The organism is Candidatus Eisenbacteria bacterium, from assembly GCA_035577985.1.
Taxonomy (GTDB): domain Bacteria; phylum Desulfobacterota; class Binatia; order DP-6; family DP-6; genus DATJZY01.
Genome location: DATJZY010000147.1, coordinates 1 through 56,899, shown reverse-complemented (window position 1 = coordinate 56,899; position 56,899 = coordinate 1). Strand labels below are relative to the sequence as shown.

Annotated in this window: 52 protein-coding genes and 1 pseudogene (1 of these 53 cut by a window edge); 24 read left to right on the top strand and 29 right to left on the bottom strand. The window is 71.3% G+C overall.

What is annotated here, in order from left to right:
* The 4 genes and pseudogenes from VMS22_21365 to VMS22_21350 form a co-directional block, all read left to right on the top strand.
* On the top strand, positions 1–504 hold the 3' portion of the coding sequence (locus tag VMS22_21365) for a BON domain-containing protein (GenBank protein ID HXJ36594.1). The gene continues 540 nt to the left of window position 1, outside the view; only the last 504 of its 1,044 coding nucleotides appear in the window; the start codon falls outside the window, past its left edge; its stop codon occupies positions 502–504.
* Positions 505–513: 9 nt separating this feature from the next.
* Positions 514–930, top strand: coding sequence for a hypothetical protein (locus VMS22_21360; protein HXJ36593.1), 417 nt, complete (start codon positions 514–516; stop codon positions 928–930).
* Positions 931–946: 16 nt separating this feature from the next.
* Complete coding sequence (locus VMS22_21355; protein HXJ36592.1) at positions 947–1,609, top strand: Fe-Mn family superoxide dismutase; 663 nt, start codon at positions 947–949, stop codon at positions 1,607–1,609.
* Positions 1,596–1,769 (top strand): annotated as a pseudogene (locus tag VMS22_21350) (plasmid stabilization protein). The gene VMS22_21355 and the pseudogene VMS22_21350 overlap by 14 nt, the downstream one beginning before the upstream one ends.
* A gap of 48 nt (positions 1,770–1,817) precedes the next feature.
* Here the strand turns inward: VMS22_21350 and VMS22_21345 are convergent.
* The 4 genes from VMS22_21345 to VMS22_21330 are packed head-to-tail and all read right to left on the bottom strand — an operon-like array spanning position 1,818 to position 6,395.
* Positions 1,818–3,563, bottom strand: a complete 1,746-nt coding sequence (locus VMS22_21345; protein ID HXJ36591.1) for a hypothetical protein — start codon at positions 3,561–3,563, stop codon at positions 1,818–1,820.
* Positions 3,564–3,577: 14 nt separating this feature from the next.
* Complete coding sequence (locus tag VMS22_21340) at positions 3,578–4,408, bottom strand: 2-oxo acid dehydrogenase subunit E2 (GenBank protein HXJ36590.1); 831 nt, start codon at positions 4,406–4,408, stop codon at positions 3,578–3,580.
* Positions 4,408–5,946 (bottom strand): GMC family oxidoreductase, encoded by a 1,539-nt coding sequence (locus tag VMS22_21335; protein ID HXJ36589.1) that lies wholly within the window; start codon positions 5,944–5,946, stop codon positions 4,408–4,410. The genes VMS22_21340 and VMS22_21335 overlap by 1 nt, the downstream gene beginning before the upstream one ends.
* Positions 5,943–6,395 (bottom strand): hypothetical protein, encoded by a 453-nt coding sequence (locus tag VMS22_21330; protein HXJ36588.1) that lies wholly within the window; start codon positions 6,393–6,395, stop codon positions 5,943–5,945. Before VMS22_21330 ends, VMS22_21335 begins: the two co-directional genes overlap by 4 nt.
* A gap of 105 nt (positions 6,396–6,500) precedes the next feature.
* Between VMS22_21330 and VMS22_21325 the strand changes: the two genes are divergently transcribed.
* From VMS22_21325 to VMS22_21315, 3 genes are read left to right on the top strand one after another with little or no spacing between them, the layout of a single operon-like run.
* The gene (locus VMS22_21325) at positions 6,501–7,100 is read left to right on the top strand and encodes a hypothetical protein (GenBank protein HXJ36587.1); all 600 of its coding nucleotides are present in this window, start codon (positions 6,501–6,503) and stop codon (positions 7,098–7,100) included.
* A gap of 8 nt (positions 7,101–7,108) precedes the next feature.
* On the top strand, positions 7,109–7,279 hold the full coding sequence (locus VMS22_21320) for a hypothetical protein (protein HXJ36586.1): 171 nt from the start codon (positions 7,109–7,111) through the stop codon (positions 7,277–7,279).
* Between the two features lie 33 nt (positions 7,280–7,312).
* Positions 7,313–7,978: a TIGR04283 family arsenosugar biosynthesis glycosyltransferase gene (locus tag VMS22_21315; protein ID HXJ36585.1), complete on the top strand. Its 666-nt coding sequence runs from the start codon at positions 7,313–7,315 to the stop codon at positions 7,976–7,978.
* Between the two features lie 33 nt (positions 7,979–8,011).
* Here VMS22_21315 and VMS22_21310 read toward each other — a convergent pair whose 3' ends face one another.
* From VMS22_21310 to VMS22_21290, 5 genes are all read right to left on the bottom strand, one after another.
* On the bottom strand, positions 8,012–9,370 hold the full coding sequence (locus tag VMS22_21310) for an aspartate aminotransferase family protein (protein HXJ36584.1): 1,359 nt from the start codon (positions 9,368–9,370) through the stop codon (positions 8,012–8,014).
* 6 nt (positions 9,371–9,376) lie between these two features.
* On the bottom strand, positions 9,377–10,549 hold the full coding sequence (locus tag VMS22_21305; protein ID HXJ36583.1) for an acyl-CoA dehydrogenase family protein: 1,173 nt from the start codon (positions 10,547–10,549) through the stop codon (positions 9,377–9,379).
* An 83-nt stretch (positions 10,550–10,632) separates the two neighbouring features.
* Entirely contained in the window at positions 10,633–12,279 is a 1,647-nt protein-coding gene (locus tag VMS22_21300; protein HXJ36582.1) for a hypothetical protein, read from the bottom strand.
* A 9-nt stretch (positions 12,280–12,288) separates the two neighbouring features.
* Entirely contained in the window at positions 12,289–13,515 is a 1,227-nt protein-coding gene (locus VMS22_21295) for an MFS transporter (protein ID HXJ36581.1), read from the bottom strand.
* A complete protein-coding gene (locus VMS22_21290; protein ID HXJ36580.1) occupies positions 13,502–15,223 on the bottom strand; it encodes a matrixin family metalloprotease in 1,722 nt (573 codons plus the stop codon). Before VMS22_21290 ends, VMS22_21295 begins: the two co-directional genes overlap by 14 nt.
* 66 nt (positions 15,224–15,289) lie before the next feature.
* Here VMS22_21290 and glgB point away from each other — a divergent pair, with 66 nt between their 5' ends.
* Positions 15,290–17,497: a 1,4-alpha-glucan branching protein GlgB gene (gene glgB / locus VMS22_21285; protein HXJ36579.1), complete on the top strand. Its 2,208-nt coding sequence runs from the start codon at positions 15,290–15,292 to the stop codon at positions 17,495–17,497.
* 49 nt (positions 17,498–17,546) lie between these two features.
* Entirely contained in the window at positions 17,547–17,915 is a 369-nt protein-coding gene (locus VMS22_21280) for a hypothetical protein (protein ID HXJ36578.1), read from the top strand.
* Between the two features lie 3 nt (positions 17,916–17,918).
* Here VMS22_21280 and VMS22_21275 read toward each other — a convergent pair whose 3' ends face one another.
* Together VMS22_21275 and VMS22_21270 are read right to left on the bottom strand one after the other, a co-directional pair.
* Entirely contained in the window at positions 17,919–18,998 is a 1,080-nt protein-coding gene (locus tag VMS22_21275) for a chromate transporter (GenBank protein HXJ36577.1), read from the bottom strand.
* A 29-nt stretch (positions 18,999–19,027) separates the two neighbouring features.
* On the bottom strand, positions 19,028–20,419 hold the full coding sequence (locus tag VMS22_21270) for an SGNH/GDSL hydrolase family protein (GenBank protein HXJ36576.1): 1,392 nt from the start codon (positions 20,417–20,419) through the stop codon (positions 19,028–19,030).
* Between the two features lie 167 nt (positions 20,420–20,586).
* On the opposite strand from VMS22_21270, the gene VMS22_21265 reads away from it, so the two are divergent.
* The gene (locus tag VMS22_21265; GenBank protein ID HXJ36575.1) at positions 20,587–20,937 is read left to right on the top strand and encodes an exosortase system-associated protein, TIGR04073 family; all 351 of its coding nucleotides are present in this window, start codon (positions 20,587–20,589) and stop codon (positions 20,935–20,937) included.
* Positions 20,938–20,941: 4 nt separating this feature from the next.
* Here the strand turns inward: VMS22_21265 and VMS22_21260 are convergent, their stop codons facing one another.
* The 7 genes from VMS22_21260 to VMS22_21230 form a co-directional block, all read right to left on the bottom strand.
* Positions 20,942–22,165 (bottom strand): glycosyltransferase, encoded by a 1,224-nt coding sequence (locus VMS22_21260; protein ID HXJ36574.1) that lies wholly within the window; start codon positions 22,163–22,165, stop codon positions 20,942–20,944.
* A complete protein-coding gene (locus tag VMS22_21255; GenBank protein HXJ36573.1) occupies positions 22,162–22,803 on the bottom strand; it encodes a DUF5752 family protein in 642 nt (213 codons plus the stop codon). Before VMS22_21255 ends, VMS22_21260 begins: the two co-directional genes overlap by 4 nt.
* Positions 22,800–24,251, bottom strand: a complete 1,452-nt coding sequence (locus tag VMS22_21250; protein HXJ36572.1) for a trehalose-6-phosphate synthase — start codon at positions 24,249–24,251, stop codon at positions 22,800–22,802. Before VMS22_21250 ends, VMS22_21255 begins: the two co-directional genes overlap by 4 nt.
* A gap of 111 nt (positions 24,252–24,362) precedes the next feature.
* The gene (locus tag VMS22_21245) at positions 24,363–25,709 is read right to left on the bottom strand and encodes a sigma-54 dependent transcriptional regulator (protein HXJ36571.1); all 1,347 of its coding nucleotides are present in this window, start codon (positions 25,707–25,709) and stop codon (positions 24,363–24,365) included.
* A 1,374-nt stretch (positions 25,710–27,083) separates the two neighbouring features.
* Positions 27,084–28,565, bottom strand: coding sequence for an ATP-binding protein (locus tag VMS22_21240; GenBank protein HXJ36570.1), 1,482 nt, complete (start codon positions 28,563–28,565; stop codon positions 27,084–27,086).
* Complete coding sequence (locus VMS22_21235) at positions 28,562–29,032, bottom strand: hypothetical protein (protein ID HXJ36569.1); 471 nt, start codon at positions 29,030–29,032, stop codon at positions 28,562–28,564. Before VMS22_21235 ends, VMS22_21240 begins: the two co-directional genes overlap by 4 nt.
* Positions 29,029–30,468: a HAMP domain-containing sensor histidine kinase gene (locus VMS22_21230; protein HXJ36568.1), complete on the bottom strand. Its 1,440-nt coding sequence runs from the start codon at positions 30,466–30,468 to the stop codon at positions 29,029–29,031. Before VMS22_21230 ends, VMS22_21235 begins: the two co-directional genes overlap by 4 nt.
* A gap of 145 nt (positions 30,469–30,613) precedes the next feature.
* Between VMS22_21230 and VMS22_21225 the strand changes: the two genes are divergently transcribed.
* The 4 genes from VMS22_21225 (at position 30,614) to VMS22_21210 (ending at position 33,917) form a co-directional block, all read left to right on the top strand.
* Positions 30,614–31,042, top strand: a complete 429-nt coding sequence (locus VMS22_21225) for a hypothetical protein (protein ID HXJ36567.1) — start codon at positions 30,614–30,616, stop codon at positions 31,040–31,042.
* A gap of 99 nt (positions 31,043–31,141) precedes the next feature.
* Positions 31,142–32,071, top strand: a complete 930-nt coding sequence (locus VMS22_21220) for an SDR family NAD(P)-dependent oxidoreductase (GenBank protein HXJ36566.1) — start codon at positions 31,142–31,144, stop codon at positions 32,069–32,071.
* 2 nt (positions 32,072–32,073) lie between these two features.
* Complete coding sequence (locus tag VMS22_21215; protein HXJ36565.1) at positions 32,074–33,009, top strand: SDR family NAD(P)-dependent oxidoreductase; 936 nt, start codon at positions 32,074–32,076, stop codon at positions 33,007–33,009.
* A complete protein-coding gene (locus VMS22_21210) occupies positions 33,009–33,917 on the top strand; it encodes an NAD-dependent epimerase/dehydratase family protein (GenBank protein HXJ36564.1) in 909 nt (302 codons plus the stop codon). Before VMS22_21215 ends, VMS22_21210 begins: the two co-directional genes overlap by 1 nt.
* 65 nt (positions 33,918–33,982) lie before the next feature.
* Here the strand turns inward: VMS22_21210 and VMS22_21205 are convergent, their stop codons facing one another.
* From VMS22_21205 to VMS22_21190, 4 genes are all read right to left on the bottom strand, one after another.
* Entirely contained in the window at positions 33,983–34,513 is a 531-nt protein-coding gene (locus VMS22_21205; GenBank protein ID HXJ36563.1) for a hypothetical protein, read from the bottom strand.
* 76 nt (positions 34,514–34,589) lie between these two features.
* Positions 34,590–34,973 (bottom strand): TIGR03668 family PPOX class F420-dependent oxidoreductase, encoded by a 384-nt coding sequence (locus tag VMS22_21200; GenBank protein ID HXJ36562.1) that lies wholly within the window; start codon positions 34,971–34,973, stop codon positions 34,590–34,592.
* 10 nt (positions 34,974–34,983) lie between these two features.
* A complete protein-coding gene (locus VMS22_21195) occupies positions 34,984–36,012 on the bottom strand; it encodes an MBL fold metallo-hydrolase (GenBank protein ID HXJ36561.1) in 1,029 nt (342 codons plus the stop codon).
* Between the two features lie 5 nt (positions 36,013–36,017).
* Complete coding sequence (locus tag VMS22_21190) at positions 36,018–36,254, bottom strand: hypothetical protein (GenBank protein HXJ36560.1); 237 nt, start codon at positions 36,252–36,254, stop codon at positions 36,018–36,020.
* Between the two features lie 51 nt (positions 36,255–36,305).
* Here VMS22_21190 and VMS22_21185 point away from each other — a divergent pair, with 51 nt between their 5' ends.
* From VMS22_21185 to VMS22_21175, 3 genes are read left to right on the top strand one after another with little or no spacing between them, the layout of a single operon-like run.
* Complete coding sequence (locus VMS22_21185) at positions 36,306–36,611, top strand: DUF4911 domain-containing protein (protein HXJ36559.1); 306 nt, start codon at positions 36,306–36,308, stop codon at positions 36,609–36,611.
* Positions 36,608–36,991: a hypothetical protein gene (locus VMS22_21180; GenBank protein HXJ36558.1), complete on the top strand. Its 384-nt coding sequence runs from the start codon at positions 36,608–36,610 to the stop codon at positions 36,989–36,991. The genes VMS22_21185 and VMS22_21180 overlap by 4 nt, the downstream gene beginning before the upstream one ends.
* 4 nt (positions 36,992–36,995) lie before the next feature.
* Entirely contained in the window at positions 36,996–37,688 is a 693-nt protein-coding gene (locus VMS22_21175) for an HAD family hydrolase (GenBank protein ID HXJ36557.1), read from the top strand.
* Positions 37,689–38,025: 337 nt separating this feature from the next.
* Here VMS22_21175 and tatC read toward each other — a convergent pair whose 3' ends face one another.
* Positions 38,026–38,802: a twin-arginine translocase subunit TatC gene (gene tatC / locus VMS22_21170; protein ID HXJ36556.1), complete on the bottom strand. Its 777-nt coding sequence runs from the start codon at positions 38,800–38,802 to the stop codon at positions 38,026–38,028.
* Positions 38,803–38,817: 15 nt separating this feature from the next.
* Positions 38,818–39,063, bottom strand: a complete 246-nt coding sequence (gene tatB / locus VMS22_21165) for a Sec-independent protein translocase protein TatB (protein ID HXJ36555.1) — start codon at positions 39,061–39,063, stop codon at positions 38,818–38,820.
* A 66-nt stretch (positions 39,064–39,129) separates the two neighbouring features.
* Between tatB and VMS22_21160 the strand changes: the two genes are divergently transcribed.
* A complete protein-coding gene (locus VMS22_21160; GenBank protein HXJ36554.1) occupies positions 39,130–40,155 on the top strand; it encodes a histone deacetylase in 1,026 nt (341 codons plus the stop codon).
* A gap of 145 nt (positions 40,156–40,300) precedes the next feature.
* On the opposite strand, the gene VMS22_21155 is transcribed toward VMS22_21160, so the two are convergent.
* Together VMS22_21155 and VMS22_21150 are read right to left on the bottom strand one after the other, a co-directional pair.
* Positions 40,301–40,942, bottom strand: coding sequence for a BA14K family protein (locus tag VMS22_21155; GenBank protein HXJ36553.1), 642 nt, complete (start codon positions 40,940–40,942; stop codon positions 40,301–40,303).
* Between the two features lie 50 nt (positions 40,943–40,992).
* Positions 40,993–43,323 (bottom strand): PBP1A family penicillin-binding protein, encoded by a 2,331-nt coding sequence (locus VMS22_21150; GenBank protein HXJ36552.1) that lies wholly within the window; start codon positions 43,321–43,323, stop codon positions 40,993–40,995.
* A 97-nt stretch (positions 43,324–43,420) separates the two neighbouring features.
* Here VMS22_21150 and VMS22_21145 point away from each other — a divergent pair, with 97 nt between their 5' ends.
* The 4 genes from VMS22_21145 to VMS22_21130 all read left to right on the top strand — a co-directional run bounded on the left by VMS22_21145 (position 43,421) and on the right by VMS22_21130 (position 49,340).
* Entirely contained in the window at positions 43,421–44,551 is a 1,131-nt protein-coding gene (locus VMS22_21145; protein ID HXJ36551.1) for a DegT/DnrJ/EryC1/StrS family aminotransferase, read from the top strand.
* A gap of 84 nt (positions 44,552–44,635) precedes the next feature.
* Positions 44,636–47,071: a phosphoenolpyruvate--protein phosphotransferase gene (gene ptsP / locus VMS22_21140; GenBank protein ID HXJ36550.1), complete on the top strand. Its 2,436-nt coding sequence runs from the start codon at positions 44,636–44,638 to the stop codon at positions 47,069–47,071.
* Between the two features lie 34 nt (positions 47,072–47,105).
* Positions 47,106–48,452, top strand: coding sequence for a hypothetical protein (locus tag VMS22_21135; GenBank protein ID HXJ36549.1), 1,347 nt, complete (start codon positions 47,106–47,108; stop codon positions 48,450–48,452).
* Positions 48,453–48,455: 3 nt separating this feature from the next.
* Positions 48,456–49,340, top strand: a complete 885-nt coding sequence (locus VMS22_21130) for a GNAT family N-acetyltransferase (GenBank protein HXJ36548.1) — start codon at positions 48,456–48,458, stop codon at positions 49,338–49,340.
* A gap of 42 nt (positions 49,341–49,382) precedes the next feature.
* Here the strand turns inward: VMS22_21130 and VMS22_21125 are convergent, their stop codons facing one another.
* The 3 genes from VMS22_21125 to VMS22_21115 form a co-directional block, all read right to left on the bottom strand.
* The gene (locus VMS22_21125; protein ID HXJ36547.1) at positions 49,383–51,629 is read right to left on the bottom strand and encodes a PKD domain-containing protein; all 2,247 of its coding nucleotides are present in this window, start codon (positions 51,627–51,629) and stop codon (positions 49,383–49,385) included.
* A 125-nt stretch (positions 51,630–51,754) separates the two neighbouring features.
* A complete protein-coding gene (locus VMS22_21120) occupies positions 51,755–53,902 on the bottom strand; it encodes a PKD domain-containing protein (GenBank protein ID HXJ36546.1) in 2,148 nt (715 codons plus the stop codon).
* Positions 53,903–53,941: 39 nt separating this feature from the next.
* On the bottom strand, positions 53,942–55,258 hold the full coding sequence (locus VMS22_21115; protein ID HXJ36545.1) for a hypothetical protein: 1,317 nt from the start codon (positions 55,256–55,258) through the stop codon (positions 53,942–53,944).
* Between the two features lie 96 nt (positions 55,259–55,354).
* Between VMS22_21115 and VMS22_21110 the strand changes: the two genes are divergently transcribed.
* Both VMS22_21110 and VMS22_21105 read left to right on the top strand, forming a co-directional pair.
* Complete coding sequence (locus tag VMS22_21110) at positions 55,355–56,146, top strand: enoyl-CoA hydratase/isomerase family protein (protein ID HXJ36544.1); 792 nt, start codon at positions 55,355–55,357, stop codon at positions 56,144–56,146.
* Positions 56,143–56,700 carry a THUMP domain-containing protein gene (locus VMS22_21105; GenBank protein ID HXJ36543.1) on the top strand — a complete coding sequence of 186 codons (558 nt, stop codon included), beginning with the start codon at positions 56,143–56,145 and terminating at the stop codon, positions 56,698–56,700. The genes VMS22_21110 and VMS22_21105 overlap by 4 nt, the downstream gene beginning before the upstream one ends.
* Positions 56,701–56,899 lie beyond the last annotated feature (199 nt).

Below are 56,899 nucleotides of genomic sequence, written 5' to 3'. Positions count from 1 at the left end.
ATCTTCGAAGACCGGCCGAGCGCGGTCGCGGCCGCCGGTGACACCATCACCGACGCGTGGCTCACGTCGGCCACGAAGCTGCGCCTCATCGCCGACTCGCGCACGCCGAGCCTCGACATCAACGTCGATACCAGCAAGGGCGTGGTGACGCTGTTCGGCATCGTCCCGTCGCAGGACGCGAAGCGGGCGGCGGAAGAGGACGCACGCGCGGTCTCGGGCGTCGCCGGCGTGCAGAACGAGCTGCAAGTCGTCCCCGCCGAGCACCAGCCCGCCGTCGATTCGCGTGACGACGACGTCGAGGAGGCCGTGAAGCGCGCCATCGACGCGCGCGAGGATCTGCGGCGCCTCGGGATCGACGTCGAGGTGAAGAACGGGGTGGTGCGCCTCAGCGGAACCGTGCCGGGCCAGGGAGAGCGGCTCGCGGCGGCCGTCACCGCCCGTGGCGCCGCAGGCGTCCGCGCCGTGCACGACGACCTGGAAGTGAAGGGCACCGCGGCGAACTAGGAGACCACCATGAAGAAGGAACAGAAGACCCGTTTGGTGGAGGTCGATCGCATCGCGGAGCGGGCGCACGAGGTCGTCGACGGGGCGCACGAGCAGGTGAAGAACGTCGCCGCCGGCGCGACCGAGCTGGCCGATCAGGCCGGCGATCGTCTCGGCGACGCCGTGGCGTCGGTCGGCCGGGTGCTTCGGTCGGTTGCGAAGGGGCTGCGCGAGCCGCCGGACGCGCGCGCGCTCCTCGTCGCCCCGCGCCAGCGGATCGCCAACCGGCTCGAGAAGGCGGCGACGTACCTCGAACGTCGGAGCGTGTCCGACGACGATCGGCGGGCGACCGTCCGCGACGGATTCGTCGCGCTGCTGCTCGTGACGGCCTCGTCCGCCGGCTATTTCGTCGGGAGGAGCCTCATCTCGCGGGTCCTGCGGCGCTGACGGTCGTGCGGCCATGATGAGCCATCGCTACGTCGCGAAGACGTTCGACTTGAGCGGCCTCCACGGCATCTCGGACCGCACCCTCGAGATGCACCTGCGGCTCTACGAGGGCTACGTGCACGAGACCAATCGGCTGAACGAGCGCATCCGTGAGCTCCTGCGCGACGGGAAGGTGGACCAGGAGGAGATGCCCGAGTACTCCGAGCTGACCCGCCGCCTCGGCTTCGAGCACAACGGCATGGTCCTGCACGAGCTCTACTTCGAGAACCTCACCCGGGGCGGTAGCCCCGACCCACCGCGCGCCTCCGCCTTCGCGCGCGCGGCGGCGGCGAGCTTCGGAAGCTACGAGGTGTGGAAGGCCGACTTCGTCAGCGTGGGGAAGATTCGCGGTGTGGGGTGGGCCATCTGCTCGGTCGATCCCGCGACCGGTGGGTTGGCGAACAACTGGATCACGTTGCACGATGTCGGCAACGTGGCCGGCGTCGTGCCGCTGCTCGTGATGGACGTCTGGGAGCACGCGTTCGTGCTCGACTACAAGCCGAAGGAACGTCCCAAGTACGTCGAGGCGTTCCTGGCGAACGTGTGGTGGCAGACGGTCGAGCAGCGTCTGGTCGGGAGCGCCGATCGCACCGGCCGCCGGCGCCGCAGAAGCCCGGAGGAATGTGATGCCGCGCGGTGACAAGTCGAGCTACACGGACAAGCAGAAGCGTCAGGCGCGGCACATCGAGGAGGGCTACGAGCGTCGCGGGCTCGGCCGCAAGACGGCGGCGCGCCGGGCGTGGGCGACGGTCAACGCGCGCTCGGGCGGGGGCAAGAAGAGCGGCTCGGGCCGCGGCAAGCCGCGCAAGCGCGCCCGTCCAAGGCGCCGGCGCGGCCGCTGATCCGGGCTACGCGGCGGGCGGGTCGACCCGCGGCGCCGTTCCAGGCGGCGGCGTCACCTCGAACAGGACGTCGCCATGGTCACGCGCGACCGGGCGGAGCCAAGCGTTCTGTCCCATCGCCAGCGGGAGCCACGCGCGGGCGCGCTCGCGCATGCTCGCCGTGTGGACGACTACGAGCGCGAGTCCCGTCTCTCGCCACAGCGCCTCGATCGCGTCCGGCTCGGGCAGTCGCTGCACGATCCGCATGCGCTCGAGGAACCCGTGCGGCCAGTAGCTGGCGTAGCCGTTCAAGAGCGGCCGCCAGTGGAAGATCGAGCGATACATGGCGAGGGCGTGCGCGGTCGGGTCGGCGCCTCCGAACTTGTCCACGGGCACCTCGAGCAGCGGTCCGTCGCGCCCGCGGATGGCGGCGATGATGGGCGAGTCGGGCGCCGGGCTCGGCCTGACGGGAAAAGCGGCCGGCAGCTCCCACTGATCCGCCGGCGACCAGGGTCGCTGCTGAAGATCGACGTACAGGTTCCAGCACACGAGCAGGGCGAGCACGATCGACGCGGCGGCCGCGCTCCGGGACGGGAGCCATTCGCGCAGCCGCCGCGTGAGCTCGAAGAAGCCGAGGCCGGCGAGAAGGCACAACCCGACGAGACCACCGCTCCCGAGACGCGCCGGGACCCGGATCACGCGCAGCGCGGGAATGAAGTGATAGAGCGGGTTCGTGAGCTCGTGGCCCCACCAGGTGGCGTTGTAGGGAAGGGCGAGACAGGTTCCCACCACCGCGAACGTGAGCGCGCATGCCCACGCGCGTGCGCGACGGGCGTCGGCGTCGCGAGGACGACACGCGCGGCTGGCGGCGCCGGCGGCGACGAGGACGAACGCGACGATGGGAACCGCGACGGCGACGAGCCGGCCGAAGAGCGCCTTCGAGATCGGTCCCACGGCGGTGAGCGGCCTCCACATGGACTGCCTGGCGAGGTCGGGATTTTCCCACTTGACCCACATGAGGCCCGTGTACGCCGGCGCCAGAAGAACGAGGGCGACCACCAGCGCGCCGAACAGGCGTGCCCCCTCGCGTCTGGTCGTCGGGCGGACGAGCCGCGCCGCGGCGAGGACGCCCAGCGGGCCGAAGACGGCCGGCGCGACGTAGACGAGGTCGGTCGACGACTGCAGCGCGACGAGCACCGCGAGGACGAGCATCCCGCGAGTGTCCGACTGCTCGCGTGCGGCGAGCCCCACGATGAAGGGGAAGTAGACCAGGGTCGCGTACTGCGGCGCCGCCGGGAGCCACTCCCACAGCACCCAGCGGGTGCAGACGAACGTCGCTCCCGCGATGGCGCCCGCCAGATACGAGCCCGTCCATCGGACGACCACCAGGTGGAGCGCGGCGGCGGCCAGCACCACGCCGAAGAGGAAGACGACGTTCATGGCGAGCGTCGGGTTGCCGGTCGTGAGGAAGACGGGAGCGAAGTACGGCAGCGATCCGTAGGATGCGGCGGCGTACAGGAGCGCGTGTTTCGCCGGGTAGTAGATGTTCGCGTCGAGGAACGTCGACGGCGCCGTCGTGAGCGCGTGCGACTCCCACGCGAGCGCCCAGATCGCGTGTTGCTGGTCGCTCTGACCGCCGAGCGCCGTGGCCGCGAGGTGCGTCGACAGGACGGACGCGAGCGGCCACGTGATCCACCCGACGGCGAGGGCGTACGCGCCGAGCGTCGCGATGGCCGCCAGGGCTGCGCGCCAGCGCTTCACGGGGCTCGTCACGCTGCTGCGATCGCCTACCGGAGCGTCGCCGGCTCCGCCAGGCAGGCCGCCAGGCGCTCGAGCGCGCGCGCCGCGTAGAACCCGTCCTCGACGCGCTCGTCGTACGTGTAGCGCAGCGTGAAGATCTCGCGGCTGCCGACCGACCCGTTCTCGAACACGACCGGGGCGCGGTGGAATCGGCCCATGGTCGCGAAGATCGGGATCGTCCCGTACTCGTAGAGGTGGTGGAATGCGGCGTCGAGGCCGACCGATCCCAGGTTGGCGACGAACGCCGAGGCGTAGAGCGGATCGCCCTCGAGGAGCGACGCCGGATAGACGTTCCAGCCGTCGAGCAGGCGCTGCAGGCGGACCGCGACGCGGAGCACCGGTCCGGGGAGCCGCAGGAACGTCTTGATCTCTCGATCGGTCGCCGTCTCCTTGCCGGAGCGGCCCTCGCCGAGCGCGCCGAGCACGCGATCGACGAACGCTTCGAGCGGCTCGCCGGCCTTGTGCTCCACCTTCGCCGTGAAGAGCGGGGCGTCCTTCTCCAGCCGCTGCTTCGCGCTGAAGGCGAGCCAGACGCCGCGTCGCTCGTAGAGGCGCGACCCGGAGATGTAGCGGTTCAGGCGAGGGAACTCGGTCATCGCGATGCCGACGGCGCGCAGCACGCAGTGGAACATCGTGACGTGGCGGCCCTCGGTCCGCCCGCGGTTCACGTCGGCGAGAAAGGCCGCGAGCGGCCCGGTCGCGATCTCCTGCTCGAAGAGCACGAAGGCGCCGTTCTTGGACGGCATGATGAAGGGCATGATGCGGCGAACCGGATGGACGTTGGGCACGGGCGTGCCGTCGAAGCGGTTGCGCGCCATCAGTGGGAAGCCTCGATCCAGCGTTCGCAGTTGCGCAGTGTCATCGCGATGATGGTCTCCTGGGGATTCACGCCGATGGAAGAGGGCAGCACGCTCGCGTCGGCGACCACGAGGCCCTTCGCGTCGAAGACGGCGCCCGTGGCATCGGTCGCGCCGCGCGAGGAATCCTTCGCCATACGCGCCGTGCCCATGATGTGCACGGTCATGAGCTCGATGGTGTCGCGGGTGCGTGGCCGGGCCGCGATCCGTGCGAGGTCGCCGGGCCCGTCCAAGGTCGGCAGGTCCGCGAAGGGTGTGAAGACCTGCCGCGCGCCGGCGGCGAAGAGCAGCTGGGCGGTCAGCATGACCCCGCGGTGCAGGCGCTCGATGTCGGCGTCGCCGAGCGTCTGCACCATGTACGGCTCGCGGTCCGGGCCCATGACGATGCGGCCTTCGGTCTCGTCCTCGACCAGCGTCGCGGCCGTCAGCATGTGATTGTAGAGCGCCATCCTCTCCGCGTTCTCCGGGCCGAGTCCCGGCATCGCGGCGGCGAGGAGGCCGGGTGGAATCGCCGCGTAGCCGATGAGGATGCCCTCGTCGAGGAAGTGGTGGATGTGGAACGCCTGGTGCGCCCCGATCCACGGGTCGATGCGCTCGGCGAAGACGCCGACGCACTTCGCGTTCGGATGGGTGTGGAGCCCGCGACCGACCGGACGGGCGCGCACGCGGCTGCGCCGCAGGATGCCGGGCGTGTGACGCGCCCCCGCTGCGAGCACGACCAGCTTCGCGCGCACGGTGAAGCGCCCGCGCCGCCGGCCCGCGTCGTCGACGAGCCGGCCGGTGACGCCGGCCGCACGCGAGCCCTTCCAGAGAACCTTCATGACGCGCGCGTGCGTCAGCAGCGCTGCGCCCGCGTGCAGCGCGCGCGGCACCTCGGTCACGTGCATGCCTTGCTTGGCGCCGGTCGGGCAGCCGAGCGCGCAGTTGTTGAGCCCGACGCAGCGACGCATGTTGCGCGGCGCGCGCGCCACGGGCCAGCCGAGCGCCGCGGCGCCGCGCAGGAAGAGGTGCGTGTTCTTGCCGTAGGTGTCCTCGTGGTTCGACTCGACGTGGAGGATGCGCTCCGCCTCGTCGAAGAAGCGCTCCATCTCGCGCGGCCCCGTCGCGTCGAGGCCGAGGTCCGCCTCCCAGTGGGTGAGCACGCGCTCCGGCGTGCGCCACGACATGCCGCCGTTGATCACCGTCGATCCGCCGACGCAGCGCCCTTCGGCGAAGATGATGGGCGGGCGGCCGAGGATCATGGCCGTACCGGCATCGCGGTACAGGCGGCGGATCATCGTCGAGGGATCGGTTTCGAACGAATCGACGCGATGGAGGCCGCCTTCCTCGAGCATCAGCACGTCGCGACCGGCGGCGCGCAGCCGCGCCGCCGCGGTGGCGCCTCCTGCGCCCGTGCCGACGACGACCGCGTCGGCGTCGAAGGTTCGATCGCCGTCCAGAGACGAGCCGTCGGTGACGTTCGGGTAGGTGATCGCGTATTCGGGCGGCAGGCGCGTCACCGCCCGCTGCCCTCGAGGAGCGCCGCGCGACGTCGCGTGAGGGTCGCGGCGCGACCGCCCCAGTCGACCTCGAGCGCGCCGAGGACCTGCGGGTGCTGGTAGAAGTTCAGGAGAACGAGCGTGCGGAGGCCGAGCACGAGGGCCGCGAATGGGCCACCCATCGCCTGCAGGCGCTCGAGGTACGCGCGCCCGTCGTCGGCGGACAGGCGCGTGAAGCGGGCGAAGCGACGCATTACGACGGGCGGGCCCAGCTCGAGTAGGCGCAGACCCACCGGGAATGCGAATCGCATCGGCGCCGGCAGGAACGGGAAGAAGGTCACGATCGCGCGCAGCACGTCGTCGTCGATCGGCTGGTCGAAGCCGTGCCCGCGCGGCCGGATGGCGGCGACGGCGGCGCGGAGGATCCGCACCGTGCCCGCCGAGAGCGGGCGTGCTGCGTCGCCTGGCATCGATCCGGTGTAGGGAAGCACCGGGTGGGATGCAACGCCGGGCCGCCTCCGTGGGCCGCGGGACATGGTTGCACGACGGCGCGACGCTTGCCAAAAACCTCCTCGATGGCGACCCCCGAGGCGACGCTGAAGGAGCTGCTCGCGTCCGATCGCCCGGATGCAGCGGCGGTGCGATCGTTCCTCGACGGCCTCGATCATCAGAACCGGATGGGGGCGTTGACCTCGCTCCAGGGCACGACGTGGCAAGCGAAGCTCTACGACATGGCCAAGGGTGCGCCGGCCGTGTCGCTCGACGACCTCGTGCCGCCGAGCCTGCCGCCGCTGCGCGAGGTCATCTGGCACGGCAAGAACTCGCTGCCAATGTTCACGCTGTTCCAGAAGCGCTTCTGCCGGCCCTCCGGTGCGGGGGGGCAGGGGGAGCTGTGGGGCTACAACCACCAGGCGCTCGCGTGGGTCACCGGCCCCGGCTACTTCGTCTGCCACCAGGATGGTCCCGTGCCGGCGGCGATCGACTATCGCGTCGTGCCGCCCGAGGCGCCGCCCGGCTGGCCCGCCGTGAAGCGCAACGATCAGGGCATGTCGCGCTTCGTCTACGGCGGCATGGTCGACTACCTGCGTCGCGTGTCGACGCATGTGCTGATCGGTCGCGCGCACCGGGGCGGCAAGGAGCTGCCGAACTACTTCCTGCTCTGCCGGGAGTCCTGAGGGACGCGATGCCGAAGCCGGCTCAGGTCGAGAAGGAGTGCTGCGCGCGTACGCGCGCGCGCTGGGAGAAGCGGATCCGCATGCACTACAGCTCGTTCCCGGTGATCAAGGACGTGCCGTGCGACCGCTGCCGGCAGATCCTCGAGATCCGGGTCTTCGACGACCAAGAGTCCGCCTGAGCCCCGGTTGCTCGACTGAACGTCTCGGTCGTGATGCCGGTGCTCGACGAGGAGGCGCGGATCGCCGCGCGCCTCGCGGAGCTCGTCGCGTCGCGCTTCCACGAGCTGATCGTCGTCGACGGCGGCAGCCGCGACCGGACGGTCGAGCTCGCACGCGCGCATGCCGGCGTGCGCGTCCTCGTGACCGCGCGCGGTCGTGGCCAGCAGATGAACGCCGGCGCGCGCGAGGCGACGGGCGAGGTGCTGCTGTTCGTCCACGCCGACGCGCAGCTCCCCGCCGACGCCGGCGCGTGGATCGAGCGCACGCTCGCGGTCCCCGACGTCGTGGCGGGCGCCTTCCGGCTCCACACCGTGGCCGACGTCGGCCGCAACTGGCTCGGCCCGTTCCTGCGCATCGCCGACATCCGCTCGCACGTGACGCGCGTGCCGTACGGCGACCAGGCGCTCTTCGTCCGCCGTGCGGCGTTCGAGGCCGTGGGCGGCTTCCCGGATGTGCCCCTGATGGAGGACATCGAGCTGGCGCAGCGCCTGCGCGGCGTCGGACGCCTCGTCGTGGTGCCGGCCTACGTCCGCGTCTCGGGCCGCCGCTTTCTCCAGCACCCCATCGCGGGGACGCTCGCGATGTGGACGTTCCCGACGCTGCACCGCCTCGGCGTGCCCCCGCGCCTCCTCGCACGACTGTACGGGAACCCGAGGTAGCTGCCGGCGACGAGAACGTACGTCGGCGCGACTCTACGGATTCTCGCCGGCCGCGACCTCGGCGATGGCCTCGCCGAGGACGCCGACGAGAGTATCGATCTCCGCCCGCGTCGTCGGGAGCGGGGGGCAGAGCATCACGCCCTCGGCGCCCGCGCGGCAGAGCAGGCCGCGACGGATCGCCGCCTCGCGGATCTTCCACGGCACGCGCAGGTCCGCGGCGAACGGACGGCGTGTCGGCTTGTCGGCGACGATCTCGACCGCCGCCATGAGGCCGATCGAGCGGATCTCACCGACGACGGGCGAGGCGGCGAGCGCGTCGAGCCTCATGCGGAAGTAGGGCGCCTTCGCGCGCACCGCGGCGACGAGCTTCTCGCGCTCGATGATGTCGAGATTCGCGAGGCCGGCTGCGCACGCGACCGGGTGGCCGGAGTACGTGAAGCCGTGGTGGAGCGCGAAGTCGGGGCCGGCGCCGACGAACTCCCGCCAGACGCGGTCGTGCAGCACGACGCCCCCGAGCGGCTGGTAGCCGCTGGTCACGCCCTTGGCGAAGACGAGCATGTCCGGCACCACGGCCGCGTGCTGGAAGCCGAACCACTTCCCCGTGCGGCCGAAGCCGGTGATCACCTCGTCGACGACGAGCAGGATGTCGTGCCGGTCGCAGATCGCACGCAGGCGCTCGAGCCACCCGACCGGCGGCACGATCACGCCACCCACGCCCTGGACGGGCTCGACGATGACGGCCCCGATCCGCGCCGCGCCCTCGCGCGCGACGACGCGCTCGAGCTCGTCGGCGCAGGCGAGGCCGCAGGCGGGATACGTCTTGCCGAGCTCGCAGCGATAGCAGTACGGCCGCGCGATCCGGTCGACCTCCGCCATCATCGGCTCGTAGTACCGGTGGAACGTCGACAGGCCGGTGAGGCTCGCCGCGCCCGTCGACGAGCCGTGGTAGGCGCTCGTCAGCGCGACGATGCGGATCTTGTCGGGCGTGCCGCGCAGGCGGGCGTAGGCGCGCACGTAGCGGATGACCGACTCGTTCGACTCGGATCCGCCCGACGTGAAGACGACGTGCCCCAGCTCCTTCGGCAGGAGCTTCGCGATGCGGGCGGCGAGACGGATCGCCGGCTCGGTCGCGAAACCGAGCAGCGTGGGTGCGTAGGCGAGCTGGCGCGCCTGCCTTGCCACGGCGCGCGCGATCTCGGCGCGCCCGTGGCCGACGGCGACGTTCCAGAGGCCGGAGAGCCCGTCGACGTAGCGTCGACCGGCGGCATCCCAGACGTAGATGCCACGCCCGCGCACCATGCGGATCGTGCCGTCGCGTTCGGCGACGGCCGGCGAGCCGAAGCCGTGGACCAGGTGCGCGCGGTCGAGCCGTCCGAGGGCGTCGCGCGCCATCGGCGGCTAGGCCCGCGGCAGCCCGAGCACGCGCTCGGCGATGATGTTGCGCTGCACCTCCGACGTGCCGGCGGCGATCGTGCGGCCCATCGAGTAGAGCAGGAGATGCGGCCAGCGGCCGTCGTCGACGGCGTGCTTGGAGCGGCGCAGGAGCTGGCTGTGCGGCCCGAGCAGCTCGCACGCCGTGTCGATCTGGCGCTGGTACATCTCGCTCCAGAAGAGCTTCTCGATCGACCCTTCCGGTCCAGGGACGCCGCCGCGCAGCACCTTCGTCAGGTTGCGGTAAGCGAGAAAGCGCATCGTCTCGGCGTCGATGTAGGCGCGCGTGAGCGCCTGGCGGACGACCGGGTCGCGCGTCGCCGGGACACCGCCACGCTGGTGCCGGCGCGCCGTCTCGAGCATCTCCGTGAGTGCGACCTTCGACTGGAGCTGGCGGCTGAAGGTGAGCGTCTGGCGCTCGTGCATGAGGCACGTGATGGCGATGTCCCAGCCGCGATTCAGCTCGCCGACGACGTTCCTGCGCGGTACCCGCACGTCCTCGAAGAAGACCTCGTTGAAATCGGGATCGCCGTTGATCTGCACGAGCGGCCGCACGGTCACGCCGGGGCTGTGCATGTCGACCAGCAGGAACGTGATCCCCTTGTGCTTGGGTGCCTCGGGGTCGGTGCGCACGAGGCACATGCACACGTCGGCGTAGCGCGCCCAGCTGGTCCACACCTTCTGCCCGGTCACGACGAACGTGTCGCCGTCGAGGACGGCCTTCGTCTTGAGGGCGGCGAGGTCCGAGCCGGCGTTCGGCTCCGAGAACCCCTGGCACCAGATCTCGTCGGCGCTGAGGATCGGCCGCAGGTGGCGCTTCTTCTGCTCTTCGGTGCCGTGTGCGATGAGCACCGGACCGCCCATCGTGAGGCCCGCGAGCCCGATGAACTGCGGCGCCTTCGCGCGCGCGAGCTCCTCCTGGAAGATGATCTGCTGGATGAGGGTCGCGCCGCGCCCGCCGTACGCTTTCGGCCACGCGACGCCGCACCAGCCCGCTTCGGCGAGCCGCCGCTGCCACGCCTTGGCGTAGGCGACCCACGCCTTGGCCTCTTCCGGCTCCGGCCCCGGCGGGTTCTTCTCGAGCCACGTCCGCAGCTCGGTGCGAAAGCGTTCCTCTTCCGGCGTGTAGGAGAAGTCCATACCTCAATGCCCCCGTGCGCGGAGCCGCTGCGCGGCCCCGCTCCGATGGGCGTCGATCCTCGGACGAAGTCCCGTGGTCTCCATCACTTCTTCTGGTAGTCCAGGTCGTCGATCGACGCCAGGGTCGACGGCGCGAGCCGGGCCAGGGCCTCGGCATCGCCCTTCAGGGTGGCATCGAAGAAGTTCTCCGCCAGGTAGTTGACGATGTCGTGGGCGTTCCGCCAGGGCAGGTGGCGCGGCGTGCACGCCTCGTCGAAGCCGCCGATCGCGCCCACCAGGTTCCGCGGCACCTCGCACACGTCGGAGAACGTGAAGTGGCCGGCCCCGGTGATCTCCGCCAGGCCGACGATGGGCGCGCCCGCGGGCAGGAGGTCGAACGGATGCTGCTGCTCGGTCGGGAACGGCGTCGTCGTGTCGAGGGTGCCGCCGACCACGAGGATCGGCTTCGTGATGCTCGCGAAGAAGTCGTCCGGGAAGAGCGAAGCGGCCGGAGCGAGCGGCAGGAAGGCCTTCATGCGCGCGTCGGTGAAGGTCTGGCCGGCGAACGTGCCGCCGGCGAGCGCGAACGTCGTGTAGCCGCCGAACGAGTGGCCCGACATGCCGACCTTGTCGAGGTCGATGGCGCCGGCGAGGACGTCGCCCGACGTCGCGTTCATCATGGTGAGCTCGTTCAAGAGGAAGGTCATGTCGAGCGGCCGGTTGATCGCCGAGCTCGCGAGCGGGTCGACGATGCCGAGGGCGATGTCGAGGAACGTGTTGCCGCGGTGGTCCGGGCTCGCAACGACGTAGCCGTGGCTCGCGAGCTGCGCCGCGAGGAAGATCGACTGGAAGCGGATGCCGGCGTTGCCGTGCGAGAAGAGGACCAGCGGAAACGGCCCGGGCGCGATCGCGACGTCGCGATACGTCGGCGTGCGGGCGATGTCGACGCCGAAGAGGTTCACGACGTAGCGGTCCATTCCCGCCACGGCCGCGGCCGTCGACGGATACCAGAGCTCGACGGTGACCGGGCGCGACCCCGTGCCCGTCACGTCCGGTCGCGAGTCGTCGACGAGATCGAGCGTGCGCGTGCCGACGGGGAAGGGCCCCGGCTCCGCGGATGGCCCGAGGTCGTTCGGCGGATAGCCCCACTGCGCGAAGTGGCGCGCGCGGTCGAACGCCGTATCGACGACGTCCTCGGCGGAGCCGTACTGCATCGCCACCAGCACCGAGCCGCACCCCTTCACGATGCGCGCCGTCGCCTTCTTGCGCAGGCCCGCCGCCTTCCGGTCGCGCGCCGCGTGGCGGCACTTCCCGCCCTTCGCCTCGCGCAGGTAGCACGTCTTTCCGAAGAGGTTCACGATCTTGATCCGGAACACGTCGAGCACGCCGTCGACCGTGGCCCGGCAGCGCGCCTGCGACGATCCGAGCGGGGGCTCGGGCTCGGTCTTCACCAGGTCGACGGCGTCGGCCGCGTAGTCGTTGCACGCATCGCTCAGGCGCAGCACGGTGTCGTCGGCGCCGAGGTAGCCGAGGGCGATGCTCGTCTCCTCGTCGCATGCCTTGCGGATCGCCGCCTCGTCGATGGGCGCCGGCTCGTCGGAGTGCGGGGTCTCTTCGATCTCCTTCTCGTGCTCCGCCGACGCGAGGCACTGCGTGGCGGCGGCGCCCGAGGCCTTCATGCAGGCCACGCGTGGATCGCGCGCCGCGAAGGCGGGGAGGGTGAGGAGGAGCAAAAGGACGAGAGCACGCATGTGGATCTCCTATGCGAAGGCGGACGAGCGTGCGAGCACCAGGGCGACGGCGGCCGTCACGACCCCGCCGCTCGCGAGCACGAGCGGCACGCCGACGCGGTCGCCGACGAGTCCCGCGACCAGCCCGCCGAGGGTCGAGAAGCCGAAGAAGAGCACCGTGATCATGCTCATGACGCGCCCGCGCATCCCGTCGTGGACCGCCGACTGGATGGTCGTCATCATCGACGAGATCGAGAGCGTCTGCAGGGTGCCGAGCAGGAGGAGGAGCCCCATCGTCGTGCGCAGGGTCCGCACGATCGCGAAGCACGAGAGCACGATGCCGAACAGCACCGCGCCGACGACGGTGATGCGCCCGCTGCGCTCGCGGTTGCCGACGGCCGAGATGGTGAGCCCACCCACCACGGCCCCTGCGCCGACACTCGCCATCAGGTAGCCGAGGCCGGCGGCGTCGGCGAGCCCGAGCGTGCCCGACGCGACTGCCGGCAGCATGATGATGTACGGGAAGCCGAAGAGGCTCATCACGGCTGCGAGGAAGATCGCAGGACCGATCACCGGATGGCGCCGCACGTAGCCGAGCCCCTCGCGGAGGGCGCGGAGGATCGGCGCCGGCGCGTCGGCCGAGTGCGGGGGGAGCCGCAGGCGCGCGACCACGACGGCGAGCCAGAGCGACCCGACGGCGTTGAGCGCGAAGCAGCCCTGCGGGCCGATCGGCGAGACGAGCACGCCCGCGAGCGCCGGGCCGAGCGTGCGGGCGAGGTTGAACTGCACGGAGTTGAGCGAGATGGCCTGAAAGAGGTGCTCCGCCGGGACGAGGCTCGGCACGATCGAATGCATGGCCGGCGTGTACAGGGCGGTGGCCGTGCCCGACACCATGGCGATGGCGATCACGTGCCAGACGGCGATGTGTCCGAGCATCGTCAGGAGGGCGAGCAACGTGGCGCTCGTCGCCATCAGCACGAGGCTTCCCATCATGAGCAGGCGCCGGCTCGCCCGATCGGCGATGGCGCCGCCGACGAGGCCGAGCACCAGCGTCGGCAGGTTGCCGCAGAAGCTCACCGTCCCCAGCCAGGAGGCGGCGTGCGTGAGGTCGTAGACGAGCCAGCCGAGCGCGACCGTCTGGATCCACAGCCCGAGGCTCGCGGTGAACGATCCGATCCAGAAGCGACGGTAGTCGCGGAAACGCAGGGCCGCCAGCACCAGACGCAGGAGGTCATCACGCGCGTCAGCGCCGGTCAATCCAGTCGAGCAGACGCGATTGCGCGTCGGCGAGCAGCGCGTCGAGCGTCGCCGCACAGGTGCTGCCGAGCGGACGGTGCCGGCGCGCGGCCGCGCGATCGACTGCGACCTGGGCACGCGCGAGCGCGCGCACGCTGCGGGCGGCCAGGTGCGTGTTGCCGTTCGGCACGGCACGCCCCGCGTTCCGTGCCGCATTCCGGAAGAGGCGGCTCACCTTGGACGGGACGCGATCGCCCGCGCACGCCGCCGGCGGAAAACCGCCCGCGAACACGCACGTCGCGGCCGCATCGCCGTCGACGGGCCGTGTCTGACAGCCGTTCGTTTCGTCGCAGCTTCCGGCCACGCAGGGATTGCCGCCGGTGCAGTCGGTCGGGGTCGTGATGCACCGCCCGGTCGAGCCGTCGCACGCGTCGGTCGTGCACGTGAGCCCGTCATTGCAGGCGGCGTGGCCCGCTTCGCCGCACCCGCAGCCGGTCGCGTCGACCGCCGTGTCGGGCGGCGTCGATGGGCACGCGTCGAGCGCGTTCGGCACGCCGTCGCCGTCGAGGTCGTTCGGATCGGTGAGACTCGGGTAGATGGCGGTCACGCCGGCGACGTCGTCGCTACGCAGCGAGGCGCCGCGGCCGTCGAGATGCGCGAGGAAGTACATGGTCGCGCTGCGCAGGGTCGGGTTCGGCTCGTTCGGGTCCTCGGACGAATGCCCGAGCCCGATCGTGTGCCCGACCTCGTGCGTGACGATCTCCTCGAAACCCAGCCGGTCGAGACAGTTGGCGACGCCGTCGGCGATCGTGACGTCGCCCTCGCTGATGCGACGGAACTGGGCGCCGCTCACGACCTTGGTCGACGTCCCGACGCAGAAGCCGGCGACGGCGAGCACGCCGCGGCAGTTCTGGAGCGGCGAGATGTCGCCGAAGGGATCGTTGAACTGGATCGTGCTCCGCCCGTCGCACGTCGACACGGCCGAGGCCTGTGCCGGCCCGCTCGCCCGCGCGAGCGCGATCGTGGCCGTCGGCACCGCCGTCCAGGCGCCGAACGCCGCGTCGACGATGGCGTTGCTCGCGGCGGGGCCGAGCGACGCGTCGGCGTTGGCCACCTTGTAGCGCACCGTCTGGCCGCTGTCGGGCTCGAACCAGCGCGCGAACGGCGGACCGAGGAACGTGAACCGCTCGATCTCGGGCGCCGGCGCCGGCAGGGGAACCGTCGCACGGGGCAGCGGGACGGAGCCCACGGTCGTTCCGAGCGCGGCGGCGAAGCTCGCGAGCGGCCGGACCTCGGGGACGGTCACCCGGCGCTCCGCGAGGACGGCACCGTCCGCGCCGGACGTCAGCCAGTAGACGCCGAGGGCGAGCGCGTTCGGCCGCAGCTCGCCGCGCGCGTCGTGCTGCAGGAAGACGAGCACGGCGTTGCCGACGCGAAAATCCGGCGCACCGAAGACGACGGCCCACCGGTTTCCCGCGCGTCCGCCCGGCGTCGTGACGGTGAGCGTCATGCCCTGGGCGGCGGCGCCCTTCAGGACGCGGTCGACGGCGATCCGCGTGCGGGTGACGATGCGATCCCCCGACTCCACCCCCTCGACGCCGGTGACCGTGCCGGTGACGATCACGTCCGACGAGGCGGTGAGTGCCGCGTCGTCGAGCGGGGCGAAGACCGTCGCGCCGGCGAGACGCGCGGCCGCGACGAGGAGGATGCCGATGGCGATCGCTCGCACGGCAACGACCTTACCGGCTCGGCGTCATTCGCACGAGACCCTCCGTTCGAGTATCGATCGACGCGCATGCCCCGGCCCGCCCCTCCCGTCGACGCGAGCAATCGTGCGCGCCTGCTTGCGGGGGCGCATGCGACGCCGCACGACGTGCTGGGAGCGCACCCGGGCGCGTGCGACGGCGCGAGCGGCACCGTCATCCGGGCGTTCCACCCCGATGCGGTCGCGATCGAGGCGATGTGCGACGACGGGCGGGTCGTTCCGCTCGAGCCCGACGGCAAGGGCGGGCTCTTCGTCGGCTTCGTCGCCGGCGTCGCGCCGCCGCTGCGCTATCGCCTGCGTCTGCGATTCGGCGACGGGAACACCTGGGAGCGGGACGATCCGTACCGCTTCCTGCCGACCCTGGGCGACGTCGACCTGCACTTGCTGAACGAGGGCACGCATCGTCGGCTCGGAGAGCGCCTCGGGGCGCGCCCGCTCGTGATCGACGGCGTGCGGGGCACCGCGTTCGCGGTCTGGGCGCCGAGCGCCCGCCGCGTGTCGGTGGTCGGCGACTTCTGTCGCTGGGACGGCCGCCTCTTCCCGATGCGGCAGCTCGGGGCCTCGGGCGTGTTCGAGATCTTCGTGCCCGGCGTCGAGGCGGGCGCCGTCTACAAGTACGAGATCCTGACGCCGCAGGGCACGATCCGCCTCAAGACCGATCCGCTGGCGGCTGCGCTCGAGCACCCGCCGCGCACGGCGTCGCGGGTGGTCGCGGAGAGCACGTATGCGTGGGGTGACGCGGCGTGGATGGACGCGCGCCGGACGCGCGACTGGACGCGCGAGCCGATCACGATCTACGAGGTGCACCTGGGATCGTGGGCACGCGTCCCCGAGGAGGGCAATCGCCCGCTCACGTATCGCGAGATCGCGCCGCGCCTCGCCGAGCACGCGCGGCGGCTCGGCTTCACGCACGTCGAGCTGCTGCCCGTGATGGAGCACCCGTTCGACGGCTCGTGGGGCTACCAGGTGTCGGGCTACTTTGCGCCGACCTCGCGCTTCGGGACGCCGGACGACTTCCGCTTCTTCGTCGACACCTGTCACCAGGCGGGCATCGGCGTCCTCCTCGACTGGGTGCCGGCGCACTTCCCGCGCGACGACTGGGCGCTACGTCGATTCGACGGCACCGCGCTCTACGAGCACGAGGACCCGCGCGAGGGCGAGCATCCGGACTGGGGCACGCTCATCTTCAACTACGGGCGCAGCGAAGTACGGAGCTTCCTCGTCTCGAACGCCGTGCACTGGTGCCGGACGTTCCACGCCGACGGGCTGCGCGTCGACGCCGTCGCGTCGATGCTCTATCGCGACTACAGCCGGCGCGCCGGGCAATGGATCCCGAACCGGTACGGCGGGCGCGAGAACCTGGAGGCGATCGCGCTCCTGCGCGAGGTGAGCGACGCCCTCGCCGCCGAGGCGCCGGGCGCGATGACGATCGCGGAGGAGTCGACCGCGTGGCCCGGCGTCACGCGGCCCGTCCGGCAGGGCGGGCTCGGCTTCACGTTCAAGTGGAACATGGGCTGGATGCACGACACCCTGTTCTACTTCGCGCTCGAGCCGGTGCACCGTAAATTCCACCAGAACGACCTCACCTTCGCGATGCTCTACGAGACGAGCGAGCGCTTCGTGAACCCGCTCTCGCACGACGAGGTCGTGCACGGGAAGCGCTCCCTGCTCGAGAAGATGCCCGGGGATCTCTGGCAGAAGCTCGCGAACCTCCGCACGCTGCTCGCCTATCAGTACACGCGTCCGGGCAAGGTGCTCCTCTTCATGGGGACGGAGCTCGCGTCGCACGAGGAATGGAATCACGACGCGAGCCTGCCCTGGCATCTGGCGGACGATCCGGCGCGCGCGGGGCTGCAGCGTTTCCTCGCCGATCTGGCGCGCCTGTATCGCGAGCGCGCGTGCCTGTGGCGCGTCGATCCCGATCCCGACGGCTTTCGCTGGATCGACTGCACGGACCGCGATCAGTCGATCGTGTCCTACGTCCGCCGCGACGGCGACGCCCACCTCGTCGTGGTGCTGAACCTGACGCCCGTTCCGCGCTCCGACTACCGCATCGGCTCGCCGGCGAGCGGCGCATACGTCGAGCTGCTGTCGAGCGACGACCGCCGCTACGGCGGCAGCGGCTACGAGACCCGGAAGCGCGTCGTGACCGAGCCCGTGCCGCTTCACGGGTTCGCGCAGTCGATGCGGCTCGCCCTGCCGCCGCTCGGAGCGCTCGTGCTCGGCCCGGAGTCGTAGGACCTTCGGCCGATGGACGTGGTCGTGCCGGCGGCGTAAACGTCCGCCCATGCGCCTGGTCGCGTCAGCGCTGCTCGTCCTGCTCGCGACGGTGTCGCGCATCCCGGCGGCGACCCTGGCCTGTCCCGATGTCGGGCCCTGCGAGAATCGGATCGTCGTGCTCTCGTGCCGCAGCGGCGCCCCGCTGGTGCGAGGACAGCTTCTCGGTCGCCGCAGCCGCGCGCTCCCGACCGATCTCATCCGCTGCAGGCGGGGCGACGCGGGCACCTGCGTGTTCACGTGGCGGAACGAGTGCCCCCCGGCCTCGGGGGCCTGCGACGACTCGTTCGTGAGCGTGGACCGCGGCTCGCTCGTGACGCTCGGCGATGCCACGACGACGGTCGTCTTTCGCTGCCGCCTCCCGCGCAGCTCGTACTGAGCGTCACCGCGCGACGAGCGCGCGGACGACCCCGGCGATCAGCACGCCCGAGAACACGGCCGTCGAGCCGGCGTCGAGGGCCCAGAGCGCTGCGCCGCTCGCGAGCGCGATCGCGATCTCGATCGGTCCCGCGAGCGCCGCCGGCGCCAGCCGTACGAGGACGGCCGCGATCAGGCCGACCACCGCCGCGTTGACGACGTCGAGCGTGCGACGGACGGCGGGCCGATCGCGCCACCGCTCGAGGAGCGGACCGGTCGCGGCGACGAGCACGAAGGCGGGCAGGAAGATCGCCACCGTCGCGACGGCGGCGCCCGGGACGCCCGCGAGCAGGTAGCCGACGAACGTGGCGGCGGTCGACACCGGCCCAGGCGTCACCTGTCCAATCGCCACCGCGTCGAGGAGCGCCCTGTCCGACAGCCAGCCGTGCGCCGCGAGCTCGGCGCGGAGATAGGCGATGAGGACATAGCCGCTCCCGAACATCGTGGCACCGATCTTGAGGCACACGAGCCCGAGCTCGGCGAGGGGCACGGCGCGGAGCCGGCTCGGGTCGAAGCGCGCGCCGAGGACGCCGGCGACGGCCGCGAGCACGACGATCGAAACCTCGCCGAGGCCCGCCAGCGACGCTACGAGGGCGAGCGCTGCGATCGCGATCTGGGCGCCGCCGCCGATTGCCTGGCGCGCCAGGCGGACCAGCGCCGCGGCCACGACCACGACCACGGCGGGGCGCAGGGTCGCGAGCACGATCTCGACGCGCGGCACCGCGCCCACGCGCGCGTAGGCCGCCGCGAGGACCGTGACCAGCACGGCCGACGGCAGGACGAACGCGACGCCGCCGGCGACGAGACCCGGCCATCCGGCCCGCAGGCGTCCGAGATGGATCGCCATCTCGGTCGAGTTGGGGCCCGGGATGAGATTCGTCGCCGCCAGCATGTCCAGGAAGCGCTGGTGATCGAGCCAGCCGCGACGCCGGACGCACTCCTCCTCCTGCATCGCCACGTGTGCCGCCGGTCCGCCGAACGCCGTGCAACCGAGGCGGCCGAAGACCGCCACGACCTCGGCGAGCCGGGTGCGGCCGGACGTCACGCAGGGGCTCTTTAGATCATGACGCCGCCTCAGAACAGGCGGTCGAACCAGTGCGTGATGCGATCCAGGAGGTGCTCGCCAAACCGCTTGGCCTGGTTCGAGAGGCGATCGTAGATCTTCGTGAAGAAGCCCTCGATGTCGTCGACGTCGGGGTCGCCGATGAGGCCGAACGGCGGCTCGCCCGCGGGACGGAACCGGCTGTGGGCGAGCGGGTCGTGGGCGTTCACGCGGGCGACGTTCACCGGCGCGATGCCGTCGCCGAAGCGCGCGTTGATGGCGTCGATGAAAGCGTTCGCGATGAGGGCGTGACCGGTGCGGGTGGGGTGGATGCCGTCGAGGCTGAAGACGCCGCCGAGGTACGCCGTCGTCGCGTCCGGGGTGCCATCGCCGTCGAGGTCGGTGCCAGCGTCGCGAAGCTGATCGAAGAGCGCGAACACGTCGACCGGCGCGATCATGACGCCGCGGCCTTGCTCGGTGTCGGCGATCGCCGCCGCGATCTCGGCGTTGAAGGCGACGATGGTGGCGCGTACCTGCGCGCGCTCGGTCGCGTCGAGGACCTTCGAGCAGGGCGGGGTCGGCAGCGAGGAGCGGGCGAGGTCGATCGAGAGGAGATCGTCCGCGGCGACCGGGGCGAGCACGCCGCCGCCGGCGTCGCAGCTCGTGACCTCGGCGGTCGCGTGACGCAGCGCCGCGATGCCCGTGACGTCGGGGAGGTTGGCCACGGCCATGTCCGCGCCGGTGTCCGCGAGCGCATTCAGCAGCCGGCGGAACCGCTGGCCGAACACCGCCGCGCTCTCGTCGGCGCCGGCGGGATTCGTGTCGGTCGCCATGCCGAGTACGTCGTTGCTTCCGATCCAGACGAGCAGGAAGGTCGGGTCCAGATCACGCACACGCGTCACCTGGGAGACGGAGTCGGTCGTCGGTGGCAGGCCGAGGATCAGGAACTTCAGGAGATCGCGCCCGTTCACGTCGTCGCCCCCCGCGAGCTGGCGCGCGACGTCATCGGGTCCGATCTCGTCGAAGACCGACGACACGTCCTCGCCGGGGATCGCGAGGTTGCGCGTCTCGCGGAAGGGCTTCGACCGCATGCCGATGTCGTCGACCTTCCGCCGCACCTCGCCGGGGTCGAGCAGGCCGTTGCGGTTCGCATCGTCGATCGCGAGCGGAGGCGGCACGCCGGGCGACGACATGAGCGGCAGCGGCAGGCTCACGCCCGCCTGGCGCGCGACGAGCGACGCGGCGCCGTTCACCTGGCCCATGCGACCGTGTCCGACGAACCCGCCCGATGCGAAGCCCGCGAGCAGGCTGTCGCCGACGACCACCATGCGGCGCAGGCGCGGCACGTCGGCGTGGGCTCGCGTCGTCGCGAGCGGCGTCGCGAGAAGAAGGAGCAACGTCGTGAGATGTGCGGCGCGTTTCATCGCTGCGAGCGTGTGCAAGAGGCGCGCCGCCACCGTGCCTACGTCGAATGGCGGAACGGAGTTCGTGTCGAGTGGCTGTAGAATCTACATTCGACGTGAAGCATCGCCGTGATCGACCCTCGGACGCTGCGGGCGCGGCCGGCACGGATTCTGCTCCTTGCGGCCGCATGAAGAATCGACGCACATCGCTCATCTCGGCTGCTCTGTTTTCGTCGGCGCTCGTGTTCGCCGCCGCCGCGCACGCCGACCCGCCGGCGTATACGCCGGTCGACAAGCTCGGCCGCGGCGTCGCCGGCATGGTCGGCGGCGCACTCGAGCTGCCGGGCCAGATGGTGGACGAATCCGAGAAGCACGGACCCGCCGGACTGCCGCTGGGCTTCGCCAAGGGCCTCGGCATGGTAGTCGCACGCGAGCTCACGGGCGTCTATGAATTCGTGACGGCGCCGCTCCCGGTGCCGCGTGGCTATCGCCCGGTTCTGGAGCCCGAGTATCCCTGGGATCACTTCCAGAACCTGTGACCCGTCACCCGAGGCGGATCAGCGTCTCGCCCGGATGGTCGAGCGCGACCACGAGCAGCAGGTACTCGCGCAGGTGGCGAATCAGGAGGAAGTTGTGTCGCACGTGCTCGCGGCCGTTGGTCGCGAGCCAGCGCGCGTAATCGGGCGCGTTGAGCAGCTGCTTCAGCCAGTACGCCGTGCCCTCGACGGAGTGCGTGAGGATGCCCGAGTACTTGTGCGCGATCTGCAGAGGGATGCCGCCCGTCGCCGTGGCGATGACCGGCTTTCCCTTCCAGAGCGCCTCCGTGACGGTGAGTCCGAACCCCTCGCGAAGCGACTTCTGCACGATGACGGTCGAGGCGCGCTGCAGGGCGTTGATCTCGAGGTTCGCGGTCGGCGGCAGCTCGAGGACGTGGACGTCGGGATCGCCCGCGGCGCGCTCGCGGCACTCGGCGAGCACCGCGTGTCCCTCCGGATCGTCGCTCGCGCCCCCGCCGGCGAGCAGGAGCTGGCAGTCGTTGTAGCGGCGCGCCGAGCGGAACGCCTCGATGACGCCGAGGGGATCCTTCAGCCGATCGAATCGTGAGATCTGCGTCACGATCGGGCGCGACGGATCGAGCCCGTAGCGGATCGCGATCTCGCGTACGACCTCGGGCTCCAGCTCGCGGTTCTTGTCCGAAAGCGGATCGATCGAGGGCGCGACCAGGAACTGATCCATGCGGAGGTCGCGCGCGAACTGCGGCGCGGAGAAGATCGCCGCCCCGTAGCGCTCCACCCACGGGCGGATGAACTCCCACGCCTCCGGGGCCGGCGCCGAGACGTCGATGTGGCAGCGCCACACCGATCGCGACGGGTGGCGCAGCCCCTCGATCAGCCCGAGCGGCTGCGGATCGTGGATGAACACCACGTCGTCCCCCAGCTCGAGCGAGGCGAGGTTCTCGTCGGTCGTCTCGCGGAAGACGGCGTGATCGCCCTCGCCGAACGTGCCCGGCGCGCCGTGGAGCCCGTTGTGCAGGCGCTTGGTCAGCGCGAAGAACTCCTCGCCACCGCGCACGACGTCCCATCGCGTGTCGATCCCCAGCTCGCGCGTGAGCGGGATCAGGCGGTGCAGGATCTCCGCCACGCCGCCGCCGACCGCGGTCGAGTTGACGTGCTGGATCGCCCGCCCGCGCAGCCGATCGCCCAGCGCGCGCAGCTCGTCGATGGTCGCCTGGCCGACGAAGGGAACGTAGGCGTCGAGGGCGTTCATCGCAGCGGCAGCAGGCCGAGCACGACCCGGCGCAGGCCTTCGAGGGTGTGCGTGTAGGGATCGAGGGCGCGGATCGCGACGGCCACCTCACGCAGACCCATCTCGCGCTCGATCCAGCGCGAGAAGTCGTTGTCCTCGCCGCCGATGCGCAGGCGTGCCTCGAAGACGTGATAGGCGATCGAGGGCGCGCCGACCGCGCCGAGCGCCTGCCGGAACTCCGCGAGCGTCGTCGCCGAGTGCCCGGTCGGGAGGATCACGGACACCGAATCCTTGAAGTGGAACTCCTCGCCCGGAGGTGCGGCGCGAAGGCGGTGCTCGGACTCGAGGTGCGCCTCGAGGATCTCGACCAGACGCTGGCGGAGCAGCGTCAGATTGCCGAAGCGAATCGTATCGACGGCGGCGAGCCGCTCGCCGAGCTGGTCCTCCTGTAGCGCCGTCGTCACCCAGTGTGCGAAGTCGTTCGGGGGCTCGGGCGAGAGCTCCTGGTGCTGGACGAGGAAGTGATGGGTGTGGTGGAAGACGACCGAGAGCGGCACGTCGCGGAGGTGGTGGACCAGCTCCGCGAGGTCGCCCGCCACCAGGCGCGTCGCCTTGGTGAGCGTGAGCCGTGTACGGAACTCGAACGGATGCGCCGTCACGGCGTCACCGGCGTGGGCGCGTGCGGTCCGTCGGGGTGCCCGGAGAGCAGCATGAGGAACGCGGTCGTCCACCAGTGGACGTCGCGCGTGGTCACGCGCTGCAGCAGGGCCGCCATGCGCTCGCGTCGCTCGTCCGCCGGGAGCTCGAGAGCGGCCCTGATCTGCCGCGCGATGCCGTCGGGCTCGTACGGATTCACCAGCACCGCCTCGCGCAGCTCACACGCCGCGCCCGCGAACTCCGAAAGCACGAGCACCCCGTCACCGCCCGCCTGCGAGGCCACGTATTCCTTGGCGACGAGGTTCATGCCGTCGCGCAGCGGCGTCACCAGCGCCACGTCGGCCGCGCGGTAATAGGCGGCGAGGTGCTCGTGGTCGAAGGCGTTGTACAGGTAGACGAGCGGCGAGCGACCGTGGGCGGTGAAGCGGCCGGTGATGCGCCCCACCGTTTCGTCGATCGTCTGCTTCATCGCGCGGTACTGCGGAATGCGGAAGCGCGACGGCGCCGTGATCTGCACCAGGCTCACCCGGCCCTGCCACTCCCGGGACGACTCGAGGAAGCGCTCGAAGCCGAGCAGGCGCTCGATGATGCCCTTGGTGTAGTCGAGGCGATCGACGGCCAGGAGCACGCGTTCCGTCCCCAGCGTGGCGCGCAGCGTCTGCGCCTCGGCCATGGCGGGGGCCGACGCCGCCTCGCGCCGGAAGCGCGCCACGTCGACGCCGACCGGCAGGTCGCCGACGAGCACGTCGCGCCCGCCGAAGCGCACGCGGGGCAGGTGCTCGTCGACGACGAGCCCCAGGAAGTCGCGCACGCAGGCGAGGAAGTTCCGCACGTCGGCCTCGGTCTGGAACGCGACCAGGTCGCCCCCGAGGAGACCGGCCAGCAGCTCCGCGCGCCAGGGGCAGACGCCGAACACCGCCGGCGGCGGAAACGGGATGTGCCAGAACATGCCGATCCGGACGCCGAGGTCGAGGGCGCGCAGCGCCGCCGGAACGAGCGAGAGGTGGAAGTCGTTCACCCACACGAGGTCGCCCGGGCTCGCCTCGGCCGCGACCAGGTTCGCGAACAGGCCGTTGGCGTCCCGGTAGGCGGGCCAGAAGGCCTCCTCGAAACGACATCGCTCCGGAAAGATGTGGCAGAGCGGCCAGAGCACCTGGTTCGCGAAGCCGCCGTAGAAGTTGTCCACGTCCTCGGGCCGCAGGCGTGCCGAGCGGATCGGATAGCCGAGCCCGGTCGTCGCCGGCCGGAGCACGTCCGGCGCGTCCGCGCCGGCCCACGCGATCCAGAGACCGCCCCGATCCCGCAGGACGTCGTCCAGCGCGGTCGCGAGGCCGCCCACCGTGCGGCGCGTGTCGAGACCGGCGTCGGTCCGCTCCACCTCGACCGGCGCGCGATTCGACACGACGATCAGGCGCTGCCGGCGATGACCCCCCGCGGGCTTCCGCGACATGCCCGGGGAGCATTTGTCGGGCCAACCGGCTCGGACGCCGGCGCGTGACCAATTCCGCGCGGCGTGGAGCAGAGTTACACGCCGCGGAAATTCTTACATCGGGCGCGCGGCTCAGAGCTCGCGGCGGTACTTCTTCAGCTTGTTGTAGAGGGTCTTGAGACTGATGCCGAGCGTCGCGGCCGCGCGTTCCTTGTCGCCGTCGAGCGCGGCGAGCGTGGCGAGGATCATGCGGCGCTCGACCTGGGCGATGCTCGTGCCGATGGTCACCTGGAAGCTCGCGCCCCGGCCCTGCTCGGGAGCGCCCGCCTGCGGGATCGGGAGATGGCTCGCCTCGATGTCCTCGTCGGCCAGGATGAAGGCGCGCTGGATGGCGTTGCGCAGCTCGCGGACGTTGCCGGGCCAGCCGTGGTCGCGCAGGCGCACGAGCGCCTGGCGCTGAAAGCGCTTGATCGTCTTCTCGGCGTGATTGAGCTCGTCCAGGAACGCCTCCGCCAGCAGGACCACGTCGTCCCCGCGCTCGCGCAGCGGCGGCATGGCGATCGGGAAGACCCCGAGGCGATAGAGGAGATCCTCCCGCAGCTTGCCCTCTGCGACCGCCGCCTCGGGTGCGCGGTTGGTGGCTGCGATGACGCGCAGGTCGACGGTCACGTCCTCCTCGCCGCCGACGCGGACCAGCGTGGAGGCTTCGAGGACGCGCAGCAATCGGACCTGCGACTCGATCGGCATCTCGGTGATCTCGTCGAGGAAGAGCGTGCCACCGTTCGCGCGCTCGAAGTATCCCTTGTGCGTCCGCGCCGCGCCCGTGAAGCTGCCACGCTCGTGACCGAAGAGCTCGCTCTCGAGGAGCGTCGGCGTGACCGCGCCGCAGTTGAGCGCGACGAACGGCGCATCCTTGCGCCGGCTGAGTCGGTGGATCGTCTCGGCGGCCAGCTCCTTGCCCGTGCCGCTCTCGCCGGTGATGAGGACCGACGCTTCGGTCGGCGCCACCCGGGCGATGAGATCGTAGGTCGCTTGCATCGGCGGCGACGCCCCGATGAGCGCGCCGAAGCGACCGAGCGTGCGCAGCTTGCCCCGCAGGGCGCCGATCTCGCTGCGCAGCTCGCCGCGCCGCGCGACGTTCAGCAGGACCGAGCGCAGCCGCGGAACGTCGGCCGGCTTCGTGAGGTAGTCCGACGCGCCGTGGCGCATGGCATCGATCGCCGAGTCGACCGTCCCGTTGCCGGTGACGAGCACGAACTCCGGTGCGACCGGCCCGTCGGCCTGACGCAGGAGATCGAGCCCGCTCCCGTCGGGCAGGTTGATGTCGAGCAGAACGACGTCGGGTGGGCTCGCGGCCAGACCGACCCGCGCCTCGGCCAGGGTTGCGGCGGTCGCGACCTCGAAGCCTTCCTCACGGACGAGCTCGGCGATGGCCTCCTGGAACGTGACGTCGTCGTCTACGACGAGGGCACGCAGCATACCCAGGTTTCGCTATCGGAAGCGACCGCTCCCGACAAGCCTCGTCGCCCAGCAGCATGGCGACGACACGCGCGACCTCGTGGCAACCCGCAACACGGTAGCGTGCCCGCGAGTGGGGCGCCCGGGGACGCTCGCGACGCGCCCCGGCGTCGTCGACCAGAACCGGGTAGTCCTTTGGTCGTAGGGCAGTGAACCCGATCTCGTCCGTCGCGTCGTCGCCGATGAAGAGAATCGACGCCGCGGGCCTGGCTCCCGCGATCCAGCGGACGGCATCGGCCTTGGTCGGTGCGGAGGCCGGCCGGATCTCGAGCACGCGACGTCCCGCCAGAAGCGAGTACCCCGGCGGGCACGCGTCCCGGACCAGGCGTTCGACGCGGCGTCGCAGGTGCCTGGGCATGCCGCGCACGTGGACCGCAACCCCTGGACCCTTGTGCTCCATGCGAACCGGACCGAGCGCACGCAGCCGCCGTTCGAGGCGTCGGGTCATGGTGCCGGCCGCCCGGGCTGCGGCGCGAGACCAGCGGTGCTCCGCGGGGCGCCCCGGGGGTCGCCGTTCCGCTCCATGGAGGCCGGCGAGCCAGATGCCATGGACGCCGACGAACCGGTCGAGCTCGCGCAACGGCCGGCCGGAGACGATGCCCACCAGCGTGTCGCTCCGCGCGGCGAGCCGCGCGAGCGAATGCCGCAACCCGCCGGACATTCGGACCGCGTCGGGGGTACGGGCGATCGGGACCAGCGTTCCGTCGAAGTCGAAGATGGCCACCAGACCCCGTCGCCGACGGGTCTCCAGCAGCTCCTTGCAGTCGAGGCGATCCATCATGGGAGGCAGCGGCAGACGATTTTACCAGCGCGCGTAACTCTTACCCGATCCCGGCGGCGGAGAAGCGACCTCGTTCGTGGCATATCCCGTGCTGATGCGGCCGGGGGTGCCATGGTCGGGGATCGCGATGTGCTCGGGCGTCGAGGGCGCCGGACGGCGTGGTGGGTGGTGCTGTCGCGCGGAGTTCTACAGACGTTCGTAAGGACGCCCTCGCTCGCCCGGGTACGCTTCCTCACGCGAACGCGGCTCATCGCGGCCAGCCTCATCCCCCCGAGCGTCATCGTGGCGCCGGCGGTCGCGACCTGGCTCCTTACGCTACGGGCGGGACGCGGTGCGTAGTTGGAGATCCTCGACGCAGCCGCTCCCCCGACGATGACACGCCCGGGGGTCATGATCGCCTGGGCGACCGTGTTGTCGGTCGTGATCGTCTCCGTGCTCCTCGTCGTCTGGCTGATCCTCGAGTACGCCGGCGGCGCCCGTTGATTCCGAGCCAAGACCGCACGCCTAACCGTCGCGTTCCGGTCCCCGCGTCTCGGAGACCGGAGCCACGTCCGTCATCTCGTCTCTCGGGCGGGAGGCAGCGTGATCTCGACGGCGGTCCCGCGGCCCTCCGCGCTCTCGATCGCGATGCGGCCGCCGTGGCGCTCGACGGCGGAGCGCACGATCGCCATGCCGAGGCCCGTGCCGCCGGTCTTGGTCGTGAAGAAGAGATCGAAGGCGCGCGCGCGCGTGGCCTCGCTCATGCCGCTCCCGGTATCGGCGACCCGGATGCGCACCGCGCCGTCGGCTCCGCGCTCGGTGCGCACGGTCAGCGTGCCCCCCGGCTTCATCGCCTCGACCGCGTTGACGATGAGGTTCATGACCGCCTTGTTCAGCTCGCGGCTGTCGAGCGGCATGAGGCCGAGCGTGCCCGCGAGCTCGCAGACGACGCGCAGCTCGCGCTCCGCGATCTTGTCCTGGACGAGCGCGAGGCACTGCTCGACGATCTCGTCGGGATCGGTCGGCTCCCGGCGCAGCTCGGCCGGCCGCCCGTAGGCGGTGATGTCGGAGACAAGCGCAGCGAGCCGATCGACGGCCTGATCGATGCGGCCGGCCAGGTCGACGCCGTGGCGGTCGTCGTGGCTGGCGAGACGACGGCCGACGAGCTCGGCGTAGATCTTGAGGCCGCCCAGCGGATTGCTGATCTCGTGCGCGACCTGCGCGGCCACGCGTCCGAGCGCGGCGAGCGCGCCGCTGCGCGCCCGCTCGAGCTCGAGCGAGCTCTTCAGCGCGATCGCGGCGTGCGCCGCGAAGAGCGCGAGCGACCCAAGGTCCTCGGAGGTGGGCACGACGGTGCCGCGCGTCTCGGCGACGAGCGCGCCGCGCAGCGCTCCCTCGACGCGCAGCGGAGCCGCCAGAACGGCACGGGCCTGCGCCTGCTCGACGATGCTCACCTCGCCGCGCTCCATCGCACGCTGGGCCGCGCTGGCGAGGTCGTCGTCGCCGCCGAGCGGCGTGCCGGCCGAGGCGCGGAGCACGAGGCGACCCGCGTCCTCGAGGAAGACCGCCGCGCGTTGCGTGGCCGTCGCGGCGATGGTCGCCTCGACCACGACGCGCAGGAGCCCGTCGACCGAATCGCCGGAGGCGAGGCTCGCCCCGAGCTTGGTGAGGAGCTCGCGATCGCGGGCCCACCGCCGCTCGGCGAGCGCGCGCGTCACCTTGCCGTGCAGCTCCTCGCGCACGAACGGCTTCGTCAGATAGTCGAAGGCGCCGTTGCGGATCGCTTCGACGGCGCCGTCGATGGAGGCGTGCGCGGTCATGATGAGGACGGGCAGGTGGGGCTGGCGCTCGCGCGCGAGGCGGAGGAGCGCCATGCCGTCGAGCGGCGCCATGCGGAGGTCGAAGAGCGCCAGGTCGAACGCCTCGCCCAGCATCTGCGGCACGTCGGCCGGCGCCGACGACGCGCAGACGTCGAGGCCCATCGACTCGAGCCGCATGGCGAGGACCTCCAGGATGTGCCGGTCGTCGTCGACCACCAGCACGCGCCGAGCGATCATGGATGCTGCTCCAGCTCGAGGTCGGAGTCCTTCAGGGTCTCGAGAGTCTGCCGCAAGCGATCCGCATCGGCGCCGAGTCGAGCCGCCTCCTCCTCGCAGCGGTCGGCTTCTCGCATGAGCATGCGCCAGGCGCGCGCCTCCCGGCCCCACGGCGTCTTCGGATACTCGGAAGCGACGCGGGCGAGGACCGTCTGTCCGGCCCGGCGATCGCGGATCGGGCTGCGCGGGTCGAGCCGCAGCGCGGCGAGCCCGAGGAGCGCGCGTGCGGCCGCGGGCTGACCCTGGTTCTCGCGCGCAATGCGCTCGTAGAGCGCCGCGGCCGTGGCGACGCGGCCGGCGCTCGACTCCGCGTCGGCCTCGGCGAGGAGCGCGTCCGCCGTCGGCGGCGGCGCCGCCGGCTCGGGCGATCGGAAGAGCGCGCAGCCGGCCGTCCCGACCAGGACGAGCACGAGGAGCCGGCGCCTCATGACGGGGCCTCCACGCGCGGCAGCGTGAGGGCGAAGCGGCTGCCGCGACCCTCGTCGGACTCGACGTGAACCTCGCCACGATGCGCCTCGACGATGCTCTTCACGATGGCGAGACCGAGGCCGGTCCCCGCCGGCGCCCCGGGGCCCTGCACGTAGGGGTCGAAGATGCGCGCCCGGACATCCGCCGGAACGCCGACGCCGCTGTCCTCGACCACGAGGGAGGCGCGTCCTCCCTCTTCGTGCACGCCGACGCGCACCGCGGCGCCCGCGGGCGAAGCCTTGATGGCGTTGCTCACCAGGTTCACGACCACCTCGACCAGACGCTCCTCGTCGCCGAGCACCCAGGGGTCGGCGCCGTTGCCCGTGTGGATCATGCGCACCTGCGTAGCCTCCGCCTGAGGGCGCAGCTCGTGCAAGGCACGCGCCGCGACGTCGGCGAGGCGGACGGGACGGCGCTCGAGCGGCTGCAGGCCTGCACGGAGGCGCGACAGATCGAGGATCCGGTTGACGAGGCGCAGGAGGCGATCGGTGCTGTCCCCGACGATGGCGACGAGCCGCTCCTGTCGGGGCGTGAGCGGTCCGGCGACGCGATCGGCCAGGAGGTGGGTGGCCTCGCGCATGGAGGTGAGGGGCGTGCGCAGCTCGTGGGACACGTGCGAGAACACCTGCTCCTTCAGTCGATCCGTCTCGCCCAGGCGCGCGGCCATGGCGTTGAAGGCCCGCCCGAGATCGCCGAGCTCGTCGTTGCGGTTCACCACCACGGGCTCGCTCAACTGCCCCTGTGCGAGCTGCGTGCTCGCCGTCGCCAGGCGGCGCAGGACGCGCGTCACGCGAACGGCGACGGTGATCGAGAGCACGAGGGCCAGGAGCGCCGTCAGCGGCAGGGCGACGAACACCGTCGTCCAGGTGCGCTGCTCCAGCATGGCGGCACGGGTCTGGGCCTGTTGGGCCGTGTGATCGATGGCGAGACCCAGCAGGCGGATCGAGCGCAGCATACGCTCGCCGGCGAGGCGTGCGACGCGGAGATCGGGTGGGCCGAGGGTCCGGAGGCGCGTCACCCCGTCCTCGGTCACCGAGACGAGGTCGCGATAGCGGCCGAAGATGTGACGGCACTTGCGCAGCATCTGGCGTTCGGTGGCCGTGGTGAGGGAATCGGCGAGCGTAGCCAGCTCGCGCTCGAGGTCGTCCGCGCGCGCGGTCCACAGGCTCTGGTAGCCGGGGTCGTGCAACAGGCTCCAGCGGGTATGGAGGCGAACCAGGGCCGTCATCGACTCGGTCGTCGCGGCGGTCTGCCGCAGGGCCGGCAGCGTCTCGCTCACGATCCGGCGGTTCGTCTGCACGACCCGGTTGACCGCGGAGAGGCTCCAGCCGGCGACCTCGATCAGCATGAACAAGGGCAGGAGCGAGGCCGCGAAGATCTTCGCCGCGAGACGCACTCGAGTCGCGTCTACGCGCGCCGGCTCCCTCCGGCAAGGACCAATCTCCCGCCGGCTGTAGAATCTACACTGCCCTGTAATTCGTCCAAGGTTCGGGGACCTACGGGCGGTAGCGGCGGGCGGGCACGATCCGTGCTGACGGGGCATGGTCTCGACGCATGCCGACGAGCAGCGCGATCGGCTGATCAGCCCGCAGATCGTGCTGCCCGAGCAGTTCTGGCGTCAGGCGCGCTGGGGCGCACGCGAGTCGAGCGTCCATCGCCTGATGCTCGGCATCCTGCGGGAGGCGGTCGAGCTGTACTGCAAGGCGTGCGAGCCGCGCAGCCGGGTGTCGACCCGGCTCTCGCGCGAGGTGCGCGCGTGGTTCGCGAGCCGCGAGCGTCGCTGGCTGTTCTCGTTCGAGCGCATTTGCGACGCGCTCGGCTTCGAGTCGGACTACATCCGCCGCGGTCTCGAGCGGCGGGTGGTGAGATTGGGCGGGTGCTCCCGGCTCCAGCGCTATGGAGGGCCTCCCGGGCCGCACCCGATCGAGCACGCGGGAGAGACAGCAGGTCGTTCCGCGGCGGCCGGCTAGGGGTCGCGTTTCACGCACGCCACGCGACCGGCCGGCCGCCGCGACGACGGTTGAGCGCCGTCCGAACGCCAGTGTAAACCACCCGGCGTGGAGGCTCGCATGGGAGAGATGCTCGCCGGCCGCGTTGCGGTGGTGACGGGCGCCGGGCGCGGCATCGGCCGTGGCGTGGCGCTCGGCCTCGCGGCGGCCGGCGCGAAGGTCGTGGTCAACGACTACGGCGTGAACCTCGACGGCTCCGAGCCGTCGTCGGGCCCGGCGTTCGACGTTGCGAAGGAGATCCAGGCTGCGGGCGGCGACGCCGTGGCGAGCGTCGAGTCGGTCGCCGCCTGGGACGGCGCGCGCCGCATCGTCGAGACGGCGCTCGAGCGGTTCGGCCGCATCGACGTGCTCGTCACGTGCGCCGGCATCATCCGTGACCGCATGGTCTTCAACATGAGCGAGGAGGAGTGGGACGCCGTTCTCGCCGTCCACTTGAAGGGCACCTTCAACTGCGTGCGCCACGCCTGCACCCACATGCGCGAGCAGCGCTACGGCCGCATCGTCACCTTCAGCTCCGGCGCCGCGCTGTTCGGGAATCCCGGCCAGGCGAACTACGGCTCGGCGAAGGGGGGCATCAGCGGCCTCACCAAGGTCGCGGCGCGCGACCTCGGACGCTACGGCGTCACGGTGAACGCCATCTGCCCGGTCGCGGGCACGCGCATGACGGTCACCGAGGCGTATCTGCGGGCGCGCGAGGTGCGCAAGCAGCAGGGCATCGTGCGCGAGGACCGCGGCACCGAGAACATCGAGCGACTCGACCCGGACGACGTGGCGCCGATGGTCGTCTACCTCGCCTCCGAGCGGGCGGGGAACGTGAACGGCCAGTTCTTCCTCTGCTACGGGAGCGCGATCGCGCTCCTCTCGCAGCCGCGCGCCGTGAAGACCCTCTTCAAGTCCACGGGCGTGTGGACGCTCGACGAGCTCGATCGTCTGGCGCCGTCCTCGATCCTGGCGGGGCTCGTGAACCCCGCCCCGGCGAAGGAGGCGTGACGATGGGCGCGCGACTCGCGGGCAAGGCGGCCGTCGTGACCGGCGCCGGGCGGGGGATCGGCCGGGCCGTCGCCGAGCTGCTCGCGGCCGAAGGGGCGGCGGTGGTCGTGAACGATCTCGGCGGCGGCATCGACGGGAGCGGCAACCAGTCGAGCGTCGCCGACGAGGTGGTCGCGGCGATCAAGGCGAAGGGCGGCATCGCGGTCGCCAACTACGACAGCGTGTCGGATTTCGCGGCGGCCGAGCGCATCGTCGGGACCGCCGTGAAGGAGTTCGGCTCGATCGACGTGCTGGTGAACAACGCGGGCATCCTGCGCGACCGGATGATCTTCAACATGCCGGAGGAGGACTGGGACGCCGTCATCGCCGTGCATCTGAAGGGCTCCTTCAACTGCACGCGCCACGCCGCGGGCCACATGCGCCGGCAGAAGAGCGGGCGCATCATCTCGATGTCGTCGACGTCGGGCGTGATCGGCAACCCGGGCCAGGCGAACTACGGTGCCGCCAAGGACGGCATCGCGGCGATGACCCGCGTCGTCGCGCGCGAGCTCGGGAAGTACGGCGTCACGGTGAACGCCGTCTGCCCCGGCGCGGCCACGCGCATGACGCAGACGGTGACCGACTCCGCGCGCCAGGCCCGCTCGAAGGCCGGGATCCAGACGCCGGCGGGACAGCCGGTCTTCCAGCTCCAGCACACCGGTCCGGAGAACGTCGCGCCGTGGGTCGTCTACCTCGCGACCGACGCGGCACGGGACGTGAACGGCCAGGTCTTCTTCGTGATGGGCGGCATCATCGGGCTCATGAACGAGCCTGCCCCGGTGCGCACGATCTTCCACGACGGGCGCTGGACGCCCGAGGAGATCGCCACCGTCTTCTCGCGCACCTTCGGCCAGGACCTGGTGAACCCCGCGCCGCCCAAGGACTCCGGGCCCGCGTGATGGAGCTGGCCGGCAAGCGCATCGCGGTGACGGGCGCGACCGGCTTTCTCGGCCGCTACATCGTCGACGTCCTGCTCGCGCGCGGGGCGCACGTGATCGGCGTCGTCCGCAATCCGGCCAAGGTGCCCGGGCTCGCCGCCAAGGGCGTCGAGCTCCGCCAGGCCGACCTCTCGGAGCGCGACCGCCTCGCGGCTGGCTTCGCCGGCGCCGACGCGGTGGTGTCGAACGCCGCACTGTTCGCTCTCGGCAACCAGCACTGGGAGGAGCACGAGCGCGCCAACGTCGAGGGCACGCGCAACGTCTTCGGCGCGCTCGCCGACGCGGGCGTGCGGCGCGTGGTCCAGGTGTCGTCGGTCGCGGTCTACGGGCTCTTCGCGCGCGGGCGTCTCGGCGAGGACGCGCCGCAGCTCACCGCCGGCGCGCGGCGGATGCCCTGGTCCGTCTATCCGATCTCGAAGGCGATCTCGGAGCAGGAGGCCTGGCGCCTCGCGCACGAGCACGGCCTCGCGCTCACGACCGTCCGCCCCTGCACCATCTACGGCGCCTTCGATCCGAACTTCACGCCGCTGTTCGGCTGGCTGGTCGGACTGCCGATCACGGTGATGCCGGCCGGCATGCGCATGTCCTTCGTGTACGCCGGCGACGTCGCCGAGGGGATCGCGCTCGCGCTCGAGCGCGACGTCGCGATCGGCCGCGCCTACAACCTCACGGGCGACGGGGAGACCGCGTGGGACCTCGCGCGGGCCTGGAAGGAGGCCGGCGGCCGCGCCGCGTTCCTCATGCTGCCGCTTCCGGTCCCGTTCGGGCCCAACTTCGATCCGGGTCGCGCCAAGCGCGAGCTCGGCTGGCGCACACGCCCCCTGGTGGACGCGCTCCGCGAGACGTTCCGGCTCGAGCGGGGCGCCTGATCCTCCCGCGCTGGGGAGGGGGCGGAGACGGGGCGGCCGCCCCGTCTCCGCTGGCGGGGTGTGACTCAGGAGGGAAGGGGTTCGGACTTCTTGGCGGAGACGGCCGGTGCGGCAGCCTCCTCTTCGCGGTTCGCTTCCATCAGGGCGCGCAGGATCCGCTCCATGACGGTGATCTCGCTGTTCATCGCCATGAGGCTGTCGAGCGTGCCGGCCCAGTTCTCTTCGGGGCCGCTGTTCCCGTTCGACAGGACGGCGAGATGGCGAGCGGTGGTCAGCACCGCGTCGGAGGCGAGCTTCAGGTGGACGGCAAGTTCGGTGAACGTTTCGCGGTCGATGATCATGTCGGGTCGCCCCTCTCTGAGGGTCCCACTAAGCGAAACGAGTGCCAGCGAGCGGCCGATGACGCCGCGCCGGCTCCGATCGGGATGACGCGGCGCACGGCCGCGCAGGCGGTCCGACTCCGTCCCGGCTTTCCCTGCGTTCTCGGTGGGTTGTCGGCGTCGAAAATTCGCGGCGTGGCGGACGCTGCAGCGCACGCGCGCACGCGAGCGCGCCGCGCGCGGGTGTTCCGGCGCGCCGGCGGCGAGCGCGCCCACGTTGCATTCCTGCTCTGCGGTGCACGCCCGCAAGACACTCCGGGCACGGCGCAAAGCGCATGCGCGGCGACCCGTGCTACGCGCGCCAGCTCGTCACGACGTCGGCCGCGATGCGGACGACCGGATGCGCGGCGGGGTCGTCGAGGGGCATCGCGCGATACGGGGGATAGCGCGCGCGCAGCAGCGCGAGTGCCGCGGCATGCTGCAACGGATCCTCGACCATCGTGGCGCGCCCGCGCACGAGCACCCAGGCAAGCCGCGTCCAGTCGTCGTCGTAGTCGTCGACGACGAGCGCCGCGCGCGCGTTCGCACGGAGGTTGCGCAGGCGGAGCAGTTCGCGCGCGGGGCCGCGCTTCCGCTTCGCGTCGGCTACGAAGTAGAGCGCGTCGTCGTCGAGCGCATAGCAAACCGGAACGACGTGCGGCGCGCCGTCGGCCCCGGCGGTCGCGAGGTGACCCACGCGATGGGCCTCAAGAAACCGGCGCGTGTCCTCGGTCCAGGTCGCCATAGCGCACCTGCTGGCCCAGATATTCGGCGTGCGCCTCCGCGACGATGTCGCCGTATCGTCCCTCGTAGCGCGGCGAGAAGTGGAAGACGTTCAGCCGCCGCGCCCGCGCCGCGCGCGCGAGCGCGCCGGCCTGGCGGGCGGTCAGGTGATAGCGCCGCGTCGCCTGCTCGATGTCCTCGTCCAGGAACGGCGACTCGCAGAAGAAGACGTCGGCATCGTGGGCGAGCCGGATGATGCGCGCGGCGTTCGCCGGCGAGAACAGCGTGTCGACCGCGTAGGCGATCTTCTGGCCCGGCGTCACGTCGAGAAGCACCTCGCGGAGCGCCCCGAGCGGCCGTCGATCGCCGGGCGCCACCTCGATGGGTGTGTCGTCGGCGGCGCCCGCACGCACCGCGGTCTTGAGCACGTTCAGCCACGGGCCGGGCCGGAAGCCGCCCGCCTCGAGCGCGCCTGGCCGCACGTTCAGATGGGTCCGCTCGGTCACCGCATACGCCATTGAGACGATCCTGTGGTCGAGCGGCGCCGCCTCGACGCGGAACGCGGGGTCGGCGAGCACGACGCCGTCCGCGTAGGGCGACGTGCCGCGCGGCTCGCGCGCGAAGCGCCGTCGCGCCGCGAAGCGCGTGTGCGTGAGCTCGTCGTCACCGATCTCGGTGACGTCGATCGTGAAGACGTACTCGTCGGTGAGATTCCACGTGTAGCCGGCGAGCTTGCCCTGGACGCAGTCGGCGATCCCGGCGGGGCCGAACAGGCGCAACGTCGTGTCGCGCGCGAGGAACAGCCGCAGGAGCTGGTCGAACCCCATGAAGTGGTCCATGTGCGCGTGGGACACGAAGACCGCCTCGATCGGGAACAGCACCGGCGCCGGCGTCCGGTCGATGCGGCCGAGGTCGATCAGCAGGGCGCGACCCTGCCAGCGGAGCTGGACGAGGAGGGCGGGATCGCCCGTCTGCCCGTTCAGGAGCCGCGTGCGAAGGCTCGTCTTCGTCACGGGGCTCAGCCCTGGATCATGTGGAGCACTTCGGCCATGGCCTCCGCCATCATCTCCTGCATGATCTCACGCATCTGCTTGTCGGGGTCCTCGAGCTTCCCGACGAGCTTGGTGAGGATCGCGAAGTAGGCTTCCTTCGTCTCCACGGACATCGTCGCCGTGCGCTCCTCCATCGACTTCGCGAAACGGCGGTGCGAGGCGGCAATCTGGCGGTCCAGCTCCGTTTGGGCACGCGGGCTCATCGGCGACCTTCTAGCCGGGCCCTCCCGGGGGTTCAACGGACGCGGGGCGGTGTGGTACGCACCCACAAAGTGGTGGCCGACGTCGAGCCGATCTTTCTGTCCGTGCCGCGGCGCGAGATCGCGTACGTGAAGTTCGTGCTCGAGTCGTACGAGGGCGTCGCGGTCACGCGCACGCTCGACCGGCACGCCGCGCTCCTCGTGCTGCTGGTCGCGCCCGACTTCCTCGTGCAGGCGCGTGCGATCGTGGCCGCCCTCGCGCGCGAGGCCGGTTGCCGGGAGGTCGCGCGGCCGCCGGGGTTGCGCGACCTGCTCGCCGATGATGCAACGAGCGACACGCCAGAGGGGGGAGACACATGAACGCCGCACGTCCCGGACGTCTGCCGCTGCTGCCCACGGGGCCGCGCGAGGAGCTCGTCATCGAGGCGGCGCACCTGATGCGCGACCGCCTGCTCGTGCACGAGGTCTGGGAGCGGATCGGCTTCGACGTCGACGCGTGGGTCGCCTGGTCGCTGGCGACGCCCTTCATGGGTGGCTTCCGCCAGATCCTGTTCTCGAAGATCGTGCCGAACCTGCGGCGGCTCGGGCTCCTCACGCCGCGGGTACGCGCCGCCTTCGAGAAGATCGGCGTTCTGCAGTTCGAGCATCTGCCGGATTCGACCCAGGACGAGAGCGTCCAGCTCCCGCCCATGATGGCCGAGTTCTTCTCCGGCATGGCGCAGGCGAACGCCGCGGGCTGAGCGGGTGCCGCGCGCCGTCCTCTTCGACCTCGACGACACGCTCATCGACTACAGCGGCGCCGTCGAGGCGTGCTGGGACCGCGCGTGCGCGCTGGCGGCGCAACACGGCCTCGACGTGGCGGCGGTCGCGCGCACGGTGCACGACGTCCGGCGCTGGTTCTGGGCCGATCGGGAGCGGCACGCGCGCGAGCGAACGGACATGCTCGGCGCCTGGACGAAGATCGTCGCGATCGCGCTGGGTCGCCTGGGGCACGCGTCCGATGCGCTCGCCGCAGCCGTCGCATCCGACTTCGCCGTGCGGCGCGAGGCGGCGACGACCCTCTTCGCCGACGTGATACCGTGCCTCACGGCGCTGCGCGCGCGGGGCGTCGCCGTCGGGTGCGTCACCAACGGCGACGCGCGCCTGCAGCGCGCGAAGCTCGCGCGCCACGGGCTGGCGGCCCTGTTCGACGCGATCGTGATCGAGGGCGAGTTCGGCGCGGGAAAGCCCGACCCCGCCGTCTACCGCCACGTGCTGGGCGCGCTCGGCGCCACGCCCGGCGAGGCCACGATGGTCGGCGACAACCTCGAATGGGACGTCGCAGGCCCGCTGCGGCTCGGGATGAACGGCGTGTGGATCGATCGCGGCGGCAGCGGTCTCCCGCCCGGCGCGAGCGTCCGGCCGACCCGCGTCATCCGCTCGCTGGCGGAGCTCTAGGAACCGATCCAAGACTACGTCTTGGATCGGGACCGGACGCGAGAGTGGAGCGCTCGGTGGCACGCGCGACCGGCATGCCGCGGCCGGCCAAGCCGGCGCGGCAGGCGGGCAACGCGCGAGGGGTCGCGTGCGTCGGCGTCAGGGGCGGGCGCCTGTAGCGCTCGCGCCTCCAACCCCGCGGTGGAGCGGAGCCGGCACGTCGTCCCGGTTCCGCCGTCCGCGCGTCCCCGATCTGCCGCGCCGGCTTGGCCGGCCGCGGCATGCCGGTCGCGCGTGCCTCTGACGCCACACTCTACGGTTCTCCCCGACCCAAGACGAAGTCTTGGGTCGGCGTACTCTAGGCCGGCTCGCCGGGTGTGACCTCGGTCGTCTCGGTCGCCGGCGCCGGTCGCGCCACCACGTAGGCGACGCCGATCGAGAGGATGTAGAGGATCAAGAGTGGCGTCGCCATCAGCATCTGCGACGCGACGTCCGGGCCCGGCGTCAGGACCGCCGCGACGACGAAGATGGTGACCACGGCGTAGCGCCACCAGGTGAGCAGCGTCCGGTGCGTCACGAGACCCAGGCGGGCCAAAAAGAACGTCACGACCGGCAGCTCGAACGTGACGCCGAAGGCGAGCAGCATGCGCGACGCGAACGACAGGTACTCGCTGATGCGGATCTGCGCCGCGACGCCGATCGACGAGAACTCCTTCAGGAAGAACTCGAACGCGACCGGGAAGACGAGCCAGTAGCAGAACGCGGCGCCGCCGATGAAGAAGATCGACGCCGCGATCGAGAACGGAAGGGCCACGCGCCGCTCGCGGTCGTAGAGCCCGGGCGCGACGAACCGCCAGGCCTGATAGAAGATGAATGGGCTCCCGAGGAACAGGCCGCCGATCATCGCGACCTTCAGCTTCGTGAAGAACGCTTCGGTCAGCCCCGTGCCGATGACGAGCGACTGGTCGGGACGCAGGCGGGCCAGCGGCGCGAGCAGGAACGCGACGAGCGGCTCGATCACCAGCCAGCACACGCCGCCGCCGACGGCGAGCGCGAGGAGGGCGCGGATGATGCGGGTGCGCAGCTCCTCGAGATGCGCGGTGAGCGGCATCCGGACGTCGGTCTCGGGACCCATGCGCGCGCGCCGCGACTAGCTCTCGGTCGTGGGGGGCTTCTCGGTGCTGCGGGCTGCCGCCGCGGTCTTCGCGCGGCGCGCGGCATCGTCCTCGAGACGCATCTGCGTCTGGAACTCCTCCATGATGTCGGTCGACTGCCGCCGGAACTCCGCGACCGCCTTGCCGAGCGTGCGTGCGAGGTCGGGGAGTCGCTTCGGCCCGAGCACCACCAGCGCCACCACCAGGATCACGAGCAGCTCGGGCATCCCGATGCCGAACATCGATTCGAGGCTATGGGATGCCTTCCGGGGTGTCAATCCGCGCGCACGCTCGCTATGGTGCGCGCGATGGCCGGCGGCACCGGGCTCATGTTCGACGACCGCATGCTCGCGCACGATCCGGGACGCGGTCACCCAGAACGCCCCGATCGACTGCGCGTCCTGCACGACCGTTGGCGGGATGCGGCGGGTTTTCGACGCATCGGCGCGCGCCTCGCCACCGAGGACGAGATCGCCCGCGTCCACGACCCACGGCACGTGGAGCTGGTTGCGTCGACGGCGGGGCACTCGCGCGTCGTCTTCGACGCCGACACGAGCACGTCGGCGGAGTCGTACGGGGCGGCGCGGCTCGCGGTGGGTGGCGTCGTCGACCTGTGCACCGCCGTCGTCGCCGGCGAGGTCGACAACGGCTTCGCGTTCGTCCGGCCGCCGGGCCATCACGCCGAGCACGGACGGGCGATGGGCTTCTGCTTGTTCAACAACGTCGCGATCGCCGCCGCGACGCTGCGCGCACACGGCCTCGCGCGCGTCGCCATCGTCGACTGGGACCTCCACCACGGCAACGGGACGCAGCACCTGTTCGAGGACGACCCGAGCGTCCTCTACGTCTCGACGCACCAGTATCCGTTCTATCCCGGCACGGGCGCCGCCACCGAGGTCGGACGGGGGGCGGGGGCGGGGCGGACCCTCAACGTGCCCCTGCCCGCCGGATTCGGCGACGGCGAGGTGTCGCGCGCCTTCGACGAACTCGTGCTGCCGGTCGCGCGGCAGTTCCGACCCGACTTCGTGCTCGTCTCGGCCGGCTTCGACTGCGACGGACGGGATCCGCTGGGCGGCCTCGATCTCACGCCCGCGGGGATTGCGATGATGGCGCGCGCGTGCCGCCGCCTGGCCGACGAGACCGCGGGCGGTCGCATCGTCGCCGTGCTCGAGGGCGGCTACGATCTGGGCGCGATCGGTGACGGCGTCGCCGCGGTGCTCGGCGTGCTGCGCGGCGCAGATCGCGCCGACCCGCTCGTCACCGGCGACGCGCGCCGCGCCGACGGGCTCGTCACCCGCGTTCGCACTGCGCAGTCACCGTTCTGGACAGTGTAGCCGACCCGCGACTTCGTCTCGGGTCGGGCGCGTGCTGTGTGACGTCGGTGGTACGCGCGGGCGGCATGCCGCGGCCGGCGAAGCCCGGCGAAGCCGGCGGCAACGCTTGGCACGCGCGTAGCGAAGAGGCGACGCGCGGCGAGCGTCATTCGTCGTAGTCGTACTCGTCGTAGCAGATGCGGGGGTTGTAGTAGGGGGAGAACGGGTTGCAGTAGGGATCGTCGTAGTAGGAGGGGTAGTAGGGATAGAAGGGCGCGCCGTAGATCACGACGTTGCTCCAGCCGCCGCCGTGGAAGCAGTTCGGGCCGTGGTGGAAGTGGTTGCCTGCCCAGCGACCGTTCCAGCCGCCGCCGGCCCAGCCGCCGGGAGGTACGCGCCCCGGTCCGCGGAAGCCGCTGCCGACGGGGCCGCGCCCGACGCTTCCACGACCGCCCATGCCGGCGCCGCCGCCGACCATACCGCCGCGTCCGCCGACCATGCCGCCGCCGCCCGGTGCGCCCATCATGCCGCCGCCGGGAGCGCCCATCGTGCCGCCACCGCCGTGCCCGCCGACCATGCCGCCGCCGACGCCGCCGAAGCCGCCACCCCCCGCGTAACCGCCGCCGAATCCGCCACCTCCGCCGCCGCCGCCGCCTCCTCCTCCTCCTCCATGTCCGCCACCACCACCCATGCCCGCGCCGAGCGCGGGCGAGCAGTGGAGCGAGAGCAGGAGCGCGGTCGCCAGGATCGCAGCGCGTGGCCCGCGGCTGCGGCGGATCGGCGACCGGTGGATCGCCGCGAGCATCACGCCCCGACTGTGGGCGCGCCGCACGGCGACGTCAAGGGGTTTTTGGCCCGTCAGTCGGCGCCGGGATCGTTGCTGACGTCGGTCGGCACGGGCGGCGGGGCCTCGCCCTCCTCCTCGGGGGCCGCGACGTGCGTGTATTCCGACGGCTCCGTGCCGGCGATGAAGACCTCGAGGAACGACGGTCCGCCGGGCACGGCGCGGAGCCCGGTGTCGGGATCGATCTGGACCATCGCGACGCCGTTCGGCACGTCGAAGTCGATGACCGGCCGATCGGCGAGCGCCTCCTTCATGAACGCGGTCCAGATGGGGCACGCCGCGACGCCGCCCGTCTCGTGGGAGCCGAGCGAGCGCTCGGAGTCGAAGCCGACCCAGACCCCCGCCAGGAGGTCGGGCGTGAAGCCGACGAACCACGCATCGTGTGTGTCGTTCGTCGTGCCGGTCTTGCCGGCGACCGGACGCTCGAGCTCCTTCGCCTTCTGACCGGTACCCTTCTGCACGACGGACTCCATGAGGTTCGTCACGACGTACGCGGTGGAGGGCTCCATCACGCGCTCGAAGTGCGGGCGCGTACCGCCGAAGTCGATCGGGTTGCCGTCGGCGTCGGTCACGCCCGTGATGAAGATCGGCTCGAAACGCTTGCCGAGGGTCGCGAACACGCCGTAGGCTCGCACCATCTCGAGCGGCGTCACCTCGGCCGAGCCGAGTGCGATCGAGAGGTTGCGCGGCAGCGGTTGCTCGAACCCGAAGCGCTGCAGGTAGCGACGCGTGTAGTCGATCCCCATCTTGTCGACGAGCCGCACGGTCACCGTGTTGAGCGAGCGCGTGAGCGCCCAGCGCAAGCGGGTCGGGCCGTAGTACTTGTCCTTGAAGTTGTGCGGCGACCACGTCTGGTTGCCGAACGAGAACGTGATGGGGCCGTCGAGCACGACCGACGCGGGCGTGAAGCCGTGCTCCATCGCCGCGGCGTAGATGAAGGGCTTGAACGACGAGCCGGGCTGGCGGCGGGCCTGCACGGCGCGATTGAAGTGGCTGCGGCCGAAGCTGTAGCCGCCCACCATCGCCTTCACCTGACCCGTGTAGGGATCGATCGAGATCAGCGCGCCCTCGACCTGCGGGTCCTGATCGAGAGCGAACCGGGCAGGCGTCCCGGCCGGTGTCGGATCGCCGAGCGTCACCGAGACCACGTCGCCGACACGGAACGTCGACGGCGACAGGCGCGTCTTGTTCCACGCCATGGCGGTGGCCGGAACGACGCCGGTCTCCCACGGCGTGCGGACCTCGAGGCGATCCGGACGCACCGCCAGGACGACGGCGTTGCGCCGCGCATCGTCGGCCGAGCGGTTCGCCGCCTGCTTCTTCAAGTAGCCGGCGATCTCTTTGGGCTCGAGATGCGTCACCGGACCGCGGAACCCCTGTCGCGCGTCGAGCGCACGGAGGCCCTCCTGCAGCGCCTTCTCCGCGGCTTCCTGCTGGTGGAGATCGACGGCGGTGTGCACGCGGAGGCCCAGCTGCGCCGCGGCCGGTCCGTAGCGATCTTCCAGGAGCCGGCGCACGTGCTCGACGTACCAGGGCGCGGCGAGGTAGGAGCCGCCCGCTTGCCCCGAGGCCAGACGGAGCTGCTCGTCGAGCGCCACCGTGTACTGCTCCTTGTTGACGAAGCCCTCGGCGAGCATGCGCTCGAGCACGTAGTGCTGTCGCGCGAGCGCCTTCTTCGGCTGGCGGAACGGATCGTAGTCGCTCGGCTTCTGCGGGAGGCCCGCCAGCATCGCCGCTTGCGCGACGGTGAGGTCCTCGACGTCGACGTCGAAGTACGTGCGCGCCGCCGCCGCGATCCCGTACGCCCCATGCCCGAGGTAGATCTGGTTCAGGTAGAGGTAGAGGATGTCGTCCTTGCTGAGCTTCGTCTCGAGGCGCAGCGCCAGGACGGCCTCGCGGATCTTGCGACGGATGGTGCGCTCGGGCGTGAGCAGGAGCGCCTTCACGACCTGCTGCGTGATCGTGCTGCCACCTTGCTTCACGCCCTTCGAGGCGACGTTGTTCACGAACGCGCGGGCGATGCTGACCGGGTCGATGCCGCGATGGCGGTAGAAGTCCGCGTCCTCGGCGGCGAGGAACGCGAGCCGCACGTGCATGGGCACGCGCGCGAGTGGCACCAGGTAGCGGCGCTCGACGTAGAACTCGCCGATGAGCGTGTCGTCGTCGGCGAACACGCGCGTCGCCGTCGGCGGCTGATACCGCAGGAGCTGGTCGACGGGCGGAAGGTCGGAGGTGAGCTCGTTGTAGAGGATGACGGCAGCCACGCCGCCGGCGAGCAGCCCCGCCACCACGCTCCACCGCACGATCCGCCCGAAGACCCCAGTTGGCCGGGCTTTGCGCGCCATCGTTGTGCTCGGCACGTTACCGGCTCGGCCGTACCCCGGCAAGGACGGTCGACTTTGGGTCGGCGAGTCGCTACGAGTGCGCGCTCGGGAGCAGCCGGTGGTCAGAGTTCCTCCGCTCGATCTCGTCGCGCAGGCGCGTACGCTCGGCCCCTCGCTGCGCGAGGCCGTGGAGCGGGTGCTCGCCGATCAGCAGTGCATACTCGGGCCCCACGTCGAGCGCTTCGAAGCGGCGATGGCCGCCTACTGTCGAGTGACCCACGCGATCGGCGTCGGATCGGGGACCGACGCGTTGCTGCTGGTGCTCGCGTCCCTCGGCGTCGGCCCGGGAACGCTGGTGGTCACGACCGCGTTCACGTTCTTCGCGACCGGCAGCACCATCGTCCGGCTCGGGGCACGTCCGCTGTTCGCGGACATCGACCCGCAGACGTTCAACCTCTCCCCGGTGTCGGTCGCGGCCGCCATCGCGGCGGCGCCCGAGCGCGTCGTCGGCATCGTCCCGGTCCATCTCTACGGCCGCCTCGCCCCGCTGGACGCCATCGGCGCCGTGGCCGAACGCCACGGCCTGTGGGTGGTGGAGGACGCGGCCCAGGCGGTCGGCGCCCGGCGCGCCGGGCGGATGGCAGGGACCTTCGCGCGCGCGGGGTGCCTGTCGTTCTACCCGACCAAGAACCTGGGGGCGCTCGGCGACGGCGGCATGGTGCTGACGGACGACGAGGCGATCGCCACGTTCGTCCGCCGCGACCGCCATCAGGGCCAGGTCGATCGCTACCGCCACGAGAGCCTGGGGCTCTGCTCGCGCCTCGACGCCGTGCAGGCCGTGGTGCTGGAGGCGAAGCTCCCGCACCTTGATGCCTGGAACGCGCGCCGCCGTGCGATCGCCGCCGCATACGACGAGCGGCTCCGCGCCGCCGGCGTCGCGGGCGTGCCCGACGCGCCGATCGTCCTGCCGGGCGCGGCCGGTGAGGACCACGTCGTGCATCAGTACGTCGTGCGCGCGCGGCGGCGCGACGGGCTCCTCGCCCACCTCCGCGACGCAGGCGTCGGCGCTCAGGTGTACTACCCGGTGCCGCTCCATCTGCAGCCGCCGATCGCCCCGCGATGCGTCACGCCGGTACCGCTCGACGAGACGGAGCGCGCCGCGCGCGAGGTCCTGGCGCTGCCGGTCTATCCGGAGCTGACACCGGCCCAGATCGACGCCGTGGTGGCGGCGGTGCGCTCCTTCTACTGAGTCGACGCTGCCAGCAAGCTGGCCCGATCGCGCCGACGATACGTCATTGTGGCTGGCGCGGACTCCCGCTAAGCTCGGCGGGCGATGAAGCCGGATGCTCGCAAGGCCGCCGGCGAGGGGGCCAAGAAGGCGAAGGCCGCCGCCAAGCCTCGCGGCTCGCACGGGTTCCGTGTCCTCGCGGACGTGACGGCGATCAGCGCCGACACCGAGGACCTCCAGGACCGGCTCCAGCGCTTCGTCGAGCTGATCGCCGAGCGGACCGAAACGGACGTCTGCTCGATCTACCTCTTCGACGAGCGGACGCAGGTCCTGACGCTGGCGGCCACGACGGGCCTCGAGCGCAGCGCCGTCGGCAAGGTGACGATGGCCCTGGGCGAGGGCCTCACCGGCATGACGCTCGAGAAGCTCGAGCCGGTGATGGTGGTGGACGCGTTCGCCCATCCGCGCTTCAAGTACTTCCCGGAGACCGGCGAGGACCGCTTCCATTCGTACGTCGGCGTACCGCTGGTCGACGGCGGCAAGCCCCTCGGCGTGCTCGTCGTGCAGACGCTCCGCCGGCGGAAGTTCACCACGCGCGAGATGGAGCTCCTGCGCACGATCGCCACCTCGGTGAGCCAGGCGGTGGTGCAGGCGCGGCTGGTCGAGGACCTGCGGAGCAAGGAGCAGGAGCAGCGGGCGTTCCGCCAGCGCATGGTCGCGGCCATGAAGCGCCTGCAGGCGCTCCACAAGACGATCGGCGACTCGGAGCGGATCGAGCGCCGCCGCCAGAAGCACGCGCGCCTGGACGGGCTCCCGGCGGCGCCGGGCTACGGCGGCGGGCGTGCCCATCTCATCCAGCCGCCGGTCAGCTTCAACGTCGTCGTCGATCAGGCGGGCGAGGGCGTCGCGGCCGAGCGGAAGCGGTTCGCGCGCGCCGTCGCCGCGTCGGTCGCCGAGGTGAAGACGCTGAAGGCCCGGCTCGAGAGCCGCCTGCCCGAGTTCGACAGCGGCATCATCGAAGCCTACCGGATGATGCTCGAGGATCGCGGCTTCCTCGACAAGGTCGAGGGCCACATCGAGGACGGCCTCGGCGCGGAGAGCGCGCTCAAGCGCGTGGTCGACGAATACGTCGAGACGTTCAGCGCGATGTCGGACGCCTACCTCCGCGAGCGCGCGACAGACGTGAAAGACGTGGGCCTCCGCCTGCTGCGCAACCTCCTCGGCATCGACGAAGCCGAGCGCGCGCTCGAGCGCGATACCGTGCTCATCGCCGACGAGCTCTCGGTGTCCGACCTCTCTCTCATCGATCACGCGCACCTGAAGGGCATCGTCATGGCGACGGGCGGCGTCACGTCGCACGCGACGATCCTCGCCAAGTCCTTCGAGATCCCGACGGTGGTCGGCGCCGAGCAGGCGCGCGACCTCGTGCACGAGGGGGACGCCGTCATCGTCGACGGGAACTCCGGCGCGGTGTTCGTGAACCCGACGCCCGAGGTGGCGCGCGAGTACGAGCGCCTCGACCGCGGCTACCGGGCCTTCAACCGCGAGCTGGACGCCATGCGCAGCCTGCCTGCCGAGACGGGTGACGGCCGGCGCGTGAACCTCTACGCCAACATCGGCCTCATCGCCGACCTGCCGCTCGTCCACCGGCACGGCGCCGACGGCGTCGGGCTCTATCGCACCGAGTTCCCGTTCCTCACCTACCGCGACTTCCCGACCGAGGACGAGCAGTACAAGGTGTACGCACGCGTCGTGCGCGGCATGGAAGGGCAGCCGGTGACCATTCGCACGCTCGACATCGGCGCCGACAAGTATCCCAGCTATTTGAAGTTCACGCGCGAGGACAACCCGTTCCTCGGCTGGCGATCGATCCGCATCTCGCTCGAGCTGCCGGAGGTGTTCAAGACGCAGCTCCGCGCGATCCTGCGGGCGGGTGCGCTCGGGCGGGTGCGCCTCCTCTTCCCGATGATCTCGAGCGTGACGCAGATCCGCCGCGCGAAGGAGCTGCTCGAGGAGGCGAAGGACGAGCTGCGACAGGCGGGCTGCGAGTTCGACGCCGCGATGCCGGTCGGCATGATGGTCGAGGTGCCGTCGGCCGTCGCGCTCGCGTCGCACCTGATTCGCGAGGTCGACTTCTTCTCGATCGGCACCAACGACCTGATCCAGTACCTGCTCGCCGTCGACCGCAACAACCACAAGGTGGCCGAGCTCTACGAGGAGCTGCATCCGGCCGTCCTGTCGGCCATCGACGACACCGTGCAGGCCGCGCGGGGCGCCGGGAAGTGGGTCGGCATGTGCGGCGAGATGGCGTCGAACCCGCTCTGCACGCTCATGCTGCTCGGCCTCGGCCTCGACGACCTCTCGATGCAGCCGCTCTACATCCCGGTCGTGAAGCGCATCGTCCGCTCGGTCTCCTTCCGCGAGGTGCAGGCGCTCACGCGCGACGTTCTCTCGCTCTCGACCGTCGATGAGGTGAAGTCACGTCTCTTCGACGGTGCCCGGCGGCTCGGGATCATCGAGCTCGTCGAGATGTATCATTAGACAGGCGCCGGGACGGATTGTAGAGAGGCGCCCCATGCGGGCGGGGAAGACGTGGCGGCGGCTCGGCGCGATCGCGCTCCTCGCCGTGGTCGGCGCGTGTCGCCGGGGTCCCGACGAGGCGCCGTTCGAGCCCTACCTGGTCGTCTGGGCGGGCGACGCCGATCGCAAGGACAGCGACTTCCTGGCGGTGATCGCAGCCAACCCGTCGTCCTGGAAGTATGGCCACGTGCTCGCGACGGTCCCGGTGCGATCGACCGGCAACGAGCCGCAGGACCTGAACGAGACGTTCCGCTACGACGGCCGCGTGTTCGCGAGCGGCACGCTCACGAACCGCGTCTTCACCTTCGACCTCCGCGATCCCACGGGGCCGAAGCTGGTCGGGACGACCGACCTCACCAGTCGCCGCTACTGGGCGCCGCGGGCCATCGTGTCGCTCTCGAACGGGCGGGTCGCGGTCGCCTGCCCCGATCGGGCGCATCACATCGGACTGCCGCGCGAGGTCACGGGGGCGCCCGGCGGCCTCGTCGAGCTCGACGCGAGCGGGCGCGTCATGCGCGAGGTCTCGGCCGGCAGCGACGAATCGCGCGGCTACGTCGTCGCTCCGACCGGCGCGACGATCGCGCCGTCGCTGAAGTTGCTGGTCACCACCAGTCAGGCGCACGGCTTTGCCGCCTCGGCGCGTGGAGAGCTGGTGCCCGGGATCACGGTGCAGACCTGGAAGGTCCCCGAGCTGAAGCTGAAGAGCACGGTCGTGCTCGAGGCCGGACCGCGCGGCGAGGAGAACCTGGGTCCCGCGGTGCCGCGCGCCATGCGGAAGCGTCCCTACGTGTACGTGGACACGTACGAGGGCGGCGCCCTCTACGTCTCGGACTCGCTCGGGATGGCCGACTCGGCGTTCCGCCTCGCGTTCGACTTCGGCGCGGGCAGCTATCCCAGCGGCGCGGCGGTCTCGCCGAACGAGCACTTCTACGTGACGGCGCTCGCGGGCAAGCACCAGGTCGTCTCGCTCGATCTCACGAGCCCGTTCTCGCCGCGGCTCGCGTCGACCGTGCGCCTCGATCGCGATCCGGGGTCGGACAAGAGCAGCCGGCCGCGCGCCGGGGGACCGTCGGCGCTCGCCATGGCGAGCGACGGCGGCCGGGTCGCGGTGGCCGACTACACGATCGACGTGCCGACCGCGCGTCGCGACGGGGATCACCGCGTCTACATGCTGCGTCTCGACGACGAGACTGGCGAGCTGCGGGTCGACGGCTCGTTCACGGACGAGAACACGGACGAGGTCGGCATCGATTTCAACCGCACGAAGTGGCCGCACGGTGCGACCGGGCCGGCGCGCCCGCGCGGCCTCCTCTTCGTCGCCGAGCCGCCCGCGAGGGACTGAGCCGTGACCATCCGGCCGCTCGTCAGCACCGACGTCGACGCGGTCGCGGAAGCGGACTTCGCCGCATTCCACGACGTGGCGCTGCGTCACGGCCTGCCGCCGGTCGTGGGCGCGGTCCGCGACAGTCGCGACTACGTGCGCCGCCTGCTCCTCGCCGATCCGCTGGGTGGCTTCGTCGCCACCGAGGGTGAGCGCATCGTCGGTCACGCGTGGGTGCACGTGCGCGGGCCGATCGCGACCGTCGGCCCGATCGCGGTCGAGCCGGCGTCACAGAGCCGCGGCGTCGGTCGCGCGCTGCTCGCGCGTTGCCTCGAAGCCGCGGCCCGTGCGGCGCAAGTGCGCCTCGTGCACGAGAGCTTCAACGTCCACTCGCTCGCGCTCTACCTCGGCGCCGGGTTTCGCGTGGTGGCGCCGCTGCTCGAGCTCACGCTCGCCGAAAGTCGAGACGTCCAGGCGACCGCGGTCCCGGAGGGCACCCAGGTGCGGCCGGCCGTCGCCGACGATCAGGCCCGCATCGTCGCGCGCGACGCGCGCGGCTTCGGCACGTCGCGCGCGCAGGACGTCGAGCGCTACCTGCGCGCGGGCCGCGGCGTGGTGGCGGAGCGGGGCGAGGCGCTCGCGGGCTACGCCCTGGGCGGGTTCGGGTACCTCGGATCGGCCGCCGCCGACGACCCACAGCTGGTGCTCGCGATGCTCTCGCGGCTCGCGGCCGAGCCGTCGCTGCGGGTGGGGGTGCTGCGCACGATGGTCGGCGCGACCGATCGCCGGCTGGTCGACGGCTTGCTCGAGCTCGGCTTCCGCCTCTTCCGCGCGTGCCACTACATGGTGCGGGGCGGCGGGACGGCCCCGCCCGCCGGCTACGTTCTCATGAGCGGCGACTTCATGTGAGGCGACGCCGCGTCGCGGTGCAAGGCCCCGCCATGCAGGGGCTCAGAATGCGAGCTCGAGCGCTTCGAGGTTGACGAGCCCGGTGACCGAGCAAGTCGTGGTGTTCGGCGGTGCCGAGAAAGCAACCGTGCCGCGCACTAGGAGCGACGACGAGACGACGTCGCCCAGGCCCGACGCCGAGGCGACGAAGCTGACGAGGCCGGTCGCCGTCTGCGATCCCACCGCCGAGCGGTCGGAGGCGAAGCCCACCACGACCGTCCGCCCGCCGTTGTTCGGCACCTGGAAGCTCGCGCACGGCGTCAGGGCCGAGAACGGCAGGGCACCGTGCTCCACCTCCTGGGCGGTGATGCGGTAGAGGTTCACGAGGCCGGTGGATCCGCTGTCGGTTCCGGCGGCGAACAGCACGCTCCCGTCCGGATGGATCTGGAACGTGTCGGTGATGTCGGGCGAGAAGAAGATCGACGTCGGCCGGATCTGCCACAGCCCGCCGGACTCGAAGGCCGCGAACGTCCTGGCGCCGTCGGGGGTGATCTCGAGCTGCTGCACGGGATCGAGGTCGTCGCAGTCGCCGAGACCCTCGAGCGCGTCGATCCGCGTGGTCACGACCTGCGTGCTGCCGCTGTTCTTGTTGATCTTGATGAGCGCCTCCCGCTCGGAGCGGAAGCAGTTCCCCATGTCGGGCACGTTGTGGAACTCGGGCACGTAGAGCTGCCCGCCCTGACCGGCCGGGAAGCCGTCGCACGCGATGTGGCCGGTCTCTGTCGTGGTCCGGTCGAGGATCTCCTTGTGCGTGACGCCGCCGTTCGCGTCGAGATCCATCCGCATGACCGTGACGGCCCGCTCGGTCTCGGCCGACGGATCGGGCTCGGTGAACGTCCCCTCGTCGGAGATGAGGTAGAGGCTCTGCCCGTCGCTGCACAGGTCGACCGGATCGAAGAGGGTGTACGCCGGACAGAAGCTGCCCGGGCAATCCGCCGGCATCGCGCACGGCTGACCCACGTTCATTCCCGACGGACAGGTGGACGTCGCGGAGCACGAGCCGCCGACCGCCGCGCAGTCCTGATCCTTCACGCAGAAGTCCCCGGTGCCGAGGCCGTTGCCAGGCACGACGCAGGTGTGGACGCCGTTGTCGGCGAAGAACCGGGTGCCGTCGGGCATGTAGCCGAACGTGCCGAGCCCGAGGAGCCCGGCCGCGATCTCGGTGAAGAAGACGGGATCGGCGGCGAGCGTCGGGCCGTTGCCCGGCGCGCTGCCGCCGTAGCCGTGCGCGAGGAAGCTCACCGCCTGTCGATTGGAGGCGGCGGCGACGAGGCTCACGCGCGAGTCCTGATGGCCGGACCCCGACGGTGTGAACGTGAGGGTGAGGTCACGCGTCTGGCCCGGACCCAGGCTGACGCTCGTCTCGGAGAGCTGGAACTGCGGATCGATGCTCGCGAGCTCGATCTTCACCTGGCTGGTGTCGGTCTCGTCGGTGTTCTTCACCGTGATGGTCCGCGAGCCGCTCGCCGACGGCGCCACCGCTCCGAACTCGAGGACGCCGGCACTCTCGACGCGGAGCACGCCCGCCGTCTTGCCGGGATCGAGCTCGGGAATGGCCTGGAGGACGAGCTCGGAGGGCGGGCTCGACGCCTGGCCGTCGGAGACGGTGAGGGTGACCTTCACGTCGCCCGTCTGGACGTCGAAGACGTGCTGCGGATCCGCCTCGGTCGACGTCGTACCGTCGCCGAAGTCCCAGAAGTAGGTGAGGTCGTCGCGCTCGGGATCGGTGCTGCCCTTCGATCCGGTGAACTGCACCGGGATGCCGGGCACGATGATCTCGGTGTCCGCGTCCGCTTGCGCGGTGGGAGCCGTGTTCGGGCCCTCGATGGCGGCGAACCGGACACGATCGGTGTCGCGGATGCGCCCCGTCTTGCTGCCCTGGAGACGCTTGGCGAGGATCGCGAGACGGAGGTGGTTGCGCGGCCGGCGGCCGAGCTTCACTTCCTCGGGCGGGATCGTCGCGCGCACGCCGATCTGCTGCCCTTTGTCGTTGAAGATGGGCTTGAAGTCGGGCGTCGTGTCCGAGCGTCCCACGCGGGCATGGAACGAGCTCGCCTCGGCCGGCGTGAAATCGGAGAGCTTGCCGAACAGCACGATGACGTTGACGAACGGGTGCGCGATGGCGGGCTCGCCACGCACCGGCGTCACCACCGTGAGGAGGTTGTTCTTGAGCAGCTTCGCTTTCGCCGCGCCTGCGTCGCCCGTAGGCAACACGAGTCCCAGGAGGGCGAGCAGGAGGATCCGGACCATTCGGCCGTCGAGCGTACGCGCTCCGTCGTACTTTGCAACGACAAAGTTTCGACGCTCACCCGCGGGGAGGCCGATAGTACCTTCGGGCGCAGGTCGGGCGCGCGCGCCAGAGGGGACAAAAGTCGTCACCGGGCGAGCTGCGACGCTTCGAGGCCGACGATTCCGGCTGCCGTGCAGGACGTCGCATCGGGTGGCAGGGAGAATGCGACGATGCCGCGCACGTTGCCGAACGGGAACACGTCGCTCGGCGCGGGCCGCACGCCGGAGATGAAGCTCACGAGCGCGGTGCCGTCGCGTGCGGTGAGGCTGGTCGGTCCGGCGACGATCGAGACGATGGTGGTGCGGCCGATTTCCTCGCCGAGGGCGTTGTTCGGCACCGCGAAGCTCGCGCACGGGGTCATCGCCGCGAGCGAGAGGGCGCCGTGCTGCACCTGGTCGTCGGAGAGCCGATAGAGATCGATCAGCCCCTCGGTGCCGCTGTCGCGCGCGCGCGCGAACAGGACGCTCCCGTCGGGATGGAGCTGGAAGGCATCGCTCACGTCGGGGGTGAGGAAGAGCGGCGTCGGCCGGATGCGCCACAGGCCGCTCGACTCGAACCCGGCCACCATGCGCATGCCGTCCGGCGTCGTGGCGAGCTGCTCGACCGGATCGCGATCGTCGCACTCGCCGACGCCGGCAGCCTCGTCGATGCGCGAGAAGCCGCTCACGACCTGCGTGTTGCCGTTGCCCTTGTTGACGCGCACGAGCGCGTCGCGCTCGTCCCGGAAGCAGTTCGCCGAATCGGCGACGTTGCGGAACTCGGCGAGATAGACGAGGCCGCCCTGGCCGGCGGGCGTGCTGTCGCAGACGAGGTGCTCGGTTTCGGTCGTCGTGCGGTCGAGGATCTCCCGGCCGGTGACGTTCCCGGCGCCGTCGAGGTCGAGCCGCAGCAGCGTCACGCCACGCTCCGTGTCGGCGTCCGGGTTCGTTTCGGTGAACGTACCGTCGTCGGAGAGGAGAAAGAGGCTCTGGCCGTCGCCACAGAGCTCGCTCGTCGGGTACGGCGCGGTGCTGGCGGTGCAGGTGTCGCCGGGGGTGGCGCAATCGCCGTCGACCAGACACACGTCGCGCGTCGTCGGCCCGCACTCGTGGATGGACGGATCGATGGCGAACGTCCGGCCGTCCGGCATGATGCCACCGAGGTCGGGGAACACCGTGTAGACGGGAAGCGCCACGAGCGTGGGCCCGCTCCCGGGTGCGCTGCCCCCGTAGCCGTGTGCGACGAAGCTCACCGCCACGCGATTCGTCGCCGACGCGACGAGACCGATGCGCGAGTGGTGGTGCCCCGTGGCGGGCGGCGCGAAGGTGACGTCGAGGGACGCCGACTGGCCGGGGTCGAGCGCGATCAGCGCCGACGGCGTGACCGCGAACGCCGCCCCGTTGGCGGCTGCGGCGCGGATCTTCACCTGGCTGGTCGGCGTCGGATCGACGTTGCTGACGGTCAGCGTGCGCGTGCCGGTCGCGCCGACCGCGACCGCGCCGAACTCGAGCTGTCCTGCCGCCTCGACCCGCAGGATCCCTTCGGTCCGGCCAGGATCGACGCCGGGAACGGTGGGCAGGGGGACCGTGGCGGTGGTCGAGAGCTGGCCGTCGGACACCTGGAGCGTCACGACCACGTCGCCGTCGAGACCGGCCGGGAACGCGTGCGTCGCCGTGCGCTCGGTCGACGTCGTCCCGTCGCCGAAGTCCCACAAGTACTCGATCTCGTCGCCGTCGGGATCGTGGCTCCCGGACCCGTCGAACGTGATCGGATCGTCCGGCACGACGACCGGGGCGCTGACGGCGATCATCGCCGACGGCGCCTGGTCCGGGACCTCCTCGGCCCCGAACTTCAATCGGTCGATGTCGCGGCCCGCCGGCCCCTTCGCATCGGCGACGCGCACGGCGCGCACCGAGAGGCGCAGGCGGTTGCGCGGCCGGCGTCCGATCTTCACGTTCGAGAGGGCCGCGCGCGCGCCGGTCTGTGTTCCCCCGTCGAGGATCGGCTCGAACGCCGCCGTCACGTCGTCGCGGCCGATGCGCGCGTGGAACGTCGCCGGATCGGCGGGCGCGCCGCTCTTGGTCCGTCCGAACGAGACCACGACGTTGACCCACGGGTGCGCGCTCGCAACCGCGCTCGAGGGCTCGATGACCTGCAGCAGCTCCTCGGATTGCCGTCGCACGCGCGCCGCGCTCGCCGCCGTCGCGAGGGCGACGACGATCAGGGTCGTCGCGATCGTCGACCGGCGCGTCACGACCCGACACTAGGTCAGGTCCGTCGCGCTGGGAAGAGCCTATTGGCAGGTGTCGGTGTCGATCACAACGACGTCGTTCGGAAACGAATTCTTCAAGGGGTTCGTCTGGCTGAACGGCGTGGCGTCCGTTGGTACGAGGCCGCCCGCGTTCATGCGAAAGGCCTCGATCCGATTGATCTCACCCGCAGCGACGTAGAGGACGGGATCGTTACCGTTGCGTGGCGGAAGGACCGTCGATCGCACGGGCGACGACGCGCGGTTCTGGTTGCTCCGCGCGGCCGTGTTCTTGGGCAGGGTGCCATCGTCGTCGAGTCGGAAGGTGTCGATACGACCTTGGTACGTGACGGCCAGGATCACGGGACGGCCGCCGGTGTCGGGCTTGTACAGCGTCAGCCCGAGGTAGCGGATGATGACGTTCGTCCGGTCCTTCTGGCGCTGCTGCTTCTCCTTGTTCTTCTCCTTTCGGGTCGGCTTCGCCGGATCCTCGCCGAAGGGCATGAAGTTGCCGTCCGTGTCGAGCGTGAATCCCTGCAGGCGATCCTGGAAGCGGGGGGCGGTGATGAGGTGCGTGCCGTCGACCAGCAGGCCGATGGGCCCGGGCAGCTGCGTGCGGCGCGACAGCGGGCAGGTGTCGGCCGGCCGGGCGACGCCCTCGATCGGGCAGGGTTGCGGCAGGGCCGGCACCGTCGACCAGAACGGGCAGAAGTTCTCGCCGTCGTCGGTCGTGTCGCCGTCGCCGTTGTTGTCCTCCGCCATCTGGGGCGTCCCGAAGATGCGCCCCTCGGCATCGAGCCCGTAGACGAACGTCCGGTTGTGGCCCGAGACGTTCACGTAGAGCTTGTCGTTGGCGACGACGACGTCCTCCCAGCCGGGCGCCGCGGGACCGTAGGTGCAGCTCGTCGGCGATCCGGCCGTGATGCCGTCCTCGACGATCGGGTCGGCGTTCGGGGCGCCGTCCGGGCCGAGCGGGTAGGCGGCGATGAGGCCGCCCTGCTTGCGAAACGGCACGTACAACATGCGGCCGTCCTCGGACAACGCGATGTCGCGCGCGAACATCCCGTCTTCCTTGCGAGTCGCGCCGATGCGCGTGAGCGAGCCGCCGGCGCCGGCGGTGAAGACCTCGACCCGGTCGTCCTCCACGACGTAGAGCGTGCAGCCGCGGGCGATGAGCCGCTTCGGCTTGGTGGCGGCCATGGAGCGCTGTTTCACCGGGTCCCCGGCCAGCGAGCCGTCGGCGAGGACCTGGAAGACGTCGACGCGCTGCTTCGAGGTGGCCGTCGCATAGAGAAAGGTTTCGGCGGCGGCGGGCGCGGCGCACAGCACCGCGAGCGCGGCGATCACGAGGAGGGGTCGCATGGGGATCGCGGCCTTATAGCAACCGGCCGGGGGCGGGAGAAGCGCGCCCGCTCGCCGCGTTGCCGCACCCGTCCGCGGGCGGCATGATGCCCCACCATGTCGACTCCCCTGGTCACGAGCCGTACCGACGGCGGCATCGCGCTGGTCGCGTTCAATCGCCCCGAGAAGCGCAACGCGATCAGCCGTGACGTCCTGCGCGCCCTCGTCGACGCCGTGAGCGACGCCGAACGGAATCGCGACGTCCGGGCGATCGTGCTCCACGGCGAAGGGCGGGTCTTCTCGGCCGGCGTCGACTTCACGATGCTCGCGGGCGACGTGGGCGGCGGCGAGCGCATCCCGTTCCGATCGCAGGTCGGCGAGATGCAGGCGCTCGTGACGCGCCTCGAGGCGGTCGAGAAGCCGGTCATCGCGGCGATGCATCGCTACGTCCCCGGCCTCGCGCTCGAGGTCGCGCTCGCCTGCGATTTCCGGATCGCGACGGCGGACTGCGAGCTCGGGCTTCCCGAGGTCCGGGTCGGCCTCGTGCCGGACGTCGGCGGGACGACGCGGCTGGTGCGGACCGTCGGCTACGCCAAGGCGAAGGAGCTGATCATGACCGGCCGCATGATCCCCGCGGCGGAGGCGCTCCGCATCGGGCTCGTGACGGAGGTCGTTCCCGACGGCACCCACCTCGACGCGGGACGGCGGCTCGCCGGCGAGATCGGCGCCAACGCGCCACTCGCGGTCGGGCTCGCGAAGCGGCTGGTCGACCTCGGCGTCCACACCGACAAGCACACGTTCCAAGCGATGGAGCTGCTCGCCCAGAGCATCCTGCTGCCGACCGCGGACGCGCGCGAAGGTGCCGCGGCGCTCGCCGAGCGCCGCCCGCCGCGGTTCACCGGACGGTGAGATCCGCTCCCGCCGCTCCGACCTGGAACCTGCTCGTCACGTCGATCGAGGGGCAGCGCGACGCGTTGCGCGCCGAGCTGATGCGGCTCGCGCGCTTTCGCCGCGGTGGCTACCCGAACGTGCTCGTGTCGACGGTGGACGATCCGGTGCGCTTCATCGACACGCTCGGCGAGACGTACGCCACGTCGGATCGGCTCCGCGCCGCGCTCGGCAAGGCGATCCCGATCGATCGGACGCTCCGCCTCGAAGATCCCGCCGGGTTCCTCGGCGCCGTGACGGCCGCGCTCGACCCCTTCGTCGAGCGCCTGCTCGGTGCCACCTTCTTCGTGCGGATCTGCCGCCGCGGGCACCGCGGCACGATCGACTCGACCGGCGCCGAGCGCGAGCTCGGCGCGCGCCTCGTGGATGCCCTCCAGCGCCGGGGCGAGAGCCCGCACGTGCGCTTCACCGACCCCGACGTCGTCGTCCTCATCGAGACGTTGCGCGACGAGGTCGGCATCGCGCTCATCGATCGGGCGCTCAGAACGCGACATGCCTTCGTGCGGGCGCGGTGAGGTGGGGGGCGCCGTCGTGCCGCGGCGTCGGAGCGCGGGGCGGGTGGCGAGGGCTCCACTAGGATGAACGGCAGGTCAAGTCTCGGTAGAGGCGGTTGATCGAGCGTTGATCACCTCCCACGTATGGAAGTGGGGCGACGCATGGTCGGGTGCGCGCAGTCGATGAGGACAGTTCGGCGACGGTAGATCACGCTAGGAT

Bases quoted from the DNA above. Each gene is read 5' to 3' on its own strand.
- ptsP (HXJ36550.1), top strand. From the start codon at position 44,636: ATGAAGCCGGATGCTCGCAAGGCCGCCGGCGAGGGGGCCAAGAAGGCG.
- VMS22_21180 (HXJ36558.1), top strand. From the start codon at position 36,608: ATGAACGCCGCACGTCCCGGACGTCTGCCGCTGCTGCCCACGGGGCCG.
- glgB (HXJ36579.1), top strand. From the start codon at position 15,290: ATGCCCCGGCCCGCCCCTCCCGTCGACGCGAGCAATCGTGCGCGCCTG.
- VMS22_21160 (HXJ36554.1), top strand. From the start codon at position 39,130: ATGGCCGGCGGCACCGGGCTCATGTTCGACGACCGCATGCTCGCGCAC.
- VMS22_21220 (HXJ36566.1), top strand. From the start codon at position 31,142: ATGGGAGAGATGCTCGCCGGCCGCGTTGCGGTGGTGACGGGCGCCGGG.
- VMS22_21270 (HXJ36576.1), bottom strand. From the start codon at position 20,419: ATGAAACGCGCCGCACATCTCACGACGTTGCTCCTTCTTCTCGCGACG.
- VMS22_21225 (HXJ36567.1), top strand. From the start codon at position 30,614: ATGGTCTCGACGCATGCCGACGAGCAGCGCGATCGGCTGATCAGCCCG.
- VMS22_21245 (HXJ36571.1), bottom strand. From the start codon at position 25,709: ATGCTGCGTGCCCTCGTCGTAGACGACGACGTCACGTTCCAGGAGGCC.
- VMS22_21355 (HXJ36592.1), top strand. From the start codon at position 947: ATGAGCCATCGCTACGTCGCGAAGACGTTCGACTTGAGCGGCCTCCAC.
- VMS22_21240 (HXJ36570.1), bottom strand. From the start codon at position 28,565: ATGATCGCTCGGCGCGTGCTGGTGGTCGACGACGACCGGCACATCCTG.
- VMS22_21305 (HXJ36583.1), bottom strand. From the start codon at position 10,549: ATGGACTTCTCCTACACGCCGGAAGAGGAACGCTTTCGCACCGAGCTG.
- VMS22_21125 (HXJ36547.1), bottom strand. From the start codon at position 51,629: ATGGTCCGGATCCTCCTGCTCGCCCTCCTGGGACTCGTGTTGCCTACG.
- VMS22_21330 (HXJ36588.1), bottom strand. From the start codon at position 6,395: ATGCCAGGCGACGCAGCACGCCCGCTCTCGGCGGGCACGGTGCGGATC.
- VMS22_21190 (HXJ36560.1), bottom strand. From the start codon at position 36,254: ATGAGCCCGCGTGCCCAAACGGAGCTGGACCGCCAGATTGCCGCCTCG.
- VMS22_21315 (HXJ36585.1), top strand. From the start codon at position 7,313: ATGCCGGTGCTCGACGAGGAGGCGCGGATCGCCGCGCGCCTCGCGGAG.
- VMS22_21215 (HXJ36565.1), top strand. From the start codon at position 32,074: ATGGGCGCGCGACTCGCGGGCAAGGCGGCCGTCGTGACCGGCGCCGGG.
- VMS22_21210 (HXJ36564.1), top strand. From the start codon at position 33,009: ATGGAGCTGGCCGGCAAGCGCATCGCGGTGACGGGCGCGACCGGCTTT.
- VMS22_21150 (HXJ36552.1), bottom strand. From the start codon at position 43,323: ATGGCGCGCAAAGCCCGGCCAACTGGGGTCTTCGGGCGGATCGTGCGG.
- VMS22_21250 (HXJ36572.1), bottom strand. From the start codon at position 24,251: ATGTCGCGGAAGCCCGCGGGGGGTCATCGCCGGCAGCGCCTGATCGTC.
- VMS22_21110 (HXJ36544.1), top strand. From the start codon at position 55,355: ATGTCGACTCCCCTGGTCACGAGCCGTACCGACGGCGGCATCGCGCTG.
- VMS22_21325 (HXJ36587.1), top strand. From the start codon at position 6,501: ATGGCGACCCCCGAGGCGACGCTGAAGGAGCTGCTCGCGTCCGATCGC.
- VMS22_21360 (HXJ36593.1), top strand. From the start codon at position 514: ATGAAGAAGGAACAGAAGACCCGTTTGGTGGAGGTCGATCGCATCGCG.
- VMS22_21235 (HXJ36569.1), bottom strand. From the start codon at position 29,032: ATGAGGCGCCGGCTCCTCGTGCTCGTCCTGGTCGGGACGGCCGGCTGC.
- tatC (HXJ36556.1), bottom strand. From the start codon at position 38,802: ATGGGTCCCGAGACCGACGTCCGGATGCCGCTCACCGCGCATCTCGAG.
- VMS22_21280 (HXJ36578.1), top strand. From the start codon at position 17,547: ATGCGCCTGGTCGCGTCAGCGCTGCTCGTCCTGCTCGCGACGGTGTCG.
- tatB (HXJ36555.1), bottom strand. From the start codon at position 39,063: ATGTTCGGCATCGGGATGCCCGAGCTGCTCGTGATCCTGGTGGTGGCG.
- VMS22_21340 (HXJ36590.1), bottom strand. From the start codon at position 4,408: ATGGCGCGCAACCGCTTCGACGGCACGCCCGTGCCCAACGTCCATCCG.
- VMS22_21115 (HXJ36545.1), bottom strand. From the start codon at position 55,258: ATGCGACCCCTCCTCGTGATCGCCGCGCTCGCGGTGCTGTGCGCCGCG.
- VMS22_21300 (HXJ36582.1), bottom strand. From the start codon at position 12,279: ATGCGTGCTCTCGTCCTTTTGCTCCTCCTCACCCTCCCCGCCTTCGCG.
- VMS22_21265 (HXJ36575.1), top strand. From the start codon at position 20,587: ATGAAGAATCGACGCACATCGCTCATCTCGGCTGCTCTGTTTTCGTCG.
- VMS22_21320 (HXJ36586.1), top strand. From the start codon at position 7,109: ATGCCGAAGCCGGCTCAGGTCGAGAAGGAGTGCTGCGCGCGTACGCGC.
- VMS22_21260 (HXJ36574.1), bottom strand. From the start codon at position 22,165: ATGAACGCCCTCGACGCCTACGTTCCCTTCGTCGGCCAGGCGACCATC.
- VMS22_21310 (HXJ36584.1), bottom strand. From the start codon at position 9,370: ATGGCGCGCGACGCCCTCGGACGGCTCGACCGCGCGCACCTGGTCCAC.
- VMS22_21135 (HXJ36549.1), top strand. From the start codon at position 47,106: ATGCGGGCGGGGAAGACGTGGCGGCGGCTCGGCGCGATCGCGCTCCTC.